This window comes from Lacrimispora sp., assembly GCF_031982545.1.
Taxonomy (GTDB): Bacteria; Bacillota; Clostridia; order Lachnospirales; family Lachnospiraceae; genus Lacrimispora.
This window is the reverse complement of sequence record NZ_DALYXB010000014.1, coordinates 1-57,671: the sequence shown is the minus strand read 5'-3', so window position 1 is coordinate 57,671 and position 57,671 is coordinate 1. Positions and strand designations below refer to the sequence as shown.

The following is a 57,671-nucleotide window of genomic DNA, read 5'->3' as shown; positions in this document are numbered from 1 at the left end:
GAAACAGCGTCTTGCCATTGCTCTGGCAATTATGCATGATCCGGAGCTCCTGATCTTAGACGAACCGGTAAACGGGCTTGACCCCATCGGAATTGCCGAAATGCGTTCTTTTATCCGTGAGCTAAGCAGCATGAAAAAGAAAACAATCCTTATCTCCAGCCATATTTTATCAGAGATATCGTTACTTGCAGATGACATCGGAATTATAGATCATGGTGTTTTGCTGGAACAGGAAAGTCTTGTTAATCTGGAAGAAAAAAACGGAAGGTATCTGCATTTTATCATTTCAGATCCTTCTCAGGCTGCCAGAATTCTGGAAAAAAACTTTAACACAAAAAACTTTACTGTAGAACAAGGTAACAGCCTTCGAATCTATGAGGATCATCTGCCTGCTGCTTTATTAAATCGTACATTTGTAGAAAATGGATTGGAGGTTTCAGAAGCACGCACCTGCGAAGACAGCCTGGAAGACTACTTCAGGAGAATAACGGGAGGTGAAGGAATTGGCTAATTTATTATATGCAGAGTTGTTAAAATTTAAAAGAAAGCGGCTTTTACCATTTGGTATCCTGTCTGCGTTTATATTCCCCATTTTTAACGCAATGCTTTTATCTGATTCAGATTTTGCAGATATCCAATCCGGAGTCAGGGAAGACAATGCATTTTTAATTCTAATGCCTTTACTCATTCTTTTAGCAATTAACTTGTTTTTTACAGAACAGGATAATAATACACTTAAAAATCTGCTTTGTATTCCCGTATCAAAAAAGAAACTGGTAGTTGTAAAGCTTCTGGTATTACTGATATTTTCAATTGCATTTCAAATCACAGGTTTTTTCGTCAGTACCTTATTTGTTGTTTCACAAAACATATCGGTTACCAAACCGCTTTTCCAATTCTGTCTAACTGCATCAACCGGCTTATTAATGTGGTCTGCTTCTCTACCATGCATTGTCCTGGTTGTCTGGTTTAACAAGAATTATATTCTGTCTGTTATTATGGTCTTCTTCTACACTCTGATCAATTACGCCATGCATTTTAGTGACCTGATTATGATGCGTCCGCTTGGATTGAATGCCGGAACGCTAATGCCAGTACCTATTATTTTCCGATGGCTCTATCAGTTCTACACACCAGCCGGAGTGATACAGACCACATTTTATCAACGCCTCAGTAACTACTTTGTTTCTACACCTATATGCTTTTCTGTGGTTCTACTTGAAGCCATGATTTGCATTATTTGTATCACACAAATCTATGACAAAAGAGAATATTAAGAGAGGAGAATTGTAAATGATTAGCATAATAAAAGCGGAATTTATTAAATTAAAACGTTTACATATCTTACTTATTGGTATGATTGGCATGACCTTTCCATCCTTACTTTCTGTAATTACACAGAATGTCACCATTCCAGAAAATCAGATTAGAAATTTTGATTTTACCACCCTTTTCAATCATACTGTATGGAATAGCACTACTATATTTATGCCTGTAATTTTCACCCTCATCGGAGGTTATCTCATTAACCGGGAATACAAAGATGATACATTAAAATATCTTTTTACAATCCCAATCAGCTTTCCCCGGTTGATATATGGAAAGCTGATTGCAATGGGTATAATAAGTATTTTATTAGGCTATTACAGTTATTTTATAACACTAATCGTGGGTTTCGTAACTGGTTTAACAGTACCCGATCTCACCGTCTTATTAAAAAGCTTTGAGCAAATGACTGTCCTCTCTCTCTGTACCTATATTTCAGTTCTTCCCATTATTGTTTTTACCGGTAGAAAACCAGATGCCTTCATGGGTGGGGTTGTTGTATCTTTTCTTTTTGGTTACTTCTCTATGTTTATAAAAAATGCCACACTACGCAGTATATACCCCATATTATCAGGACTCACCATAATTCGATTTGATACAAACCAGTACATGAACACATCTGGATCAGGTAGTTTTGCTATTTCACTTATTACTATGGCCATCTTGCTTCTGTTAACGTATCTGCTTATTATAATGTCTTATTCTGGAAACGCTCACACATGATCCTGCGCACATTTCCGGAATCCTTCTGCAAAAATACGATTTTTATAATCCCCCATACCACTGGTGTCCTCGATGTTATAACTCATGAGGTAGTGGGTTCTTGATGTTCCATAAATGATAAATCCATGCTCCCCATAGAGTTCTGCAAAAGGAGCTGACTGGTAGACCGTTAGTAAAACAGGTTTTTTAGTCCCATCGGACAACTGAGTAATAAAATCAAGAAAATCATCTAATAGTTTCTTTACACGACCGGGCTCAGACAATGTTACAGAGACATCTGTTATCTGGTCCGGCCGTTCCTTATATGTTAAGAACCCTGTGATTATCCCATTTAACCTGACGCTCCAGAAACAGGCATCTTTTCTGGATCTGTGAAACAGGTCTTCAGCAATAATCATTTGTATCTCTTCAACCCATCCACCATAATACCGATCTACAAATGGTTTTAAAAACTCTTTTCTTATTTTAATATACTGTTCCAGGTCCTCTTCGGCAACTGGTTCTATTGTATACCCTTCGCCAATCAGATCTTCAGATAATGTCATGCTTCCTCCTTACCAGCTACGGTCTGGATTCCTTCTATTTCTACCATTATATAGACAGTCCGGGTAATTATTCTTTCTGGGTTTCTTTTTGCATCATCGATATTCAGAACCCTCTTCCACTGCTTTTGCAAACCCAGATCTTATCCTGCACGTAGCGTTTTACCAGTTCTTTCCCCATTTTCCCGTAAATTTTCGGATCTATCACGGAACTGTCTTCATTCAGAATCCGTTTTACCCCATCACTGAACGCAATCCGTAGATCGGTAGCGTAATTTACCTTACAAATGCCTTCCTGAATGCAGCTCCTTACAACCTCATCCTCTACGCCAGACGTTCCATGAAGTACCAGAGGAACAGGTACGCACTTTTTAATTTCTCCCAGCAGATCCAGACGAATGCGGGGTGCCCCCTCATATACTCCATGAGAAGTTCCAATTGCCACTGCCAGAAAATCAATTCCAGTCTTCTCTACAAATTCCGCTGCCTGAGCCGGCGAAGTAAGACCGGGATTCCTGCTGCTCACACCATCCTCTTTACCTCCCACGCACCCCAGCTCCGCCTCAACCGGAATCCGGCAGGGGCGGCATGCCTCTACAACCCGTCTGGTCAGTCCTGTATTCTCCTCCCATGGTAGTTGTGAACCATCTATCATAATAGAGGTATACCCTTCCCGTAGTGCCTGAACTGCCAGTTCAAAGCTGCTGCCATGATCCAGGTGCAGAGCAACCGGGATAGTGGCTCTCTCCGCAACCGCCTTTACATTGGCATAGTAAAGATTGAAACCTGCATATCTGACGGTAGACGGGGTTGTCTGTAAAATGACAGGCGACTGCATCTCCTGGGCAGCCTCTACTACTGCCATGACCATCTCCATATTTTCTACATTAAAAGCTCCGACAGCATAATTTCCTTTCTGTGCATCAAGCAGCATTCCTTTTGAAGTAACTAATGGCATCTTTTTTCTCCTATTCTTCTGTAATCAGCCGTATAATCTGATCCTTCCCCGTACATTCTTTCAGCCTGGACAAAAACTTGGGATCCATAAGCTTTTTCGAAAGAGCAGAAAGAAGCTGTAAATGAACTTTATCTTCATTCTCCCCCACAGCAATCATGAATACTGCATATACCGGTTTCCCATCGGAAGAATCAAATAAAATTCCGTTTTTTGATAATCCAACTGCTACTCTGGGCATTCGAACGGCCCGGGATTTTCCATGGGGAATTGCAATTCCGTTTCCAAATGCTGTAGAAGAAATTTTTTCCCGCTTTATGATCTCTTTTTTAAACGCCTCTGCCTCCTGTAGAACCCCATCTGCATAAAGCATTGCCACCATTTCATCAATGACTTCTTCTTTTCCAGTATTTTCAAGGGAAAGGCAAACGGTTTCTTCTTTTAATAAATCTTCAGGTAAAGCAGTATTCTTTTTCGCAACAGGAGTCACAAAAATATAAAGCACTGCCCCTACAAAAGAACCGAGCAAAATACATAAAACCCATACAACCGGTTTATTCACCAGACCGAGTATCAGAAAGCCTCCATGAGGTGCAGGAACTTCAACCCTCATCAAATAAGTAGTGATTGCGGAAATGGAGGAACTTAACATAAGTATGGGAATGACTTTTAACGGATTTTTCGCTGCAAAAGGAATCGCCCCTTCTGTAATATGAGTAAAACCAAGAACGTAATTAACCAATGCTGCCGTCCGGTCATCCTCCGAAAAACGGTTTCTCTTAATGGTAGCTGCAATAGCCAGAACCAGAGGGGGCGTAATGCATGCGGCGGAAACACCTGCCATAAAATAGTAATTCCCCTGTCCAAGAAGTACGGTACCCGTTACATAAGCAGCTTTATTAACCGGACCTCCCATATCAAATGCACACATACAGCCAATTACAATTCCTAACAGAACCGGACTGGTATTCTGTATCTTTGACAATGCTGCCATCATCCACTGATTAAGAGCCGCACATGGCTGGGCAAACAGCATCATCAGGATTCCCACTCCACCAATTGTAACGATAGGTACAATAAAAATGGACTTTAACCCCTCCAGCTGCCTGGGAAGTCTTCTTAATGAACGGACGACCCCCTGGGAAAGATAACCGGACAAAAAGCCAGCCACAATTCCTCCGAGAAATCCCGCATCAGTACCAGCTGCAATGGCTCCTCCCACCAGACCTGCCAAAAGCCCGGGGCGTCCACCAATGGACTGGGCGATAAACCCGCTGAGGACTGTTACCATCAGCCCCATGGAATAGCCGCCTACCGACTTTATCATGGCAGCTACCGGGTTATACTGATCCGATGCCGGATCAAAGGAATAAATGCCCCACAGAAAAGAAATGGCGATCAGTACACCACCGGCTACCACAAGGGGAAGCATATGAGAAACACCATTCATCAGATGCTTATAAATCTGACGTGCGGCATTCTGGTTCTGACGGGGATTAAGGTTTTGAATGACTGCCCCTCCCCTTACAGGCACTTTCCCAGAGAGACATGCCTGAACCAGTTCCTCTGCCTTGCTGACCCCGTCTCCAACCGACACCTCCAAAACCGGCTTGCCGTTAAAACGATCCAGATCCACACTTTTATCGCTGGCAACAATGATGGCATCTGCTCCTTTGATATCAGCTTCTGTTAAAGCATTCTCAACCCCGATGGCTCCGTTGGTTTCCACTTTGATCTGACACCCCAGTTTTTCTGCTGCCGCTTTTAAAGCCTTTTCTGCCATAAACGTATGGGCAATCCCCGTAGGACAGCCAGTAACTCCAAGTAATTTCATACTCCCTCCACCTTTCTCACTATAATTTCTTTTGCATAGTTCTCAACTTTATCCATTAAACCAAGTCCGCTGCTTTCTGCCACATTGGCACCTACCGCCGCGGAACGCTTTAATGCCCTCTCAATCTCATCTGGCTGTTCCAGCCATATACTTAAAAAACCTGCAAGTGCCGCATCACCGGCACAGGCCGAACTGACCAGTTCTATCTTCTTAGCCCCTGCATGGTATAAGTCACTTCCGTTGTAAAAATACGATCCCCGCTCTCCCAAAGTTAAAAGAATATTCATTGCTCCACCTTCATGGAGGTCCAGAAGCACATCTTTGATATCAGCCTCATCTCTCATTACGATCCCGAAGATGTCCTTAATCTCCTCATCGTTAGGTTTGATAAGATACGGCCTGATCCTCATCAGATTTTTAAGATAAGGAGAACTGATGTCCAAAATAACAGCCGTCTGCTTCTTTCTGCAGATATCCAGGACCTCATCATAAAAGGAATCTGTCAGTCCTTTTGGCAGGCTTCCGCTGACAATTAGCGTATCCATATCCCCAAGAGTTTCTATAAGCATGCACAGCTCTCTCTGCTTCTTTTGAGAAACGTAAGACCCTTCATTGACAAATTTGTATTCCTCGGTTCTGTCATTTAAAAAGATATTAATTCTGGTTGTATCCTCCACCCAGACCGGATATACTTTAATCCCCATCTTCTGTGTCTCCTCAACAATATACCTCCCGGAGAAACCGCCGAAAAAACCAAGAACAGCGGACTGTGTTTCAAACCGGTTCAGACAGTAGCTGACGTTTAACCCCTTGCCGTTGGGAGTATAAACTGCATCAAACGTCCGATTAACCACCTTTCCCATAATTCCATTAGACGAGATATTCATATCAATCGCCGGGTTTGCCGTCAATGTATAGATCACTTTATTCCACCTCTCTTATTATGAAAATCTCTGCTCACCTGTTATTATAGAGAAGATTGCTATGAAAATCTTTTCAGGTTATGAAAAAGGAGTCTTAGACAGACTCCGAAATATAGTCAATGATAATTCTGCAAATCATATAAAGAGCGATTCTTGAAGACACCTCGAATTCCTTAATTGCCTGGTGAGCATGCTTATATCCTACAAGCGCAATGTTGCTGTATGAAATTAACTCGGACTGCGGATTACAGCAGCAGGATATCACACAGTTTCCTTTCTGACTGGCTGTGGCAGCTGCCAGAATCAGTTCCGGTGTCTGGCCGTTTAATGACAGGATAAATAAAATATCTTTCTCTTTCATCTTGGACGCTTTCACTCTCATGATGTTAGGATCATCGGAAAAGAAAACATCATAACCAAGAAGCTGTAACTTTAAGGAAAACTCCTGACCAACATAGGTAGTCAGCCCTCTCGCAAATACAGAAATCTGGTGTGCATCTTTCAGGCATTCAATGACTGCCAGTATATCAGTGAGTGAAATACGCTCATGAACCGCCTGAGCCTCTATCAGTGTTTTATTAAAAAGTTCATTCATGCTCTGAATCTCTTCACTCTTTGCTTTATGCCCGGAGCGGTATCTCAGTTCATTAAAACCATTCAGCCCGCATTTACGAATCGCCCTTGAAACGGTGGATGGTGATGAAAATGTCTCAAATGCAATATCAACAATCGACATTCCGGCAAGTGTTCCTTCATGGCTGTTTATGTAATTTATAATTTCACGTTCTGTCTTTGTTAAATTCCCTATAATATTCGCATCAAGTGGAATAATCATGTTAGACCTCCATCCCCTGTTCCCTTCGTGAAGTCGCACTAATGCAACTCAAAGGGTAAAAAAAATAGTGATAGCCTCCTCTCTGCTCAGAGGTATTATCTTTACAATTTTGTTCATCTCTTCCACAGTAAACGTATCTCCCCTTCGTTTCATCTTCCGGTAAAATGTACATCTGCTCATTCCGATGGCATCAGCGATTGCCTCCTGGGTAATTCCAGACTCAGCCATCTTCCCTTTTAACTTTTGTATATTCAAATAACTCACCCCTCCCCAGTTGCATTTATGCTACTACACAATATTAGCATAGCTCATTGAAAATGAAAAGTCAATATCCAAATCCCTGTTTTGCGTCACTTCCTATTGCAGTTTCTAAACAGCGGAATAAAATTAACATCAAAAGAAACGTTCGGATTGAATCGTTTATCCATCAATCCGAACGTATTCCTGGCAATCAGCTACTTTGTAAAATCTAAAAGTACCTTTAGCATATGCGCACCATTACTGCTGAAGTCTTCAAAGGCCTTTGCCCCTTCCTCATAAGGATATTCATGGGTAATTACCTTATCCAAATCGACTCCGCCATTTTTTACCAGATCTATTAATTCTATAAAATCCTTATTCATAGCATTTCGGCTGCCATAGACATTCAGTTCCTTCTTCTGTATCATAGTAAAATTGAAGTCCAGATTCTTTTTACCAACACCGATAATAACCACTTTTCCTCCAAATGCTGCAGCCTCAATACAATCCTGAAAGGTGGAGGGCTGACCTACCGCCTCAATGCATACATCAAATCCATAAACTGCTTCATTGCCGTTAATTGAAATACTGCCAGTGATTTCTCCAGCCGCCTGAAGAAGCGCATGAGGGCTGTCATTTAAGATGGTTCCCGCAAATTCAAAGTGTTCCATTGCATAATCTAGCTTTTCTTTTGCCACATCTGATATGTAAACCTGGCCTCCCAGAGCCTTTGCCGCAATAGCAGCCAGAACTCCGATGGTACCAGACCCTACCACCAGCACTTTATCTCCCTTTTTAATACCAGCGCGCTGAATCCCATGATAACCGATACAGAAAGGTTCAATGGCTGTCAGCACCCTGGGAGAAAGTCCTTTTCCATCGAAAACTCGTTCCAACGGCATGGTGATGTATTGGCAGAATGCACCATCCGTCTGGCAGCCCATGGTGTGATTATCCATGCAGGCATTGACAAGCCCTTTTTCACAGCTGTAGCAGGCATCACAGTTAAAATAAGGGTTACAGGTTACAATCATTCCCTTTTTCAAACCGTATTCATTGTTTTCATCAATTTCCATAATCTCTGCACTAAATTCATGACCTGGAATTCTGGGATAATCAAAATACGCAAATGTTCCCCGGTAAGAGCCTAAATCACTTCCGCAAATACCTCCGTATAAAATTTTGAGCAATGCCTCTCCCGGCTTTCTTACTGGTTTTTCAACCTCTTTCACTTCCACCTTTCCAGGCTCCACTATATAAATTGCTTTCATTTTGTCACTTCTCCTTATTTTCAGAACCTACCAAAGCATTCCATCCCCATCAAAAGGCAGATCCATTGGCTCAGATTCTATCTCAATGGTTTCCATTCCCTTAATTTCCTCCAAATAATCCTCGGAAAGCATAATATGCTCCAGATGGAGGCTGTTGGGAATTCTGACAACTCTTGGCCGGGTCTTGTCGATTTCGTTGCAGCTTTTAATACAAACCTGAATCGCTTCCTTATCGCTTTCCATTATAATTGGGATCCGGACTCCTCCAAGCACGGTGCAGGTGATAGCATTTGGATACATGGAGGCTAAATCCAGTTTATCAAAAACACGTTTTGTGGTAGCGCTTGAAAATCCTAATCCAATGCCGTTTCCGTGGGTTTCTTTACTTAAATCCAGAACCGCCACCCTTTGGGCAGCTATCCCGCCAGAGGCATAAGGAGAACAAAAGGTTCCGGTTATATTGGGATCCATTCCGTCACCGCTATAGTTTTTTCCTATCTCATCCACAACCAGAACATCACAGGAATCCACCAGAATTCTTGCCATATAGGAGGCGGCTTCTTTTAAAAGAACTGGCTCCATTTCCTCAATCTCATCTGCATTTACCGCTACGATCTTACAGGTCTCATCGTAAGCATTTTCAATGGTCGGAACTGCAAATAAGACAGGAGCATGCCTGATTATAGCCTTTCCAAACAAAGGCACATTTTTTGCCATATGTTTAAACCCTGCTTCATGACAAACTTGCGCTCCATACTGTTTTCCCAATCCAATTGCCATCATTTTCATAATTCCGCTTTCATAGGGACCCCGGAACGCCGTATGAGGTTTGATTCTGCAGCCAAGGACAATGCCATCAGATTCCGCTGCGTATTTATCTATGTAAACATCCGTTCCTTCTTCATTCACTCCGATTTTCTTTACCTCCATAGAAGAAAGAATGGGGCACTGAAGATATTCTTCTGTAATCCCATAGCCCTTAAGAATCTCCCTCTGTCCCGCAGCAGTACTCCCCCCATGGCTTCCCATGGCAGGAACAACAAAGGGCTGGGCACCTTTTGATTTAATAAAATCCGCAATGCACTTTGTCGTTAACGCATTGTTTGCTATCCCCCTGGAACCTGCTGTAATAGCAATTTTCATTCCCGGTTTAATCTGGGAAGAAAACTTTTCTTCTGAAAGCAATTTCTTTATTATGCCAGGAATCTCTTCTGGTTCGATTTTATTACGGGGAAATATCTGACGGACCCGAAACATTCTCGGAACCATTACATCCTTTACCAAGTCAGCCACAAAAGGTCTTTCTCTCATATAAATACGTCCCCCTTTATTCACCTAAATAAGCTTTTTTAACCGCTTCATTCTGAAGCAGATTTACACTGGTGTCGTGAAGAATGATTTCTCCATTCTGCATCACATAACCCCGATCCGCCACATTCAAAGCTATTTTTGAATTCTGCTCCACAAAAAGAACGGAAGTTCCCTGCTTATTAATACGGACAATGGATTCAAAAATTTCTTTTATAATGATAGGTGCCAGTCCCAGTGAAGGCTCATCCAGCAAAATCATTCTGGGATTGCACAGCAGGGCACGGCCGATTGCCAGCATCTGCTGCTCTCCACCGGAGAGAGTGCCAGCAAGCTGGGTTCTTCGTTCATACAATCTTGGGAACAGTTCATATACCTGATCAATATCCCTGTTAATATTCGCCTTATCCTTACGGATATAGGTTCCCATCTGAATATTCTCTGCAACAGTAAGCTTTGAGAATACATGTCTTCCCTCTAAAACCTGCACCAGACCCTGACCTGCAATTAAATGCCCTCTGGTTCTTCCGATGTTCCTGCCGTCAAAAAGGATTTCCCCTTTTACACCAGATGCAGCCGTCAGTCCGGAAACAGTCTGAAGGGTTGTGGTTTTCCCAGCTCCGTTGGCACCTATTATGGTTACAATCTCCCCCTCATCCACATAGAGGTCAATCCCATGCACTACTTTAATATTTCCATAAGAATACTGAAGGTTTTTCAATTCCAATAAATGTTTTCCCATTATTCACCTCCCAGGTAAGCTTCAATCACGGCAGGATTGTTCTGGATTTCCAAGGGAGCGCCTTCTGCAAGCAGCTTACCATAGTTTAATACATACATATAATCAGCAAGCCCCATCATCAGCTTCATATCATGTTCAATGATCAGAATGCTGATTCCTCTTTCCACTATTTTCTTGCACAATACATCAAGCTCATTCTTCTCTGTGGCATTCATTCCTGCAGCCGGCTCATCAAGCAGCAATATCTTAGGATCGCTTGCCAGGGCCCGGCAGATTTCAAGAAGCCTCTGTTTTCCATAAGAAAGGGATCCTGCCGGTTCATCCTTCAATTCCAGAAGCCCTACGAAATCCAGCAATTCCAAAGCCTTTTCATAAGCCTTGTTCTCCTCTTCCCTTTCTTTTTTTGTCTTAAAAAGAGAATCTGTAACGCTGGAATTTAGTCTGGAATGCATTCCTACGATTACATTTTCATATACTTTCATTTTTTTAAACAAATTGATGATCTGATAGGTACGGCTGATTCCCTCTTTATTAATCTGATAAGGACGGTAGCCCTGAATTTCTTTCCCTTCAAATATTATCTTTCCTTCATTTGGAGTATAAACACCGCTGATGCAGTTGAAAAAAGTTGTTTTACCCGCACCGTTTGGACCAATGAGGCCAGTGATTTTCCCATCTCTTACTTCCATGGAAACATCATTATTCGCCACCAGACCGCCAAACCTTAAGGTTACGTTTTTGACCTTCAGCATTTATTTACTCCTTTCTTTTTGAATTTTACTGCAACGTCCTGATATGCCCCATAAAGACCCCCTGGCAGCACAACAATTACAATTAACAGCAAAACACCGTAAATTAACAGCTGATACTTTTCCGTAGCACGGAGCGCCTCATTTAAGATAAGTACCGATACTGCACCGTAAATGGGGCCAAAGCGGGAAGCCGTTCCGCCAAATAAAAGCATGGTAAGAAACATAACAGACTGCTTGTACATAAATGTGTCCGGGCTGATGAACTTCACGCAGTGAGCATACATCCCGCCGGCAAAGGCTGTAAAAAATGCGCTGATGGCAAATGCCAGGATTTTATAATTCCGGACATTGATTCCCATTCCATCCGCTGCATGGGAATTCTCTCTGATTGCTATAAAAGCCCGTCCAACTTTTGATTTTATTAAATTGTTTTTCATGAGCAGAAAAATAAGCACACTGAACAGTCCAAAATAATAAAACTTGCTGTAGGTATTTAGTTTATATCCAAAAATGCTGACTGAATCTGTAAAAAACCCTGTAAAATTGCCCGTAATATCATACGGAGACTGGGCAACCAACTGATACACGATCTCTCCGAAGGCAATTGTTGCCAGGGAAAGGAAATGAAAAACCAGCTTGGAAGCAGGATAAGCAAGACCTGCACCGATAACAGCTGCCAGAAAAGCAGCAATTATCATGGTAAGAATCACCGGAATATGGGTATATTTATGTAGAATCGCAGATCCATAAGCCCCGATTGCAAAAAAGGCTGCATGACCCAGCGATATCTGGCCGCTATAACCAAACACAATATCCAGACCCGACACTGCTATGATGTAAATAAAGATAAAGCTCACAATTGTAAAAGCATATTCAAAATGTATCACATTGAGAAACACAGGCATCAATAAGAGGACCAAAAGAATTATTAAGTCTTTTTTTCTGTTTGATATCGCATTTTTTAATCGTAGATTCATTCCATTCTCCTCCCTAATCCTGAATTGCCCGCTCATTAAAAATACCAGTGGGCTTAATAAATAAAAACGTAATTAACAGGATATAAGCCACCAGGTCTTTATAAGAGGAGGAAATATAAGCGGAAGTAAACGTTTCCACCAATCCAAGAATTGCACCTCCAAGCATGGCACCGTACATATTGCCGTATCCTCCCATTACTGCACTGGCAAAACCTTTTCTGCCAATGGTCGCACCCAGGGTTGTATATACCCCGTAAAGAGGTCCGATCAGCATACCTGCAAGCGCGGCCACTGCTGCCGAAATCCCCCAGGTAAGCCCCGTGGCAAGAGATACATTGATTCCAAGACTTCTGGCAGCCAGCGGGTCCATGGCAGCAGCTCTCATGGAAGTCCCAAACCTGGTATGTTTCATAAAGATATGAAGAGAAACCATACATATCATGGAAACTAAAATGCAGACAAATGCTTCTGTCTGAATGTTTACACCAAGAATTCTAATATTGGTAACATGAAAAATTCTTGGAAAGTTAATGGACTGGGTTCCCCATACCAGCATGGACCCGTTCTGAATGATATAGGAAACCGCAATGGTAGCCAGAACCGTATAGATTGGCAAGGTCCCCTTAGCTACAAGCTTACTGATGATGCCCCTCTCCAAAACCATTCCAAATCCCAGCATAATAATAAAAACAATGATTACTGTAAGAACGAAGGGAATATGTAAAACCCCATAAAAGGTATATCCCAAAAACGCGCCTAATGTAAGAATATCGCCCTGTGTAAAGTTAAGCATTCCTGATGCTTTGTAGATCAGGCTGTAACCCAGGGCGATCAGTCCATAAACGCATCCCAGCACAAGACCCGAAACAAGAATTTGTATTATCATTTCTTACCTCCAAGGAACCCGCCTATATTCCACCTGACCGGATATAGGCGGACCATTCTATATGTTTTATCACTCTGCCAGTTTAGAAATATTCCCTGCCTTAAGCCATTCATTAAAGTCTAAGTATTTTCCATCAATAATAATATAATCGTTGAGAGTGTGAAGCCCTTCCCGGGTTCCGTCAGTGAAATCAAGCATGCCTCCAAGAGATTTAAAATCCTTGATCTTGCTGATTGCATCTTTTATTGCTTCCTTATCATTGCTTCCTGCTATCTTCGAGGCCTCCCAGAATACCATCATCGCATCCCAGCTTCTGTATGCGCAGTCATGGAACGGCATTACACCATATGCTTGAAAGTAAAGCTCTAAAAATTCCTTCATTTCAGGATCTTTCGCTTCTTCAATACTGTTGTATACCACGTATGGATAAGCAAATACCCAGTTGTTGACTGCATCCCCTGCCACATTAATTGTATCAACCGGAATCCCCTCACGGTTAAAGCAGAGTTTATTAAATCCAAGCTGCCGCAGCTGCTTTGCAAAAATTGCCTGAGTCGGACCATTGGTTGAGCAGAATACTGCGTCTGGCTTAGAATTAATCATCTTAGCCACCTGACCGGAAAAATCGGTGTCCCCCTCTGTGTAACTTTCAATGGTAGTAACTTCAATTCCCGCCTTTTTTGCTTCTTCTATAAACGTTTCAGCGCTGGTTTTCGCAGCATCATCCAGACCGCGGAATACCGCCACCTTCTTAACATTTAAACTCAGCATCTTCTCAGTAACATGAGGCATGGAAAGAGCGGTGTTTAATCCTGCACGGAAAACATATTCCCATCCCTGCTGCATCCATGTGGGACTGTTGCCCGTTCCAATCGTAGGAATCTTAGCCTCATTATAGATTCCACCCGCTGCAAGTACGTTGCTGCTTGTTAAGGATCCCAGGATGGCATCCACCTTATCTACCTGGATCATCTTATTGGCAATCTTAACCGCTTCCTCAGGAGAACCCTGATCATCATAATTTACAAGCTTAATCGGTACCCCATTAAAACCGCCCTCCTTATTAATCACCTTAACAGCCAGTTCAGCCGCCATATTGGCAGATTCTCCAACCTGTGCATTGACACCAGTCAAGGGCTGGGGATTTCCTATTACAAAAATCTCTCCAACTTGAGCTGTGCCAGTTGTGCTCTCCGAAACAGCTGCACCTGTCGTGGTTTCTTCCGTCTTCGTACTTGTTTTTCCAGCTCCGCATGCGGTTAAGAACATTGTTAAACTTAAACCGAGTGCAAGAATTTTAGATAACTGCTTTTTCATCTTTACTTCCTCCATTTTTTATTATTATCTTAAAAAGATATCGTGGTTAACTGAAAGCCCCTTCTCCTGACTTTCATAGATTGAGAGATTCTAAATTCCTCTTTTATTCACCTGTTATTTTACTTATATTCAACTAATATATCAGATGAAACATAGCCACATAATATACTAACAAAGACTTATAGTCAAGCTATTTTCTGTATATTTTATATAATTTTTCTTAATTGTATAATATTTGATTGGTATATTTGCATATTTGAAACATTTTTATTTTTCTTTTTTTGTGCTATCTGTTTAGCAATAAAAGCTTTCTCTGGCAGCAAAAAAAGAATGCTGAAAATGTGCTTTTAAGGCATATTCTCAGCATTCAATATTATTTTAACGTATCCTTCTATTTTATAATATTACATGATTGATTTTTTAGGGAAAATCAAATCCATTGCATTATTCCAGGAATTTCTAATATGCATTTTATAATTTTCAAGAACATCTGCATCATTATTACAAAGCATTGAATTCAAAATTTCCAGATGCTCCTCAATGGAAAGTGTATAGTTTAAGTTAACCTTTGCACAATATACCCGGATTCTGTTACTATGATCTGCTACCACATTCAGCAACTCTTTCAAAAAGCTATTTTGAGACTGAGAGATAACCGTATTATGTAAACAATCATCCAAACTGGTGTAATACTTCACATATTCTTCATGATCTTTAAACTCAGGTGGATTCTGAAAGGAATCATACATTTTTTTAAGCCAGTCTTTGCTTAATCTGTTATAACACTCTACCGCTATATACGGCTCATTCAGTAGACGCACCTCATAAATTGCATTGACCAGATTGTAATCGATTTCTCCAACTAAGGTTCCTTTTCGCGGATAGATTTTAACAAAAGAATCTTTTTCCAATCTTTGAATCGCTTCGCGGATGGGAGTCCTGCTCATGCCTAATTCTTTCTGTAACTCCATATCAGAAATATCCTGCAAAGGAAGATATTCGCCCAGTATAATCTTATTTTTTATATATTCATAGGCATTTGAAAATTTGTCTTCTTTTACCGATTTATCCATATCTGCCCCCTTCTGATATGATGTTTCAAGGCAAACAAATTACCTCTTTCACCATGATCCTGAAGCAAACTTCAGAATTTTAGTTTGCCCGTCTCTAGTTTATTTCATTAATTATTGAATTGTCAACACTTATTTCGATAATTATGTAACAATATGATTCAATTTTGACATTAACATGATATATATGAATTATTTAGCGTTAAAAATCCAAATTATTAAAATATCCTGTGCCTGAAATGACAACAATAAAACTGCAGATGCTGTGCCTGACTGTACCAAACACCGCATCTGCAAATTGACCGGGAAATCTATATGATATTATCGCATTTACGCTACTTTGGAAGTAAAAAAATTTTAGCTGCTTCTTCCTTTGTCAAAGATATGAACTTTATCATTCTGTTCATTTCCTGTACAGTGAAAGAATTACCCTCTTTTTTCATCTTACGGTAAAAAGTACATCTGCTGATACCCATAGCGTCTGCAATTGATTCCTGTGTCAATCCAGAATCCGCTATCTTATCCTTTAACATGTATATATTCAAATAATTCACCTCTTTTCCGTTGCATTTGTGCCACTATTATGTCATAAGAATAGCTTATAAAAAATAAAATGTCAACATACAAAGTCAGCTCAAGGGCCATAAGTGTTGCATTTTTGCAACATCAATGGTATGATACTTACTGGAGGTAAGAACATGTCAATCACTGGTCAGAGAATTAAAGAAAGAAGAAAACAATTAGAAATGAGTGCTGATGATGTAGCCGCTGACTTAGGCGTTTCACGGTCTACGATATTCAGATATGAGAACGGACAAATAGAAAAAGTTCCTGCTAATGTTTTAGAAAAGCTGGCGGTCATTCTTAGAACTACCCCTGCTTATTTAATGGGCTGGCAGGATGACTGTTTTGAATACCCAGATTCCGGCGCGGATGCTTCCCCATGGATTCATCGGCCTGCAAGCGGAAGCGAAGATTTCTTCCGTGAAGATGAAGGAAAAGGATATCACACCAATGATAGCTTAGGTGCCATTATTAATAGCGCGGATCCGGATGACAGAGATAAGATTACTGCCATGGCAAAGATCTATCTGACTCTGACTGATTCCGGTAAGAGAAAAGCCAGCGATTATATGGTGGATTTATCCGAACAGCCAAAGTACCGAAAGCTATGACTTAATCCTGCTGTTTCTTAACGATTTTTTACCAATAAAAAATCTTGCTTCTGGCAATAAAATCTTGCTGATTTGTATTTCATTTTATGATAAAATAAAAAGGATTTTTTTATATAAACAATACTATAGAAAAGCAGGAACAGTTGAACTATGGAATCAAAATTAGAAAAAAAGTATGGACTATTTACAGCCATTGCCATGGTTGTAGGCATCGTGATTGGAAGCGGTGTATTTTTTAAAGCCGAAAAGATTCTGACTGCAACAGGAGGAAATTTAAAGCAGGGAATTCTGGCCTGGATCATCGGCGGTATTATTATGATTTCCTGTGCGTACACATTTTCTGTTATGGCTACGAAGTATCAGTACATTAACGGTATTGTGGATTACGCGGAAGCGACCGTAGGAAAAAAATATGCCTATTATGTAGGAAGTTTTATGGCAATTATTTACTACCCTACCATTACTTCAGTCCTTGCATGGGTATCTGCCCGGTATACCTGTGTCATCTTCGGTTTCTCCATTACCGGCGGAGAATGTATGACCATCGCCTGTCTTTATCTGGTTTCCAGCTTTACAATCAACGCATTGTCCCCTGTTTTAGCAGGAAAATTTCAGGTAAGCACGACTGTCATTAAGCTCATCCCTTTATTCCTTATGGCAATTGTGGGTACCTTTACAGGACTCCGCAACGGAATGACTGCTTATAATTTTACCCATACCGTATCTGCCAGCACCTCTGGCGGGCTATTTACAGCTGTTGTTGCAGCCAGCTTCGCCTATGAGGGCTGGATCATTGCAACCTGTATCAATGCAGAACTTAGAAATGCAAAAAGAAATCTGCCTCTTGCCTTAATTTCCGGTACTTTAATCACTATGGCAGCCTATATCCTGTATTACATCGGACTTGCAGGAACCGTTAAAAATGAAATAATTATGGCGGGCGGTGAAGCAGGAGCCAAGCTGGCATTCCAGACTGTTTTCACTTCAATAGGCGGAAATCTGTTATTTGTATTTGTAATTATCTCTTGTCTGGGTACGTTAAACGGGCTGATGCTTGGCTGCACCCGGGGAATTTATTCTCTCGCTGCCAGGGGCTTAGGACCAAAACCAAAGGTTTTCAGTCAGGTAGATTCCATGACCAACATGCCTGTCAATTCAGCTATTTTAGGGTTATTTCTTTGCGGTATCTGGCTGTTTTATTTCTACGGAGCAAATCTGACTGCCAGCTGGTTTGGATTTTTCACTTTTGATTCTTCCGAACTTCCGATTGTAACTGTTTATGCTTTATACGTTCCAATCTTTATTATGTTTATGGTAAAGAGCAAAGGACTTAACTTCTTTAATCGTATCTTAATGCCCTGTTTATCCCTCGCAGGCTGCGTATTTATGATTATTGCCGCATGGTTTGCGCACGGAATGGCTGTCGTTGCTTTTCTTATCGTATTTTTTGTTGTGATGGTGTTTAGTGCTTTGATTTCAAATCGGTCAGAGACAGTGAATCAATAAAAATTCAGGGTTGGTTTCCCATAAGAGGATTCCAGCCCTTTTCTTTTATAGTCCCAGATACCTCTTACTACAGAGCCAGTCATTCTTGACTGGCCTATATATTTGTGATAACATAACAGTTGTTATGCAGACACAAAAAGATTGGAGACAGCAATTATGAAGCAAAATTGGGAGAATCCGTTTTCACAGGAGTCCGATGCCGGAACAACCCGTGAGCGGCTTATAGAGGCTGGTATAGATGAGTTTTATGAAAAAGGTTACAAACAGGCCAGTCTTCGTAGAATTTGTGCTGCCTGCGGCGTTACGACCGGTGCCTTCTATTTTCATTTTTCCGGAAAACAACAGCTGTTTTCTTCCATTGTGGAACCAGTTATAGAACAATGGACCAGTCTTGGAAACGCCCTCTCGAACCGGGAACTCAACGATCAGTCTACCGCCCTGGATAACGACCGGGTTATGATGGATCTTGAACTCAGATACCGAAGAGAGATACTCATACTGCTGGAAAAATCCTCTGGCAGCGGAAAAGAGCATTTTGGGGACAATCTAAAGCAGGAGCTTACAAAGCATTTTATAACTCATTTTACAAAAGCTATTGGTCACGTACCTAATCCAGAATTCATACAGCTTCTGGCAAATATGCGCATCTATGGAAACATTCAGTTATTAAAAGGTAATTATGACAGGTCACAGACATTATTTTTCAATAACATGCTGGCTTGTTATGCAGAAGGCGGGTTTACACATCTAATTCAAAACTGTAAAGAGCAGTTATAGAATCCAGGGCATGGTGCCCTGGATTTTTTATATAACAAAAACAGGCAGCTGTTATGCTGCCCCATTTAAAGGAGGTTTTTTGAATATGAAACAACCAAACTACGGAAACTGGATTTCCAAAACTATGATGCAGTTTCTCTGGACCGCAACCGTCATCTTTCTGGCGCTCAGCCTGCTGTTCACCTATCTGTTTCCGGTGAAATTTCTGGCCGCCACAGCTCTGGTGCTGACCATATTGTCGGCCGTTCTGTCCGTATATCACCAGGTCTGCCGTCATGCGTTCTCCTTCACCGGAAGAGGGGTAATGAGGGGTATTCACAGCGAATTGCTGAATCATCTTATCTGGAACGGAAACGGCACCCTTCTGGATATTGGCTGCGGCTCCGGTGCACTTACCATTCGCTGCGCCAAAGCATTTCCAAAAGCAGAAATAACCGGAATCGACTATTGGGGAGCACAATGGAACTACGCCAGGGAGCAGTGTGAAGAAAACCGGCGGATTGAACAGGTTCAACCCATTACATTCATAAAAGGAGACGCTGCCGCACTTCCGTTTCAGAACGAAAGCTTTGATGCTGTAATCAGTAATTTTGTTTTCCACGAGGTTATGACTCAGCCCGACAAACGTAAGGTTGTCCGGGAAGCTCTCAGGGTGGTGAAAAAAGGCGGAGTTTTCGCCTTTCACGATTTATTCGAGCAAAAGATACTATATGGAGATATGAGAGTATTGGTGGAAGAACTAAAAAAAGAAGGTATTACAGAAATTCATTATATCTCTCATACAGAAAATATGAAATGCATCCCCTTATACGTGAAAGCACCGTGGCTGCTGTCTGGACTCGGAATGCTTTATGGGGTGAAATAAGTTCTTTAAAAGGGAATCCGGCATGATTGACAGCCTCCCTAATGATAGAGTATTATAAATACCAAATACAAAGATCCGGAAAGTACATATAAGGTTTTGAAAAAGGAAGGAGAGTGAATATCATGGCTAAAATCAAGGATTTTACCCTGGAGAATATTAAGGAAATCTGCGAATTCGGCAAAGCAATCTCCTCCCCCGTGCGGCTGGAGATTATTAAGCTATTATATCAGGACAATTATTCCATAAGCCAGATAGCGGAAGCTCTTGAGCTCCCACAGTCCAGCACCGCATTTCATCTAAAGCTTCTCGAGGCTGCAGACCTAATCCGCATGGAGGAGCAGCCAGGGAGCCACGGAACCATGAAAGTCTGCAGCCGGAAACAGGATTATGCCAATCTTTGTTTTCTTCCGAGAAGCAGTCAGATTAACCAGGTAGTCAGCATTGAGATGCCGGTGGGCTCATTTGTAGATTGCAGCATCTTCCCTACCTGCGGTTTATATACACCCAGTGGAGTTGTTGGAATGGAAGACAAGGAGTACAGCTTTTATCTGCCAGAACGGATGGAGGCCGGACTTTTATGGACATCAAAGGGATATGTGCAATATAAGTTTCCAAATCAGCTGCCAGCCGGCAGACTTCCCGTGTGCCTGTCGTTTGCCATGGAGATATGTTCGGAAGCTCCTGGTTATGCCGAAGACTGGAGATCTGACATTACCCTGTGGGTAAACGGCATCGAATGTGCCACCTGGTGCTGTCCGGGAGATTTTGGTTCCAGAAGAGGGAGACTTACACCTCCTCTCTGGCCCAACGGTTCCACACAATATGGCATCTGGATAAAGTGGGAAATCAGGAGAGACGGAACTTATATTAATGGCGAACGGGCTTCAAAAGTAAGACTCAGCGATATTGCAATTCCTGAAAAACCATTTGTCGCAATGACCATAGGAAATAAGAAAAACACCAGGTACGAAGGCGGCTTTAATCTTTTTGGCAAGACCTTTGGCGACTATCCCAGGGATATTTTAATGGAGATAGAATATTAATTATATTTAAAAAACAAGACAACTGTCTGGAAAATAAGTTTGTTTCCGGATGGTTGTTTTTTATTGTCTTACGGCCGGAAAGAGGAAATAAATGATTATAACAGAATTTCTATTTTTTTGAGGAAAATAAAAACGCGTTAAAACACTATTACTGTTGTAAATATAAAATATGTACAAATATATTTATATTTTTCATTTTAATATATTGACTTACACAATAAAAAGGTGTATTGTTGCCTTATTATATCAGTATTGCTGTTATTAAATTAATTTTATTTGAGTGCCAGCGTACTGGTTTATGGTGTAAGCATTCAAACAAAATAAGGAGGTAATTATGAGAAGAAGCAAAAAATGGATGGCTGCCTTAGGTGCAGCGACACTTGTTATGGCAGCTATGTCCGGTTGCACAGGCAGCACAGCAACCCAGACTGCCGGAAGTACTCAGGCAGCAAAAGGTACACAGGAAAGCAAGGAGACTGCGTCTGGGGAAACGTCAGCCGCTGCGGAAGAAACAAAGAATGTCAACGATGATGGAACGGTTAACAATCCGGAAAAAGTTGCAGTGGACGCCAACAAGCTGGTAATGTGGTCCTTATTCAGCGGAGGCGACGGCGGCTTTATGTCAAAGATGATTGAAGATTACAATGGTACCAGTCCTACGAAGCAGGTACAGTCCATCATGTTGGTATGGGCAGACTATTATACCAAGCTTCAGACGGCTGTTGCTGCTGATAAAGGACCTGATATTGGTATATCCCATGCTTCTTCCCTGCCTCAGTTAGTGGAAGATGGTGTCGTACAACCGATTACTCCCTATCTTAAAGAGTTGGGAATTGATTTAAGCCAGCATTATTCCCAGGCTTCTATCGATGCTGTTACGTTTGACGGAGAGGTTTACGCGGTGCCGCTGGATACTCATGCAGAAATTATGTACTTTAATAAGAATATATTAGAACAGGCAGGAGTAGCTTTAAACGGAAGCGGTGGAGTCGATATTAAAAGCGCTGACGAGTTTTATGCCGTCTGCGAGAAAATAAAATCTGTGATTCCAGCAGATGGTTCCGTAATCTCTCTTACCAGCAACGGAGATGACCCTTACCGCTTATGGTGGGCATCCTATTTCCAGATGGGTGGTACTCCTATTGTCAGCGATGACGGCAAAAAGGTGACTCTTGATAAGGAAAAGGCTGTTAAGGCCGCCGAGTTTGTAAAAGGACTTTATGACAAAGGTTATATTAAAGAAGGAATTGATGACCACCAGAAATTCTTCCAGAGCGGCAAAGCAGGAATCTGCATTGGCGGAACCTGGGCTGTTGGAGCTTTTGAACAGACAGATAACTTAAGCTTTATTCCAGTACCATTTCCTAAGCTCTTTGATACAGATAATTGCTGGGCAGATTCCCATACATTCATTCTTCCAACAAAGAAAGCAAGGAATGAGGCGGATAGCAAGGCTGCCGTGGAATTCATGGTATCAGCGTCTATGAAGGGCGGCGTTACCTGGGCTGGCTCCGGCCAGATTCCGGCATGCAAAGAAGTACTTGCAAGCGATGAATATAAGGCTCTTCCATACAGAAGCAGTTACATGTCCGAAGTTGAGAAAGCAGTTCTTCCTGCTAAGGTATCAACTTTTAACGGAATGAAGAAAGGCATGATTGACAGCCTTGATACCATCTGGACCGGAAAAGGTGATGCTAAATCCGGCATTGATGCCCTTAATGATGAGCTTGAATCAAATCTTCCGTAATAACAGGTAAGCAGAGGGGGATTATTTCCCCCTCTGAACAAGGCGGTTTGTATAATTGGGAGGACTTATACCTTGAGCAGAAGCAGAAAAATAAGAGATATGGCGACAGGTCTTGGATTGTGCTTTCCTTTTTTGGCCTTATATACAGTTTTTACTATTTGGCCTGTCATTCAGGGGCTGTATGTAAGTTTACATAAATGGTCCTTAATGGGAAAAGTAAAATTCGTAGGGCTGGATAACTATATTAAGTTTTTATCGGATCAAAAATTTATTGATGCACTGAAACATACGATTATTTTTGTTGCACTTTCCGTTCCATTTCTGGTAATCATGGCTCTGATACTTGCTCTGTTTGCCAATCGGCCGGTAAAGATCAGACGTGGATTAAGGATCGCATTTTATCTTCCAAGTATTATCTCAGTTTCGGTTGCGTCCTTTATTGCCAAATATATGTTTGCGCCCTATATGGGTTTTGTGAACGGTGTTCTTCATTTGACCGGTCTCTTAAAATCAGGGTCGGAAATCCAGTGGCTGATCGATACAAATCATGCGTGGGCGGTAGTCACCATAATGACCGTATGGTGGACGGTCGGTTTTTCCATGCTGTTATATTTATCAGCTTTGCAGGATATCTCTCCTGAAATATACGAAGCTGCACAAATCGACGGAGCTGCAAAATGGCAGCAATTATTTTCCATCGTCCTCCCGCTGCTAAAACCCACCACGTACTTAATCGTGATGCTGCAGATTATTGCAAGCTTTAAAGTATTCGGTCAGATTCAGCTGATCACGGCCGGAGGACCAGCGGGAAGTACAAAACCATTAATCCAGTATATTTATGAAACGGGCTTTACAAAAAATAATATGGGATATGCGGCTGCCATGTCATATGTATTGTTTGCTATTCTGGTGGTGTGTACCCTGATTCAGAAGACAATTCAGAAAAAGGGGGAACAAAAAGATGAAGCGTAAAAAAGCAAAAGCCGGAAGTCTTATTCTGACTGTTTTATCAGCCGGGCTTGCCATCATTTTTCTGGCTCCTGTGATCTGGGCTTTCTTTGTATCCCTGCAATATGAAGGAAAGCAGATTAAAAGCGTAGTCAGCTGGTTTACTCCCCCTTACACCTTTGGGAATTATCTGGATCTGATTATCGGCTCTGATGTTGCCAAATGGCTACTCAATTCCGTGGTGGTTGCAGTTCTTGTTACAGTTTTAACCCTTCTCTTCTCTGCCATGGCTGCCTATGCTCTGTCAAAAATCAAATTTATGGGGAGAAATAAACTGTTCTTTTACTTTTTACTGGGGCTCATGGTACCAGGAGAAGCCACCATCGTACCATTGTTTATTACAGCCAACAATATTCATCTGATTGATACTTATGCAGGTCTGCTTCTGCCATCTGTGGCAGTTTCCATGAATTTGATTATCATGGTTACTTTTTTTAAAGGTATTCCTGATTCCCTGATTGAAGCCGCAAGAATAGACGGCGCAGGGGAGATCACGATATTTGCCAGAATCGTCATGCCGCTGTCAAAGGCAGTCCTTTCAACCATTAGTATCTTTGCATTCATAGGGAGCTGGAATAACTATCTCTGGCCCTTACTCTGTTCTATGGACAGCAGTAAATTTACATTGCCTGTGGGAATCCCCATTTTTGCCGGAACTTACACCGTGGATTATGTGAAACCGATGACGGCCAATATGATCGCATCAATTCCTGCTATTATCATATACCTGATTTTTGAAAAACAGATTGTACAGGGAATTACCATGTCTGGCGTCAAGGGTTGACATAAGTATAAAACAGATAAAGGAGAATTAACTTCATGTTATGCTATCAAAAAGATTATCCAAGACCACAATTTGTCCGAAATGACTGGGCCAGTTTAAACGGAATCTGGAACTTTAGTTTTGACGACGGCAACAAAGGAGAGGCAGAAGGCTGGTATAAGAGTTTTCACAGGGAAAAAGAGATCTATGTACCCTTCACCTATGAGACGAAAAAAAGTAATATTCACAATGAAGAAATTCATCATTATGTGTGGTATGCCCGTACATTTCAAGCTGATAAAGCAAAAACAGCACGCAATAAGCTGATTCTGCATTTTGAGGGAAGTGATTTTCTTACAAAGGTGTGGATTAATGGTCAGCTGGCCGGAATGCACGAAGGCGGATATTCCCGCTTTTCCTATGATATTACAAATCTTATAACCGATGGCGAAAACCTTGTAGTCGTAAAAGCGGAGGATCATCCCGATGCACAGCAGCCAAGAGGAAAACAGCGCTGGATATCCGAGAATTTCGGCTGCTGGTATGTTCAGACAACAGGAATCTGGAAGACCGTATGGATGGAGTATGTACCCAACATCAGCTTGCGCTCAGTGAAAATGACTCCTAATCTGCCGGAAGGCAGGCTGGAACTGGAATATACGGTGGACTGTCCTGAAGCTTTGGACGGAAAAAAGCTGGAAGTGGAGGCATTGGTAAGCTTTGGTGGCAGATTTGTGACAAAAGTTCTGACGGCCATAGCGAAAAATCCCACAAAAATTTCCGTTGATCTGGTGGCTGCAGAGGCAGGCTACCCCTGGGGAATTCGTTCATGGACTCCTGCCGAACCAAATCTTTACGACATCAGCTTTAGTACCCGGTTTCATGGAGAGGTGTGGGATGAAATCGGTTCTTACTTTGGAATGCGTGAGATCCGGATCGAAGGTCCTAACATTCTTCTAAACGGAGCTCCGCTGTATCAAAGGCTGATTCTTGACCAGGGGTATTGGGAAGAATCTCATTTGACTCCGCCAGACGAGGAAGCGTTAATTCAGGATATTGATAAGATTCATGAACTTGGCTATAATGGCTTAAGAAAGCACCAGAAAACAGAGGATGAAAGATTCCTTTACTGGTGTGATGTTAAGGGAATGCTGGTCTGGAGCGAAGCGCCTGCTGCCTATATTTACTCTGACAGATCAGTGGAACTATTTACAAAAGAATGGCTTGATATTGTAAAACAGAATTATAATCACCCTTCCATTATTACCTGGACTCCTATAAACGAATCCTGGGGTGTACCACAGGTTGAGACAAACAGAACACAGCAGCACTTTACAGAAGCTATCTATCACCTGACAAAGAGCATTGACCCACACCGCCCGGTAATCGTAAATGACGGGTGGGAACATACCGTTTCCGATATCCTTACTCTGCATGATTATGAAGAGGCAGGCGAGATTCTCAAAAAGCGATATACGCAGTATAAAGATGAAATTATGACAAAGGAGATCTACCACTCCACTTCCAAATCCGCCCTTGCAAACGGCTTTTCCTACAAAGGTCAGCCAGTGATCATCAGTGAATTTGGAGGCATTGCATTTGACAGTGATAAAGAAGGCTGGGGATACGGAAATAAAGTCAATACAAAAGAAGACTTTTTAAAAAGGTTTGACAGCATTACAACCGCTATAAAAGAAATTCCCTATGTGTGTGGCTACTGCTATACTCAGGTTACAGATGTGCAACAGGAAATCAATGGTCTGATGGATATTTCCAGAAACTATAAAGTGGATCCTGAAGTAATTAAAGAAATCAATGAAAGAAAAGTGGCCTACTGGAGAGACGAACTCCGGTAGGATGGAATTTAATAAAATTTTTAAGGCCTCCTCTCTATATGTTTAAAAAGAGAGGAGGCCTGCTTTTTATAATTGCACAGTTAGAAACCGCATTAACGCCATTCTGTTAATTGCATATTTGCGTCTTAACATGTTGCGTTTTTGCAACATTAATGATATGATACATTCAAAAGGAGGTGTGGTAAGATGTCAATAATTGGTCAAAGAATTAAGCAAAGAAGAAAACAATTAAATATGAGCGCAGATGATGTGGCAAGTCTTTTAGGGATTTCAAGATCTACTGTTTTCAGATATGAAAACGGCCGTATCCGAAAAGTTCCTGCAGACATTCTGGAAAAACTAGCAGAGATCTTAATGACGACTCCGGCATATTTAATAGAAAGTCATGATTATTATATTGATAAGTCAGCTCAGGACATTGACCTTTCAATACGACAGAACAATACCTTTAAGTTTGATGATAACATAATACTGAAGGAAACAGCTTATAACTACCGCACAGACAATCCATATCAATCCGCCGATAAGAATATCCTCTCTGACGACAACATTAAGATAGCCGCCATGACTGAGATTTATTTATCGTTGAATGATGAAGAAAAGAAGAGAGCCTATAATTTTTTTAAAGACATATCAAAACAGTCTAAACTGGAGAAATAAGTTGACCATATGGCTGGTTTTATATTTCTGCACTTAATTATAGTTTCCTGCCTTTTCAATTTACCCAGCCAGTAATTCCAGTTCCTTTACTGATTCCTCTATGGTATCACTGGAAGCCGCCAATTCAAGAATCCTTAAAAGCCTGCTATAACAATGCTCGGGTTTATTTTCAAACCTCTGGATATACCCCTCAATTCTTTTTCGGCTGGGAAAATATGTATGATTCAGTGCATAAAGAGCCTGAAGCAGATGATCCAATGAATTTTCCAAAACCTGATGATAAAAAAGAACCTCTTTTCTCAAAATCGCTCTGCCCAGGTCCTCCTCATTCAGCACGCGTGAGATATGATATTGAAACAGCTTATGAAACAGTTCTGACGGATATTTCTTCACCATTGCTTTTATCTCTGACCAGACAGAATCCTCTTCATATAAGATATGAATGGTCTCCACGCTGGACAATCTTCCCGTAGGATAAAAGCCCCCTGCCATACCAAGATGTTTTCCCTGTAAAGTCTCTTTCAAATACTCCGTCATCTCTTTTACGGTAAAATACATAGGCATAACTTCTATTTCTTCAATTATTAATATATCCCCATACCCCCACATACCGCCATTGCATACATTCATGGTACATTCTGAGTATTCTCCAGCAAAAGAAGCATAGATCCGTTCCCGTTCTTCTTTCTCCGGAATATCCGTACAAAGAACAAACAAATCAATATCACTTTTCCCAGGGACCAATATTGCATTTATGTCGCCAGTCTGTGCGATCCCTTTCACATCTTTACATTTTGATATCTTACACACAAGCCTATCTTTTATCTGCAGAACATTCATATCAAATTCCTCTCCCAGCCGCCTGCTGCCCCACTACCTCTTTAAGTAATCCATTAAAATACTGAATCATTCCATTTACATCGTCCATATCGTAATAATCTTTTAACTTTAACTGTATCGCTCCTGACAAATTGTTCAGGCAATGCCCAATACGATAGAACTCCATCCGATCTGAATCTAAATCTATTTCCAGATTTTCCAGCAGACTGCCAAACCGGATATTTAAAAAGCTTATTTCCTCCTCCAAATCACAATATTTGCCTCCCTCAATGTCAATTAAGTAAGCATTGTCATATTTATCAACCAGAACATGATTTGGTCCCAGCTCACCATGAATAAAGGTATACTCCTGCCTTTTCTCCATAATCTTTGACAGTCTGAGCAATTTATCCCATACTCCCATATACAATTCTTTATTGCTGTCATCTGCTGCCTTTAAATATTCAATATTCTTTTGCGCGGCTTTAAGGGAATATTTTAGAACATCGAATTCTTCCGTTTGCATTCGGTTTAACTGTCCCACAAAGTCACTCTTTATTTTATGCAGGTTTCTAATACTGGTTTCTAAAGAACTTAATGCTCTGGGCAATCGGTCTTCCTGCTGCGCAATAATATTATCCATATCAGTTCCATCTATGTATTCTGCAAAAGCATAATCATAATCCTGTTCTCCTTTACTTCGATCCATAAAGTATAGCTTTGGTGTGAGCACCTTATGTTGTAACATCAAATTATTGTTTAATTCAAACAATAGAGAGCTGCTGGACGAAAAAATATCCTCCTCATTATAAGTAAAATACGATGTGCTTTTATCCCATATGTAGATAACAAAGCATAACCCATTTTCAGTCTCTGCCAGATATGTATGCTTTTGTGCACCTCCCAGAATTCTTGTCATTCGATTCAGAATAAATGAGTCTCCAAAAACAACCTTTGTTTTTAACTTCATGAACTGTTGCACCTTATCTGTATCCATATCGTTTTCCTTTCTCCATATATTCCCTTTTCTGTAACAAACTTATCACTAAAGCTAATAGAATTCAAGCTTTCTTAACGGATCCTTTATTGACATCCCATTTTGTTTTTTGTAAAATACCCCATAGTTCACAGAAATGTGATCCGCTGCTGCATCATGACGATTATTATTTCGGCTATTAAAGCATACTATAATCAGCGCCGTGAGAAAGTAACAAGACTTTTGTTGTGATATTTACTTTGCAGCAAAGGTTTTTTTGATTTGAAAAAAATATATAAAAAGAGGATAACATGGAATTAATATCAAAGAAATCAAGTATTTCTAAATTAACACTTGGAGGAATCATGGTAACATTAGGTGTTGTATATGGAGATATCGGTACATCACCGCTTTACGTAATGAAATCTGTATTATATGGAAACGGGGGGATTCAAACTGTCTCCGAAGATTTTATTCTTGGAACCCTGTCCCTGGTATTTTGGACACTCACCATATTAACAAGCATAAAATACGTATTTATAACACTAAGAGCTGACAATAATGGAGAAGGCGGTATCTTTTCCCTTTTTACACTGGTCAGAAGCCGCTCAAGATGGCTGATTATCCCCGCAATGATCGGAGGTTCCGCGCTGTTAGCAGACGGTATGCTTACTCCGGCAGTAACCGTGACTTCCGCTGTTGAGGGTCTGAAACTGCTTCCAGTCTTTCACGAGCTTTTTGGTGACAATCAGGGAAATATCATTGCCCTGGTTATCTTCATAATCTGTATTCTGTTTTTTATTCAACACATTGGTACAGATTCCATTGGTAAACTGTTCGGCCCTATCATGTTTTTGTGGTTCTGCAGCCTGGCATTTTTTGGTGTGATCAATCTCGCGCAAAATCCTTCTCTGCTGCGTGCATTGTCACCCCATTATGCAATTAATACCCTTTTCAGTCCCGACAATAAACTTGGTTTTTTTATTCTGGGCAGCATATTCTTATGCTCTACTGGTGCGGAAGCACTATACTCTGATCTGGGACATGTAGGCAGAAAGAACATTTACTTTACCTGGCCATTTGTTAAAATATGTTTATTACTCAATTATTTCGGTCAGGGTGCATGGATTTTATCCTCAAAAAGCAATCCGGTATTTGCTCTGACAGAAGACATTAATCCATTTTACCAGATGATTCCCCATGGTATGCTTGTTTACGGCATCTTAATTTCTACCCTTGCTGCCATCATAGCTTCTCAGGCCCTGATATCAGGTTCCTTTACACTTGTATCAGAAGCAATTAAACTGAATCTGTTTCCCAGACTCCATACCATATACCCCTCCCCTTCCAAGGGACAGCTTTATATTCCTGCAATCAACCGGATTTTATGGATTGTCTGTATTGGAATTGTATTCTACTTTCAAAGCTCTGAGAAAATGGAGTCAGCCTATGGTCTTGCAATAACAGTTACCATGCTCATGACAACTGTTCTTCTGTATAACTATATGCTTAAGAAGAAAACACCCATTCTGCTTGCAGACATTATGCTTGTCTTCTTTATGAGTTTTGAAATTTCTTTCTTTATTGCAAATATTGTTAAGTTTTTCCATGGCGGATTTGTAGCCATTATCATTGCCGTATCAATTTTATTTATTATGTATCTCTGGGACAGAGCTCATGTGATCCGGGTGCGCTATGAGGAATTTGTGCCCCTTGATAATTATTTAAAACTACTGACTCAGTTAAGCCGGGATCCAGACGTTCCCAAGTATGCCAGCAATCTTGTGTGCTTAAGCAAATGTCCAAATTCAAAGGAAATTGAACGTAAAATATTATATTTTCTTTTAGACAAACGGCCCAAAAAAGCCGATATTTACTGGTTCGTAGATGTTAACGTAACCGATGAACCCTATCAGGCAGAATATACAGTTGAAAAATTCAATACAAACAACATTATAAAAATTCAGTTAAAACTGGGCTTTCGTATTGATCAGAACCTGAATGTGTTTTTGCGGCAGATATCAACGGAGCTGGTGGAAAACGGGGAAATTGAACCCCAGTCAAACAGCTACTCCATTCTTCCCAACCGAAAGCTGGGAGATTTCAGATTTGTATTTATCCAGGAGATTTTATCTCACGATGCCACGTTATCAGCCTGGGACTCTTTCGTTTTAAACACAAAACTGTTTATACAGAAATTCACAGCTTCCCCCTCAAACTGGTTCGGACTTGACACCAGTGATGTCTATATTGAAAGAGTTCCTATGTTCCTTGGACATTCAAACCGGGTTATCTTAAAAAGAGTAGAGGGAAAAATGATAAAAAATAAAAAGTAAAGGGCTCTTATAAAATAAATCCGCAGGAAATTTCATACACATTCAAAGCATATATTAATACTAGTATGCCTTCATATTGAATATGTTTTTATTGCATAATAAATTATAGAGGGAGTGGCGATAATTGTATGATACAATCAACTGCAGATATAAAAATATAATTTACTCTATGACAAATGCTGCTGACAATAACGAAGTTATAGCCATTAAACTGGATTCTTATCTTAATACCATTCATGTGACGTCTTACCAGACAGGCGGCAAAGGCACCGGAGCCCCAAAAGAAGACCCCCTAAGTTCACAGGGAGCTGTCATACTATCTCCTGATGAACATTTTCTATTCGTAGTAAATGCAGGAAGCAACAGCATCTCCAGCTTCAGGATTACCAGTTCAGGTGCATTGGTTCTGGCAGATGTGAAACCCTCCGGCGGAATCCAGCCAATCAGTCTGGCAGCCCATCACGGTGTTCTTTATGCCGCTAATGCAGGCAATGGAAGCAGCATAGCCTCTAATATCATGGGTTTTCAGGTAGATGCCAACGGCATACTTACTGAAATTGCAGGTTATTCAAAACAATTAAGTTCAACGCAAGCCAAACCTGCATGCATTGTCACTAATTATAGTGGTGAAATTATCGTTGTCACAGAGCTGGATACGAATCTTCTCAGTACATTCATCGTACAGACCGACGGGTCTCTATACGGCCCCATTATCAGCAATTCCAGCGGATCCGGGCCTTTTGGTGCAGTTTTTTTAACCAATGAGATTCTGCTGGTTGCAGAAGCCGGTACAAATGCAATATCCTCTTACAGAGTTAATCTTGATGGAACTCTGTCTGTAATCAGCCCATCGGTTCTAAATTATCAGAAAGCTACTTGTTGGATCTCACTTTCTGAAAACCGAAGATATGCCTATACCTCCAATGCCGGAAGTAACACCATATCCGCGTATGAGGTCGATTGCTTCGGACATATGAGTGTTTCTAATATCAGCTACAGCACAAACAATGGAATGGGTTCGCCAATTGACAGCAGCGTTTGCGCCGATGACCTGTATGTTCTTAACGGAAACGAAGGCTCTATCAGCGTTTTCCATATAGACCAGGGGTGCAGATTAACCAGAACAACAGTATTGGGAGATACCTTTCTGCCAAGTATCGGATCACAAGGTTTAGCCACTTTATGCTTTGCAGATAATTAGATTACAGCTAAAAAGGCGCTGCCTGTCAACTTGACAAAGCAGCGCCATTACATATACTCCCCAGTATTGTAATTACTTTATTTGATTTTTCAGAAAGGATACCTCTTCTTTTGTCAAATCCCTTAAATCTGAGTTTTCCATAGATGTATCACTATTTTCTATCAGCAGTAATTTTGCCTCTTTCGTCATAATCGTATTATGCCAAAGTGTAGGTGGAATCTGATACACTGCATGTGGTCTCATCTCAACAGTTTCCATATTCAGGTCTTTCCCCTCTTCTGCAGCATAGACAAGAGTACAGCTTCCATTCAGTAAAACGAACAGCTCATCTGTGCAATTATGTCTTTCAAGATTTCCGATCTGTTCAATATCATTGGCCGGTTTCCAGTTCTTGATTCCTACTGTCCACTGAGAATTTTCATAAACTCTTTTCAGAGCCTCTCCATCATACTGTATTTCTGATATTTTCATCTGCATTCGTTCCTCATTCCCGATTACTTCATGTATTTTCTATTACTCAAAAGCCTTTGTAAGATCAGAAAAGGTTTTGCAGGCCTCCAGCTTTTCCATCGTCTGCTCATTCCCAAGTTTTCCGGCCAGTTCAGATAACAGCTTTAAATGAACCGTTGCATTTTCATTATCAGACGGTACTGCAAACAGAAATATATAATGAACCGGCTGTTCATCATAAGACTCCCATGTAATCATGTTTTTTGTCTTACCTATTGCGATTCCGACCTTTTCTACGAAATCAGACTTTCCATGAGGAATTGCCACATGATTTCCAATTCCTGTAATCCCTTCGCTTTCTCTTACAAATACGTCCTTTACGAATCCATCAATATCAGTGACATATCCTGCTTTATAAAGCAGACCCGAGAGAAACCGGATAGCCGATTCCTTATCTTCCGCCACCATATCCAAATCAATAACCTCTTTATCTAAAATAGCCTTCACAGCCATATTTTCACTCCTCTACTTAATAAAGTACTGGTATAAATCCAGTCCAGTCTTCACCTGACGTATCTGTTTCATGAATTCATCATTTTCAGTCAGGGAAATGAAATCCTTGTAAAACTGCTGGGTACATGCTTTTTGCAAATCCGTATCCATTTTTAGTGCCAGAAGAAATACCACATCTACCATATCCTCATGCCACCCGATGGGCTTCTCCAAAACTGCTACTACCACTCTGGATTCATTGACTGCCTGGTTATTACCGTGTGGAATTGCCACGCCTCCCCCAACAGCAGTTGTTGTTGCTTTCTCCCTGTCCATTACATTTTTTAAATAATCCTCAGATACATCACCAGACTCCAGCAGCTGGTTCACCATAAGCCGAAGGAGTTCATCTTTATTTTTAACAGCGGGATGAACCAGCATATAACCTGCGCGAAACAGCTGATGGCAGATGCTGGAAGCCCGAAAACGCATATTTCCTTTGCTGTTTCGAATTCGGGTCACCGCTTCTCTGATAGAAAATATGTCCTTATCCGTAGGAGCCTGTCCAATGCTGATCATTCTGTCATGACTGTGTTTTAAATTTATATTTGTAAAAACAACATCATAGCGGTCACACATAAACGGCTTAAAATCATGTTCACTGATTGCTTTTACGAAAATAATCTCAGGAATATTCTTTTTTATCAGATCAATCATTAGCTGGGAAGGCCCCATTCCTGAATTACTGACCAATAGTGCTTTCATGGGTATAGTTTTCCGGACAAGGGCTGACTGGATATACAGTGCAATGTTTGATATTTCATCCTCGGTGATCTGCACCCCGTAATAAGATTCAAAAAGAGAGCTTGTTGACCATGTTGCCAGATACACCTGCTTGTACTCTATTTTTACAAATTTACTGATATTATCGGGATGCTCCTCACCATATTTCATTCTGAAAATAGCAGAACGCATATGCATCAGCAATCCATCATACAGCACCTTATCTTCGGATAAATCATCATTTAAAACACTGGCAATTGTGCTGATCACTTCTCCCACAAACTTCTGCAGCAGCTGATTGAAATAGCTGGGATTTGTGCGCATATTTTCTGTACCGTCATTTCCAATCTTTCTGGCAGACAGCAGCATGGAGGTAAGCAGCAGGGTATCCTCATCCATCCCCTGAATGGAAAACTCTGATTTCACCTTATCATAGATTGATTTTGCAAACAGATATTCTGCAAAATCCCTTAAGCTGTCTTCTGTCTCACTCTCATCTTGTTTTAGAGGATGGGCAGCTCTCTTGATGGACAAACACACCATAATCCAGGCAGTCCGGAATGAATTCTCGGCAAACTGTATTCTCCATGCATTTTCCATATCCACAATAATACTCTTTACCCTTGCATAATTCACCCCTGCTGCATAAGTCTCAAAAAGGGCATCCGTGATTTCCGGCATAATATAAACCATATAATTTACCATGGCCTGCCTGTAGTTTTTTTCATCACCCTGAAGCATGATCCCTTTGCCCCGCACAGTCACAATCTTTATATTATATTTTTGAAACCAGCCTTCCACAGACTTTACAAGAACAGACACCGTAGGCGCACTCATATACAGGCGTTCCGCCAGCTGCCAAAGAGTAACCGGTTTATCCATGGCATACTTTAAAAGCATTCCAATCATCTGATTGTTTCTTGACATATCCTCAGTTATTTCCGTGCTCTCAGAATACCCCATTGCAAGCAGTTCCGTACGCCTTGTCGTATACAGACAAACACCAAGCCCCGGTTTCTTCTCTATATGCCCCAGTTCCTTTTGCTGCAGCCATTCATCCACCTGGTCCACCCTGGTTCTGGCAGTTTTTACCGAAACTCCAAGCAGATCAGCCAGTCTGGATACCGGGATATTTTCATTGTCCAAAAGAGCTTTCAGTATTTTATTTAAGTATGCCTTCTCACCTGCGTTACTCATTTATTCTCCATTTTATTTATTCATTTCCCGTTGCAATGGCATCTAAGAACTTATATCGGTTTGCAGAACCAAGAATTTCCATATAATTCATTACAAATTCCTTTATTCCTTTTTCCGCTTCCATACACATATGCATATAGTCCATATCAGGCTCCCGTTCAAGAGCCGCCATCATTGCCTTTTTGCCTGTGGAAAATGCGTCAGTAGCTACATTTACTTTATTAATTCCGCATTCAATGGCCTTTTTTAAATTTTCTTCTCCAGAACCGGACCCCCCGTGAAGTACCAGCGGTACATTAACGGTTTCCTTTAACAATTTTAACCGGTCAAAGTCCAGCTTTGGAATTTTACCTTTTGGGTAGTCCCCATGGGCAGTCCCCACCGCTACGGCCAGTGCGTCAACACCAGTTCTATTTACAAAATCCAGTGCCTGATGGGGATTCGTATAAAGGTCCAGATTGGTATCGTCAGAATCCACCGCCATGCCAACATGTCCCAATTCTCCCTCTACGGAGCATCCCACTGCATGTGCCATTGCCACCACCACTGCGGTTCTCTCAATATTATCTTCATAAGACAGGGACGAACCATCAAACATGATATTGGTAAATCCCCGGTTGATACAGTCTGCAATAATCTGATAATCCGTCGCATGATCAAGATTTAATGCAATCGGAACCGATACCCTCTCTGCAAGTTCCCTGATCATGGGAAGCATTTCCTCCGCATGTGCATGATTTTTCATCTGTCCGCATCCAAACTGGATAATCATGGGGGAATAGGCCTCCTGGGCTGCTGTAATCGCACCTCTCACCATCTCCATATTGATACTGTTCATGGCCATTACCGCATAATGATGTTTATTGGCATGATCCAGAATTTTTTTCATTGAAGTTAACATAATACTTATTCCTCCATTTTACTTTTACGTCTACTGTACTTCGATATTAAAATCGAAATCTTCATCTTCTTTTATATTCGTATCCTGTTCATTTAAAGGTTTCTTAATAAATGCGTAAATCACACCGGTAAGTACAGAACCTATAATAAGAGCTATAATAAATACAAGAGGATTCTTCATCATGGGAACAACAAAGATTCCGCCTGCTGCTGCAGGGCTTTCACAACCAAATCCTACGGCAATTGCTCCGGCAACTGCGGAACCAATAACGGATGCTGGTATAAAACGCAGAGGGTCTGATGCTGCAAATGGCAAAACACCTTCTGTAATAAAGCATAATCCCATTGGAAATGCCGCTTTTCCAGCTTCCCGCTGGTCTGCACTAAACTTTTTCTTTGCAATGAGCGTAGAGATAAATGCCCCGATTGGCGGTGTCATACCACCAATAATTTTTGCTGCTGCCGGTCCCATAATCTTGTCTGCCAACAATGCATTTGCTGCCATAGAAGCTGTTTTATTCACAGGACCGCCTAAGTCAAATCCCATACAGAATCCAATAACACCACCAATTATGCCCTTCGCTCCACCATTTAATGTGATAATCCACGCCTGGAATTTTGTCATTAGGAACGACATTGGTATTGAGAACACACAAAGGAATATCATACCGCACACCAGAGTTGAAATAAGAGGAATCAGCATTACTGGCATAAGTCCCTGACACCATTTGGGAACTCTCCACTTTTTCATCCAGTTTATAAAGGAACCAATAATGAAGGACATCAGTAATCCGCCCAGAAAGCCCGCCTTAGACTGTGACGAACAATAACCGATAACCAGACCAGGCATAATTCCGGGACGTCCGGAGATTGAATACGCAACGCCCGCTGTCATGACTGCAACAGCAAAATCCATTGCAAATGTACCGATCTTATTTACACCCCACCAGAATCCCAGCCACGTAAACGGATTTAAATTACTAAAAGGGGTTGCCCCGGCCTCTACTGCATTACCAATATCATATCCTCCCAAAGCTTTAGCCAGTGCGCACAGCAAACCGCCTGCAACAACAAATGGTATCATGTAGGATATACCCGTCATAACATGACGCTGAATATTATTCTTTTTACTATTCATTTTTTTACCCTCTCCTTTTGCACTATCTCTCTAATTTTTCGTGTGTTTTCTTTATTACACCTTTCGCAGATTTCATAACAAGGCTGATGGGAATCTCAATCACCGGTTTCCCCTTAAAACGGTCTTTGGTAATTCCAATATCTGCAGCAATGATAACCACATCTGCTTCAGCTATGTCCTCAGGTGTAAGTGCATTCTCAATTCCGATAGATCCCTGGGTTTCTATCTTAATTTCATCCCCCATTTCCCTCGCTGCTCCCTCCAGCTTTTCTTTTGCAATGTAAGTATGAGCAATTCCTGCAATACATGCTGTTATTCCTACTATCTTCACTTTCCTGCCTCCTGTTCTCTCGTTTGTAATGATAATATCATCCTTTATTTAACCGGTGTAAAAGAACTTATGCCCTCAATTGTGGTAACTTTTTAGTAAAGCCTTAACCGGATTAACGCCTGTCATACTTTTTCCCCAATAAAAAAGAACCATCCTTCAGGACGGCCCTTTTATTTACAAACAGGTATTTACTTACTTAAGCACAGAAGCTTCTCCATCAGCGCCACACTACCCACATTGTAGCCGCTGCATGCATAAACTGCATTCAGCCCCGGTTTCGTGACAATTAAAAGTGGAAGCTTTTCAGGGTCTACATACATTTTACGAGCCAATGGCTCTACCCCCTCATCGAAATTAAAGTAACCCACCTTAATTTCGGGAATAGCTTTTAATACCTTTTGTAAGGTTCTATTATTTAATGAAAATTCTCCTTGCAGCAGAAAAATAATCTGGGCATTAAGCGTATTTAAGGAATCCTTTTGCTCCAGCATCTCGTTAAGAACGTGCTCGGTTGGCTCCTGCCCCTCAGATAAGACAGCCAGTATATTGGCCTTTTCCGCCATAAGTTCCGATGCAAAAACCGTATGATCGCCCACATGATCTTTCATGTTCACTTCAAAATCATTTATCACATAGTCAACCAGCATGTCCTCCATGCTTCCAGTCCTAAAGTGCATGGTGACCGCCTTACCTTCATTGGTTTTTAACTCAAATAGATATTCACTGGCATTTTGGTTTCCACTTGGGAGGCGGACGGAAGTAATAAGGCGGTATTCTCCAGGTGCTAAATCCAAGCTCAAAAAGCCTTCATTAAACTTTAACCCAGTATAATCCAAAGTTACAAACTGCCCCTCTTTTTTCATACCAATGGTCCAGGTCTGATAATAAACCGGCACAATGTCGGTATCTGCGTGTAATAGCAGTTTTCCCTTTTCTCCAGCCAGGTGTTTTGTTCCCTCTTCCGCTCCAGTCACAGATACAAAACCATCATTTTCATATATCTCCGCTTCCAGATTCACAGGGTTCACCCTGGCCGGAATTCCGAAACTACGGCAGATAGCAACAAATAATATTTTCTGACTGAGTGGATTGCCCTGTAAAAGCTTCAGGCTTCCAATGGGTGTTGAAAAAATTGTCTTGTAATCAAGCTTAGGTTCAAAACCTATGTTGTTCTTTATGTATTTCCAAATATCCCATGGGTTCCTCCGAAAATCTTCTTTCTCTTTTTCTCCGAAGAATTCATTGATAAACCCACGGTAATCCGTCATCTCTTCCAGCAATATTCTGGGACAGAGTATATACTTCCCATAAACCTCCAGTTTATCGCTTTCTTCCCAGGTCTTCCGGTACGGAGCCGCTCCCTTTAAATGACTTTCCAGGATGTCTGCGCTTGCATCCTTATAGTCCTTTACTGTCAGACTCTCCAGCATAATTTCCCGATCCGGGTTATTATCCCCATTCATAAACCTGTATATTTCATCAAAATTACCAGCCGATAACCGTAAAATATTATTCTTCTCCGGACTAGCAGAGACCTCTTCTCTGAAGTACTCTGCAATCCGATTTTCCCTCATCTGGTTTGCTTTGCTAATCCTGTCTCTGTTCTTTACTTTCTGCTCCTTTGTGAGTTGAAAGGCGTGCATCGGATAGTCCTTTGGAGCTCTGACATCCGTATCGACCCAAACGTCCCTCGAGGATTCCCCCTTTTCATCTCTCAGACACAGCACTGCATGATCTTCATCTTCTGGTGAAATCCATGCCTCACAGCTTAGTTTCCCTTTCCCTGCACGTACATGTATATCGCCCAGACCAATGGTAATCGTCACCTTACCCTGACTGTCCGTATATAAAGAAGCCACGCTGCAATATTCCGCCATATTAAGTATTTCTATAGAAACCAAAGCGTTTCCTACCGGATTACTCTCTTTATCAACCACCTGTATTTCATAAAGCCGGGTCCGGGCATAAGTGGCAGTTTCATTATAATAAACCAGTAAATCCTCCTGCCCAAGACACTCCGTCACCGTTTCACCTGAATAATCAGAAAAGGTTCTGGTATGCACCAGTAATGCCCTGGAAGAAGCATTGGTAAACCATCCCTTATTCAACACTTCCTCCGGCTCACAGGCGCCCAGAAAATGCCATTTTCCGTCCACGTATACTTCAACCCACGCATGATTGTCATCACAATGAGCCCATCTGGGTGTATATACCTGTCTTGCCGGTATGCCCACACTTCGGAAAGCCGTAACTGCAAAAGTGGATTCTTCTCCGCATCTGCCCTTTCCTGATTTATACACGGTTATAGGAGAGATCGTCCTGTTATCGGAGGACTCATAGGTTCCGTTTTCCGCACACCAGTAATTGATTTCCAGCACTGCATCTCTTACAGAAAGTCCTCTGACCCGGTCCATTAACTTATCATAAAAAAACTGACGGCAGTCTTCAATGTTTTCCGTATTGACCCTATAATATAATATATGATGTAAAAAGATATCTTCCGGAATCTCCCGGCACCATTCCATATGCTCATAAACCATAAGAGAATGCCTTACAAATCCCAGGAATACGTTAAAATCATATTCTCCGGCATCCCTTAGGGGCATGGTACCGTACAAAAATTTCATGAGCACCTGTTCTTCAAAACTACAGCCTTCCATGGCTTTCTCAACTTCCTCTTTTAAATCTTTTAAATAGGGAAGCCTGAGTTCATATTTTTCCTGGGCATACCTCTGCAAATGTTCTGTAAACATTACAAATTTTCCTCCGCGTAATCATCTCATTGTATTCTTCCATAAAGCCTTCATCAAACGATTAAAGGATAGTGACCCCGGCTGAATAAAGCCTTTTGCACGTAGCTTCATCTGGACTCGAATCAGTAATAATCCCATCGATGTCATCAAAATGGGCAAATTTATAGGAATCATTAAAATAAAATTTATCCTTTTCCATTACCAGATACTTATGCCTGCTGCTGGCAATGGCAGCTCTCTTTGTCAGCCCATCCTCTACCCCCAGAGTAGTAATGGAATTATCCGTAAGATCCAGTCCACAGGTTCCGATAAATGCCCGGTCGAAACTGTACTGTTTAATGATTTCAATGGCCGCCGCCCCCATAAAACCATTTACCGTGTGGTACATAATCCCTCCGGTTCCGATGGCAACGATACTTGGATTCACTGCCAGTGTCTGCATTATGTCAATCATATTTGTCACTACAGTTACCCGCTTATGAGATTTGGCAAGCAGATCCGCAACCATAATATTAGTCGTGGAAATATCCAGAAAAATGGTTTCATTCCCGCTTATGAGATCGAACGCTTTTTGGGCAATTAACATCTTTTTCTCAATATTGGTATCTCTTCGGTCAATTACATCCCGTTTCAATGGATAATCCTGGGATAACAAAGCTCCCCCGTAGGTTCTTTTCAGCTTTCCGGCATTTTCCAGGCTCTTTAAATCCTTTCTAATGCAATCCTCGGTCACCTGAAAAAGGGCACTTAAATCCTTTACCTTCACCATGCCTTCTGTCTGAAGAATCTGTAATATCCTGTCTAAACGTTCTTCCGTAAACATGCTTTTTCCTCCATTAATTTTTTTGCCCGGCGTATCTCTTCCTCCCTCGTGCGGAAGATATCGTATTCACCGATTCCCGGAATTCCCATGCTTACGTTCTCTTTCCGGTAAATCATCCCGCTGTCCACGATCTCCTTGCCTGACATATGAAAAATCCTGGCGCCTATCTCATCCATCAGACAGACCATTGTACTCACATTCACCCCGCTGCCAGCCATAATATCAATTTTGCCTGCTGCCTTACGGATCAGTTCCCCCAAAAGCTTTCTCCCCTCAAAGCAGGTATTCTGCTGCCCCGAGGTCAGAATGGTATCTGCTCCCGCCTCTATGGCTTCCTCAAGGCTTTTATAAGGGTCCCGGCACACATCGAAAGCACGGTGAAGAGTCAAACTTCCTTTCCCCACCTTTTCTTTCAGTACCTTCAACCGTTCCACATCAAGATTTCCATCTGGTTTTAAAAAGCCTGCCACGATACCATCTGCACCAAGCTCCCGAAACATCTGGGCATCCTCAGCAATCATCTGGAACTCATAATCTGTATACAAAAAGTCGCCATACCGGGGCCTTACCAGTACATTTATGGGAATATCACAGGCTTTGCGTATTTGCTTAAACTGGCTTACTCCAGGAGTAGTTCCTCCAATCACCAGATTCGCACAGAGCTCCAGCCTTTGGGCTCCTCCCCGTACTGCCGCTATTGCAGACTCCACAGAATCCACACAGACCTCCAAGATATAGTCTTTCATCATTTTCTCCTAACAATCTATTTTTCATTGCCATCCTGTTATTTCGCTTTATGGCATGCTGCAAAATGTCCCGGTCTCACTTCTTTCATCTCCGGTGCATTTTTACTGCAGAGTTCTTCCGCATAAGGGCATCGTCCGGCAAAGAGACACCCCTGTGTCAAACGGATGGGATCAGGAAGACTTCCTTCCAGCATGATCCGGTTCCGGTTCTTCTCCACATCCGGGTCAGGGATTGGAATTGCAGAAAGCAATGCCTGTGTATAAGGATGCACCGGATCATCAAACAAAGTCTCACTGTCCGCCAGTTCCACCATACTTCCCAGATACATAACGCCAATCCGGTCACTGATGTGTTTCACCATGGAAAGATCGTGGGCAATAAAGAGGTATGTAAGATTTCTCTTCTTTTGGAGCTCTTTCAGCAGATTAATTACCTGAGCCTGAATGGAAACATCAAGAGCGGATATGGGTTCATCACAGATTATAAACTCCGGATCAACAGCCAAGGCCCTGGCGATCCCCACTCTCTGCCGCTGTCCGCCAGAAAATTCATGAGGGAAACGGTTTGCATGCTCCTCAGAAAGCCCTACTGTTTCTAAAAGCTCAATCACCTTCTTTTTTCGTTCCTGTCCCTTAAAAATTCCGTGAGCGTCCATTCCCTCAGCAATAATATCCATTACCTTCATACGTGGATTTAAGGAAGCATAAGGATCCTGAAAAATCATCTGCATTTTCCTTGTAAATCTATGACGATCCGCCTGTGACAGGCTGTTATTAATTATCTGCCCATCATAAACAACCGTTCCTTCCGTGGGCTCATACAGCTGGATCACCGTCCGTCCAAAAGTAGACTTTCCGCATCCGCTCTCACCCACCAGCCCCAGCGTCTCTCCTTTATAAATATCCAGGCTGATATCTCTCACCGCTTTTAAGATCTGGTTTTTTCCCACATGAAAATACTTTTTCAAATGTTTTACTTCTAATAAAGGTTTCTTATCCGCCGACATTCTGATTTCCTCCTATTCCCTGAGAGCCTTGGCCCGCTCATCAAGCAGCCAGCAGCTCACATGATGGTTTTCGCCACAACGCATATCCTCAGGAGGATACTGCCTGCAGACCTCCATGGTCTTGGTACATCTGGCCGCAAATGGACAGCCTTTTGGCGGTTCCATCAAATCCGGAGGTGTTCCCGGAATTGCCGTCAGCTCACTGCCCTTTTCTGAAGCCTTTGGTATAGAGGCCAGAAGCCCTTTCGTGTACGGGTGAGCGGTTTTATAAAATAAATCTCTCACATCACCAGTTTCCACCAGCTGTCCTCCATACATAACAGCCACACGGTCTGCAATATTAGCCACAACACCTAAATTGTGAGTAATAATAATAATGGAAGTCTTAATTTTCTTCTGCAAATCCCTCATCAGGTCCAGAATCTGAGCCTGAATCGTCACATCCAGGGCTGTAGTAGGTTCATCGGCAATCAAAATCCTGGGATCACAAGCCAAAGCCACTGCAATCACAACCCTTTGTCTCATTCCTCCGGAAAGCTGATGAGGATACTGATCAAACCTGGCTTCCGGATTCGAAATACCAACCAGAGAGATGAGTTCAAGAGCACGGTCTTTCATCTGTGCCTTTGACATATCCTTCCTGTGTTCTTTTAAAACCTCCACGATCTGCTTACCAATGGTCATAGTCGGATTTAAAGAGGTCATAGGATCCTGAAATATCATGGAAATATCCGATCCTCTAACTGACTGCATCTGCCGTTCACTGTATTTTGCAAGATCCTTTCCTTCCAGGAGAATACTTCCTTCAACGATTTTTCCATTTTTAGGAAGCAGTCCCATAATACTTTTTACAGAAATAGATTTACCAGAACCAGATTCCCCTACGATGGCAAGAGTCTCCTGTTCATCCAGATGAAAGCTGACTCCCCGGACTGCTAAAACCGTACCGTGCTGTGTCTCTATCTGTACCCGTAACTGATTCACTTCTAATAATCTGCTCACTGACGATTCACCTACTTTCTCATTCTGGGGTCCAGTGCATCACGCAGACCATCACCAAGAATACTGAAACATACCATAATAAGCACAATCACGATGGCAGGGAAAATCAGTACATGGGGAAAATTACGAAGCACCTGGTATCCGTTATTGATCAAAACTCCCAGAGAAGCCTTTGGCTCCTGCATACCAATACCAATAAAGCTTAAAAACGCCTCTGTAAATATGGCAGAAGGAATCGTGAACATGGCATTAATAACAATCACCCCAACCGTATTGGGTATGAGATGTTTCCATATAATCCTGGAAGTACTTGTCCCCAAAACACGGGCAGCCAGCACAAACTCCTGGTTTTTCAGCTTCAAAATCTCCGCCCGGACCAGACGTGCCATGTTCACCCATCCGGTAATAGAAAGAGCCACCACAATGGTCCAAATGCCGGCCGGCATAATCATCATCAAAAGAATCACAATAATCAGATGGGGAATTCCCACCAGTATTTCAATGAACCTCTGCATAACTGCATCCACTTTTCCACCGATAAGAGCAGAAACCGCCCCATAAACCACTCCAACCGTCAGATCCAAAAAGGCCGCCACAAATGCAATCAGCAGGGATATACGGGTTCCCATCCAGGTTCTGACCCATAAATCCCGTCCGAACTGATCTGTTCCAAACAGATGTGCAGCCGAAGGAATCTGGTAAATAATATCATAATTCGTTTCTTTATAAGAATAAGCGGAAAACACCGGCGCCAGTAATGCCAAAAGCCCTATCGCTATTAAAGTAAACAAACTGGCAACCGCCGCTTTATTTTTTTTCAAGCGAAGCCACCCTTCCTGAAATGCGGTCAGATTGGGGTGGGCGATATGTTCCTTTTCGGATTCATCCACATGAACCCTTACAAATAACTCATCCATACTCACGCCTCCTTTCCTGCTGCCAGGCGTATTCTTGGATCAATCAGAGAATACGCGATGTCAACGATCAGTACCACAAAAATGTAGAAAGCGCTGTAAAAAATAGTGATTCCCATAATGGTTGAATAATCATTGGCCTTAATGCTGTCCACAAATAAGCTGCCGATACCCGGAATGGTATAGATATTTTCCACTGCCAGAGATCCAGTCAGAAGATTAACGACAATCGGTCCAAGAATCGTTACCACAGGAATAATGGAGTTTCTCACAGCATGCCGCATCAGTACTTTCATAGGGCTCAGACCCTTAGCCTTTGCAGTAACAATATAATCCTGTTCCAATACTTCCAACATTTCAGTCCTGATAAACCGCGCGACCATAGCCGTGGCAGAAAAGGACAGGGCAACAGAAGGGAGAACGGAGCACCTCCAGTCCGTCCAGAAGCCAACCGGAAGAATCCCCCATTTTAAAGCCACATAATACTGAAGCAAAGCCGCTGCGACAAAATTGGGAACAGAAACTCCCAGCACAGCCACAATCATGGTAAAGTAGTCAATTCCGCTGTTGTGTTTCCACGCAGCAATAATTCCCAGGACAAGCCCCAGTGCCAAACCGATCAATACCGCCTGAATTCCGATCAATGCCGACGGACCAATTCTTCCTCCTATTACAGTGGATACCTTCTGTCCCGTATAGGTAAAAGAAGTTCCGAAATCTCCATGAAGAATATTTCCCATATACTTTATATACTGTTTTGGCAGAGACTCGTTTAATCCATACTGTTCTAAAATAACATGCTGCTGCTGTGCAGACATCATATTAAAACGTTCCGCATCAAAAGGAGAGCCGGGCAGTTTTTTCATCAGAAAAAATGTCGCCGTTACAATGACCCATAATGTCAGCACCAGATAAATCAGACGCTTGCAGATATATTTTATCATGCCGTATCCTCCTTTGCATTCCTATTTTCATAAGATTCCAAAAAGAGCCGTCCTCCTCCAATATTGAAAAAGAAGGGGCGGCTCTTCTCATTTCCCGCATTCTAGCTGCCAGGGCAAACCTCTGCCCGCCGCGGATTATTCAAAGTAAGCGTACTTAAATTCTACATCTGGTCCGAACGGATGGTTAACCAGTCCTTTTACATTTGATTTAGTGAGTGTAGCAGATCCTCTGTGATACAAAGGAGCAACAATCACATCTTCATCAACCAGAAGTTTCTCCGCCTGCAGCAACATGTTCAGACGCTTCGCATCATCAGTCTCAACTCTTGCATCGTTGATCAGCTTATTGTAATTCTCATTCTGATAGGAACCGCGGTAAGGTGTACCATTGGTCCATAAATCAAGATAAGTCATGGCATCATCATAATCAGCGCCCCATGCAGTGGAAGCAAACATATAATTATCGTTATCCATTAATTCATTTCTGGCCTGAACCGTCTTCGTATCGATTGTAATATCAATACCTAAATTCTTATTTAACTCACTCTGTATGTAAGTAGCAACAGCTTTTGTCACAGAATCATCACGTACCAGAAGTGTGAGCTTGGGAGTCTCACCTAACTCCTTACATCCCTCTTCCCAATACTTTTTCGCTTCTTCTGCATTAAACGGGCATAAATTTCCGTTAAGCTCACGGAAGGTCTTACTTCCGTCACCATACATACCTTCTGCTACAAGACCGTTGCTGGAGGAAGAACCATCTGCCAGGATCACCTTAGCCAGAGTATCACGGTCAATCGCTGCGGAAACAGCCTTACGAATGTTTTTGTTTTTCATAACCGGATTGCTTAAAGAAAACTGAAGATATTCCGTTCTGAATTCGCTTTCCGACTTGAATTCCGGGTTATTCTGGTAAGCCGCCACATTGGAAGAATCCAGTGCAACCTGGCTCAGCTCATTTGCCAGATAAGCATTTAAAGCTGCCGAAGCATCTTTCATAACTCTTACCTGTGCATTTTCAATCTTAACGTTTGCAGCATCCCAGTACTTGTCATTCTTTTTAAGGGTAGCACCAACTGCCGGATCGTAACTGGTAATTGTATAAGGTCCGCAGTAAATCATGTTATCCGCACTTAAACCATACTGATCACCCTTTGAGGTAACATATGCCTCATTTAAAGGAAAGAACTGGCAGAGAACGGTTAAACGCGCAAAATAAGGAGTGGGCGCTTTAATGGTCACCTGGAATGTCTTATCGTCAACAGCTTTTACACCGACTTCCTCCGCACTAACTTTCCCCTCATTGTATTCAGTACCATTTACAATGTAATCTGTCATAATAAAGCTGTAGCCGTTAGTCGCATCTGCGCTCATCTGCTTTAACCAGGAGAACACGAAATCACTGGCTGTTAAAGGAGTTCCGTCGCTCCACTGCAAACCATCTCTTAAATGAAACGTGTATGTAAGTTTATCATCTGAAACATCATAACTTTTTGCAAGTGCAGGCTGGGCCTCATTTTTCTCATCAAGGCGAAGCAGACCCTCAAATGCGTTGTTATTTACCATGGAGGACTGGCTGTCAGAAGCTGCCCACTGAACCAGCGTCTTGATTTCTGCATTTGCATAAACGCTAAGTACCTGATTACCTGCTGCCGGAGCCGTGGTTTTGTCAGAAACAGATTCACTTGCACCTGCACTCTGGGAAGACTCACCAGCAGTTGTTCCACCGGTGCTTCCGGTAAATGCACAACCAGAAAGAGCTCCAATTACCAGACACGCAGCAGTACCCAATGCTAATACTCTTTTTTTCATATTTCCTCTCCTTTTGTATTGCTTTTATTGTTTCGTCTTAATTTATAGCAATTTGCCTATAAAATTATTTAAATTATACAGATCCTTAGTGGTTGTGTCAATACATTTTTTATTATTTTATCTTGTTTTAAATTGTTTCAATTCTTAACTAAAATACTTGTTTTTCAAAGTCTGAGCAATAAAAAAAGAGTTTCTGCTTTGCTTTCGCGGTGGAGAAACCCTTATATGAATTTAAGTTTAATCAAGCTATCATCCCACATGCTCTTTTTACATAGACTAACTATTTTTTGATATCGCATCCGTAATCAATTCTTTTGAAATATACATTGCCTTCAAACGATTTCTAAGAAGTGTGTGATGAGAGTTTCCTTCCGGGAATTTCTCCTGTGCCTTTTCGCATTTGCTTATTATGGAATTTATAGCACGAAGAGCTTCTGTCAGTTCTTCATTTGAGTATTTATTCATTATTTTTACTCCATTCTATTTTTATTTTATACAGTCCCATGTACAGTATTCCATTTTAACCAGACATCTACGCATATCATTATTTTATATTATAGCCAATCTTACGTCAGTTTACCAAACAGCTGGTTTCCCCCCATTTTATGTAAGAAATAATTGCTAACTTAATAAACCAATGCTATGATTACTACACCGGAACACAGAAAATATTATTAAGCAATAACTTGCAGAGTAATTTTAGTTTTTATAATTGCATAATTAAAGGAGAACATATGGGTTCAGATTTTGTTTTAAGCGGATCTATCAGCAAAGAAATCCTTAAGAGTATGAAAAAGTACTTATATCCACCTTCATTTATACGCTTTATTAATATTACAATAATTATATCTGGATTATTGTCTTTCCTCTTTCTTCTACTTAGGATTCAGCCTTTAACAATTCTATTTTTGATAGGGGCATTATTTATATATATCGAAAAGATACTCTGTAGAAAAGTATTTATTAAGAAATTTCTCAGAAGTATTAGCCCTGAACAAACCAGTTTTAATTATAAATTGCATTTTCGTAATGATTGTTTGACTATATCGCAAGAAAACGAAGAAAATGGCTTTGATATTAATTATTCAAATATCAGTCGGATAGCCGAGACGAAAAAATATATTGCATTATTTACTCATGAAAGTATGTGTCTTCCTATATATAAAACTTCATTTAATAGTGAAGAAAAATACGAGTGGTTGGTCTATATCATGGCAAAAAGCAATAAAATTCGATTGTATAATATACAATGAGGAGATCTTAAATGAATGATACGATTGAAGCAGTAGGTGTCTTTAATAAAGATGCTCTAAAAGAAGCAAGCAAGTATCTTATCCCACCTCTTGTTCGCCCTTTCATTACAATCGCAATTATTGTTTTTTATGCCAGTCGATCTATGAAACTATTCACAATTCTCCAATCATGTCATTCTTTTTTCTTTTTTTAGTTATTATTTTATATATGATATATCTCCATAGCCTTTCTACTATTGTTAATCAATATATGGGAATGATGAAACAATATATGCATATGGAAAATATAAATTATAAGATAAAATTTTTGGAAGATCACTTTTATTTAACCTTTACTCATGCAGAAAAGTGTATTACCATTCCTTATTCCGATATTGTTGAGGTTATTGAAACTAAAAATATATATCTTGTGAAGATAAAAACATATATCCCTGTTATTGTTACAAAAGACTCACTAAAATATCTTCCAGATAATGATTGGAAGAATTTTATAATAAATAAATGTATAACTGCCAGGAAAATAAAATTCAAAAAACAAGGAAAGAAAGGCTGCCTCAGATAAGGTAATACCTTTCTTTCTTCATTTTAGCAAGAGCGACAAATTATGAAAGCCAGCATAATCACACGCATATTGGGAGCCAGAATAAAATTATTTTTTTCCATAGGAGATATGCAACCCATAAAACTGAGTAAAAGTCAGCGATTCTCGATTTTGACATATAAACTCTGTAATATTATTTTGCTTTCTACAATAGTACTCTGCATCCTTTCTATCCATCCCATGATTCATAAACCGTTCAACCACAAGAGCTTGCTGTTCACTTGTCTTATACTCACAGAACTCATGGGCTTCAATAAATGCTGCTACCTCTTCAGCATAATCAGCATGTTCCGGTGAAATGAAGTTAACCTTATCACTCATTCTAATATCTATATCCCTTAGTCCAAGATCCCTCATCATCTTAGGAATTTTCAGAGCAACAGAATAATCTCTCCCCTGGCGTTTTAACTCTGTACTCCACATTTCTCTAAACCCCGGGTATTGGCACAAAAAATCATAATCCATGCCATGAATATCGAGACCCACATTTTCCAATTCTCTGTTAACCTCTGCACATACGACGAGACCTCCATCTTTTGTGAATGAAATCATCTTACTAAGAAATAAATGTGAATTATCAATGTGTCTTAATACTGCCTGTGAAATGACAAAATCATATTTTATTCCAGATTCATAGGTTAACACATTATCACATACAAACTGAACCTCAAACCCGTTAGTATGAAAGATGCCTCTCCCTTCATTAATAAGGTTCTCACTGTAATCAATACCTGTGTAAGTACTTCCTTTCGGCATAAGCGGCAGAAGCATAGTGCCTAAAAAACCATAACCACACCCACAATCCAAAATATGAATCGGGTCATTAATTTTCCATACCTTTTCGATTAAAAATTGCAAATAGTCTTTATTCCACAGAAATTTCCGTGTGCACCTCAAATATTTCAGACGCTTACTCCAGTAATCCTTAGTCCCAGCTTCACAAGGAATATAAGTCCGTGACGGTAACGGTTTTAATCCCAACAATTCATCAACTGAAACATCAAAGTATTGAGATAGTTGTGGTAAAAGCGTAATATCAGGGAAAGTGACGTTGGTTTCCCATTTGCTCACAGTCTGGTGTGCCACCCCCATAACAGTTGCCAATTCTTGTTGACTTATTCCTTTATTCTTTCTAAGTTCTGCAATCATAAGCTTCATACCTTACCCCCTGGACTTATTATCTTCATATTAACACGGAAATCTAATATTTAGAATAACGCATTATAAGAGTCTATTCACTTATGGAGTGAGAAAAATGTTTTAATCTCTTTGCATGAAATTACCATATCCGAAAATGAGGTGGGATTCTAAAATTATATCATTCTTACACCTCGTCCCAACCATTGACAAATTGCAGAAATAGCATAAAGTTTTCTACTTTGCTACCGCGGAGTAAAAAACCTTATGCTATTATATTACCGCTCAACTACAGAAGCTTTTTTAAGTGCTCATCCAGTTTAAAATTGCTTAATAATCATTTTTACCGCATTTTTTCTTCAAAGTACTCCTATAAAAAATCCGATTCAAATAATACAGAAATATCACTAATTAGCTCTATTAAGCTCTTCCTGAGATTTATGCATAATAACCGCCACATGTTCACTGACATAACATAAAAGTTCTTTACCATCTATCTGAACCGGGAATACGATATTGCTACTTTCATCCGTATAAAACTCAGAAAAATCACGACTGATAAAACTCATATTAATCGTCTCATTCGGATTAATGGTCCTCTCAACATAAAAGCTATACGTATCCGAATTATAGAGAGATAACGTAGTGGTTTTCTCATTGGTTTTTATATTGCAATTATTTTTAACTGTAACCGGTTTATTACTTATATTCTTTATACCTACAGAGACAACTTTACTATTTCCAACCTTCATTTCAGGAAGCCACGCTGCCAGAAACGTCACTCCGTCGTTGACATCATTGATGATTTCTCCGTTACGATCTGCCATACGTCCATCTGGTATTAATCCATTTACCAAAAGTACTCCTGAATCATTAAAATAGCGATCCTTTCCTTCTACGTTAACAATCCCAGTCTGCATATACCCATTTGAATCAAAGTGATAATTTTCGCCCGTCTCAGGGTCAGTAAACCAGTTATCTCTTAATACCGTACCATCATTGTACACATATTGCCATCCGGTGGAATCCTGCTTCCATTCATCAGCATAGCTCACAATGGAACCCAATACTGAAAATACCAAAGACACCATAACTATAAACTTTTTCATACATTTTCCTCCATTTATATTAATTAGATTTATTATATAATATAAATTAATAAGTTACAATTATTACCAAGTAAAAAACCTCTATATCCAGTAAGTAATAACCTTCGGAATAAACATAGTAGAAAAAAAGGTAAATAAGTACTTGACAAAACGCTTATTTGTAACTAAAATAGTTACAGAAGGAGGTGCTTATGTATTCAACTAAATTATCAGTAAGCATTCATATAATGAGTGTGATTGTACTGATGGAGGGACAGCCTGTCACATCTGAGTACATCGCTTCCAGCATTAACACCAACCCCGCCCTTGTCAGACGTTTAATGAGTCGTTTAAAGAAGGCAAAGCTAATTAAAACGAGCACGAAACTTGGTGTAACAGGTCTTGCCAGAGAGGCAAAAGATATTTCACTTCTGGATATCTTTTTTGCAACAGAAGACCATCAGGATTTGTTTAGCATTCATAGCAACACCAATCCAGACTGTCCTGTGGGGGCAAAGATAGAAGTCACATTGAAACATTTATACGACAACATACAAACAGCAACAGAAGAAAAATTGTCTGACTTCAGCCTGGCTGACATTATAAAAGAATTTATATAAATCAACTATGACTCATTTCATTAAAATCTGAGCCTGTAAGAAAAAGAAAGGATGTGTGTAACGATGAAAATTGCAATAATTGGTGCAACCGGTATGGCCGGCACTGCACTCTACAAAGAAAGTGTTTTACGCGGACACGAAGTAACTGCAATTGTCCGGCATAAGGATAAGGCAGTATCTTCGTTCGGGAACGGAGTAAACGTAATTGATAAAGATGTATTTGATTTAACAAAATCAGATCTGGAGGGCTTCGATGTCATTATAAATGCCTTTGCAACAGCTCCCGCTAAAGCTTATTTACATCTGGATCTGGCTGCAAAGCTTATTAACTTTTTCCGTGAAACCGAAAAGCCCAGACTGTTTTTTATTCTCGGTGCAGCCAGCCTGTTGGATGAAAACGACAACCTGTTTCTAGACACTTTGAAGACCTTACCTGACGTTGCCTCTTGGATTTCCATTCCAGTAGAGGCATATAAAACCCTTAATTTTTTAAGAAGCATTGAAAATGTGAACTGGGTAGGTGTATCCCCATCGGCTGAATTTATTGCAGGAGAAGCCACGGTACCCGTTTTAGGAAAGGATCATTTGCTAACCTCCTCCAAAGGCGAGTCAGTCGTAACAAGCGGAACCATGGCTGTTGCCATTCTGAATGAAGTAGAAGATCCACATTTTATTCGTACCAGATTTACTGTATGTAATCAATAAATAGAAATCAAATTTGAAATGGAGGTATATTTTATGAGTAAGACAATTGGAATTATTAATGGTAGTTTAAGAAAGAATTCATTTTCCGGAAGCATTGCAGACTATGTGAAAGATCACGGACCGGAAGGTTATGTGTTCAAAATTATCGATATCGGAAAACTTCCGCTTTATAATCAGGATTATGATAGTGATGATCTGAATGAATACACTGTATTTCGAAATGAAGTAAAGAATTTAGACGCCGTACTGTTCATTACACCAGAGCATAACCGCTCTATTCCCGCAGCTCTGAAAAACGCACTTGACATCGGTTCCAGACCTTATGGCGAAAATGTCTGGAGCGGCAAGCCAGGTGCTGTAATCAGCCAGTCACCAGGTGGCATAGGCGGTTTTGGTGCAAATCATCATTTACGACAGGTACTGGCTTTTCTAAATGTTTTAACCCTTGCTCAACCTGAAGCGTATATTGGCTCTTTCCATACACTGATTGATGAAAATGGGGAGATAAATAACGAAGGTACCAAAGAGTTTTTGAACGGTTTTTTAGCTGCTTTCGCTGCTTGGATTGAAAAACTAGCTTAAATTATACAGGAGGGAAACAGCTATGGCTGTTTCCCTCTGTTGCTGTTTAATTGTAGGCGTGCTTACGATATTTTTGTACAAAAAGTAGGTAGTCTCATTATACAATCCAACAAAAAGCATTGATTTTTAAATTGCCGCAATAGGCGTGTACTGCAACATATACTGCCTACTGCATCAGTCCGATCACATAGCTTATTAACCATAACAATATTAGTATGGATAGGCTAAGTTACATTGCAGCTGATATAAATTTAATCATAAATAGCCGATTGCTTATTTTTTAATTCAATGCTATGATAATTAAACCAGAACACATGATCACTGTAAATATTTGCGCAAAAACTAATAATCATGACTTTCTTTTATAAAGCACAATCTTGTCTAATATATGCTCAAAATAAAAATCCGATACTATAACAGTTGCTTTTAATATTATCAATTTCATATAATTAATAGGAAAGGAGATAAATGGAACCTGCTTTTGTTGTAAGAGTATCAATAAATAAAAAAATACTAAAAAGTTTTGAGAAATATCTATTGAGACCATCATTTAATCTATTTATCAATATTGTCGTATTAATATGTGTATCACTGGCAATTTGCCTTTTTTTGCTTAGGTTCAATTCTCTTGCTAATATTTTATTGATAGGCGCTTTGTTCATATATATTGAAAAGATACTTGGAAGAAAAATAATTATAAAAAAACTGGTTATTGCAATAAACTTTGAACAAAAATACATATTAAAATTTTATGATGATTATATGACTATTTCCAAAGAATTAGAAGAATCCGGTTTTAACATAGATTACTCAAATATAAGTCGTATTACTGAGACAAAGAAATATGTAGTGCTATTCACTGGTGAAAACATGTGTTTTCCCGTTCATAAAACGTTTTATAATGATAATGAAAAATATGAATGGTTGGATTATATAGTAGATAAAAACAAGAAAATCAAGTTATACAATATACAGTGAGGAGTATTCTCATATGGAGTATTCGTTTGAAGCGATAGGCGTATCAAATAAGGAAACGATAATGGAAATTAAAAAATATTTGCTTCCAGGATTTATTCACTCCATGACGATAATGATAATTAGTATTTTTTTATTTATATCTGTATATGAGATGCTTCATACGTCAACATTTATGTCGATCTTTTTTATTCTCTTAGCTTTATTGTTGTATTCATTATATCGCTACTTCCTAATTTCGCTTGTTAATCACTATATGCAAAGTATGAAAGGGTATATGCATACAGACAACTTAGTTTATCATCTTAGTTTTGATGACGAGTACCTTAGTGTATCAATTTATGAAGCAGACATCTATACTCGAATTCCATATTCTAATTTTATCAAAATAATTGAAACAAAAAATCTTTACCTTATGAAAACTAATGCTGGAAATACTATAATAATAACAAAACAATCATTATCTAATGTATCAAAAGAAGACTGGAAAATTTTTTTAAGAAAGAAATGCACTAATGTCAAAAAAATTAAGCTAATGCGCTAAAAGTAAAGAAAGGCCGTTTTCACTGAAGTGTGAAAACAACCTTACTTTTTTATCTATTTAAAAGTAACTTAAGCTAGTTTACTTAATACTTTTTCAATAAAAATACCAATTTCTACGGCTCCTGTAGCGCCTGCAGCGGCTGCACCTAGCTCCCACGCAATAACAGCAGCAATAACTACCAATAATGCGACTTCAACTATTTCTATTTCTGCCCTGTGTTCTTCAACAAATGCAAAGACAGGTTCAAATATAGTAGGATCTCCTCCATTGAAAATCTTCACACAATATGTAAATTTGAAAACAAATTCCACTGGTGGAAAACCATCTTTTACCCTAACTTCTTTTTTAATTGAATATGTTACATATACCCAGTTTCCCGTCTCGTCACTTCTTAATGCCGATTCAAGTACAGAAGAACCTATTTCTACAGATGAATTTATATCAAATACGATATCAAGAATGCTTTGAGCCTCTTCAAAACCCTCTAAGGTAACTGAAATCATATCACCAATATCTATTTGACCTGATAATGCCCGCCCGTTGGTAATATCACACATTACAGAACCTGGATTATTAGCACTATTATCAAAAATTGTTGTCTCTGAGCTTGCTTCAACAATAATCTTACCATCCGGCAAAACAGGAATTTCAACAGCTTGATTCAATTTGATTTTATCAGACGGAAGTACAACATAACACACATCTAAAAACTCCCTATAATAATCCAAAAGTACGTTTTCTATTTCCTTAGCTGTGGGTGGTGTAAGGACCTCTATTGGCTCTCCGCCTTTACTGCCATATCCATCTATAGTTGAATGATTACGGCTATACGTACATTGCTGCACACGGTCTAAGCTAGTATTACCTTTGATTGTTGTAATATACTTTTCGTCACCGTCAATTACAATGCCTGTATGGGCCACCCTTCCAAGTTCATTATTATAGAAGAAAATAATATCTCCACGTTTTGGAATATATCCACTATTACGCTTATAATATTTGTTTCTTTCTTTATACCATGTCATTCCTGATGGACACCATGCATACTGCGGAACCAACTCATCTATGACACCAGCCTGAAAGGCGCAATAGGAAACGAACATTGCACACCAAGAACTGCCATTCATACCATACCACTGGCCATAAAATCTATCATGAAAATTAGAACAAATCCAATATAGAATTAGAGCCCTTACACCACCTAATAGGTGGCGTAAATGAAAAGTAAATCTAAAAACGAGTTGATTTATCCCCCTGCCCATGACACATTATCGCTAGATGGAATTGCAGAATTATATAAATCAATGCAAAAAGAAATAGAATTAAAAGAGGTCTGTAACTTAGAATTAATTAAAATACGTCCTAATTATGGCAGAAATTATATTTACATCAACAGGAAACAATTTATTGGAAGTGACCGGACAGACCTGATAAACAAACTATATGATTACTTTTCTACGGAACATCTCTAGAGGGGCTATACCCGAACTGGCTTAGATGGAGGAGGGATTGTACTCACGTAAGTAATAAGACCATTAAAGAAAATATTTTTTTATGGAATGCTTATTTTAAAGACAAGTCCATTGTTAAAATACCTATTAAGGATCTGAACGCTACGGAGTTTATAAAATTCTTTCGTGCTATGTTGAAAGCAGAGTCTATGACCAGAAAGCGTTTTAACGACGCAAAAAGTGTTATAAATGGATTATTTTACTACGCTATTGAAATCGGAAGAGTGAATCATAACCCCATCAAAGAAATAAACTTTCGTCAATTCCAATTTAAACATGTTAATGGAAAAAAAAAGATTTTTACCTTAGCTGAAAGACAACTGCTATTGGATTATCTGGAACCTATAAACGATATATTTAGTCTTGCTGTTTAACTGTATTTTTACCTTATATGCCGTAGTGCTGAACTTCGTGCTTTACGTTGGACAGATATAGAGGACAATATCATTAAAATCCAAACGCAACTTTTAGATGACCAAACCATGAATGATGATCTTTCCTTTAACCCCCGTACATACGAAAATGTCACTCATATAAAAGGAAATACTGACTATGGTTATCGTTATATGCCATTGACAGATGGGGCAAAACAAGTGCTGAAACGTATTAAGGATGTCAACCCAAACGGTGAATTTATCTTAATGAGAGATAGTGAACAGCTAACCACTATTACATTTAACAGGCATTTAAAGGCTTATTGTGAAGCAGTTGGTATTGAACCTAGAACCAGTCATAAAATTCGCTTTACGGTAGCTTCATTACTTTATAAGAATGGAGTTCCAACAACTACCCTACAACGCTTGTTAGGACATTCCACCTTGGCTATGACACTTCACTATCTTAGAGATATCACACCAGAAGAAGAAGATACTTTCGTAAGCGCTTAATAAAACAGTGCCTTATATAATGATTAAGATCCATGTCATAATT

60 protein-coding genes (1 of these 60 running past the window's edge) are annotated in these 57,671 nt (G+C 40.4%); 25 read left to right on the top strand and 35 right to left on the bottom strand.

Annotation, left to right across the window (positions count from 1 at the left end; translation table 11 throughout):
• The 3 genes in view from ABS301_RS20890 to ABS301_RS20880 are tightly spaced (at most 16 nt apart) and all read left to right on the top strand, a layout consistent with a single transcriptional unit that may run on beyond the window.
• A protein-coding gene (locus ABS301_RS20890) for an ABC transporter ATP-binding protein (protein ID WP_502877992.1) crosses the window boundary here: on the top strand, window positions 1-511 show its 3' portion. 404 nt of this gene lie to the left of the window's left edge; only the last 511 of its 915 coding nucleotides appear in the window; the start codon falls outside the window, past its left edge; it ends in the stop codon at window positions 509-511.
• Window positions 504-1,277, top strand: coding sequence for an ABC transporter permease (locus ABS301_RS20885; protein ID WP_349674043.1), 774 nt, complete (start codon window positions 504-506; stop codon window positions 1,275-1,277). The genes ABS301_RS20890 and ABS301_RS20885 overlap by 8 nt, the downstream gene beginning before the upstream one ends.
• Window positions 1,278-1,293: 16 nt before the next feature.
• A complete protein-coding gene (locus tag ABS301_RS20880) occupies window positions 1,294-2,049 on the top strand; it encodes an ABC transporter permease (RefSeq protein WP_349674042.1) in 756 nt (251 codons plus the stop codon).
• On the opposite strand, the gene ABS301_RS20875 is transcribed toward ABS301_RS20880, so the two are convergent.
• The 15 genes from ABS301_RS20875 to ABS301_RS20805 form a co-directional block, all read right to left on the bottom strand.
• A complete protein-coding gene (locus ABS301_RS20875) occupies window positions 2,040-2,594 on the bottom strand; it encodes a hypothetical protein (protein ID WP_349674041.1) in 555 nt (184 codons plus the stop codon). The two genes, ABS301_RS20880 and ABS301_RS20875, sit on opposite strands and share 10 nt — an antisense overlap.
• 103 nt (window positions 2,595-2,697) lie before the next feature.
• On the bottom strand, window positions 2,698-3,549 hold the full coding sequence (locus tag ABS301_RS20870) for a class II fructose-bisphosphate aldolase (protein ID WP_349674040.1): 852 nt from the start codon (window positions 3,547-3,549) through the stop codon (window positions 2,698-2,700).
• Between the two features lie 10 nt (window positions 3,550-3,559).
• Entirely contained in the window at window positions 3,560-5,380 is a 1,821-nt protein-coding gene (locus ABS301_RS20865; RefSeq protein WP_349674039.1) for a fructose-specific PTS transporter subunit EIIC, read from the bottom strand.
• Window positions 5,377-6,303: a 1-phosphofructokinase family hexose kinase gene (locus ABS301_RS20860; protein WP_349674038.1), complete on the bottom strand. Its 927-nt coding sequence runs from the start codon at window positions 6,301-6,303 to the stop codon at window positions 5,377-5,379. The genes ABS301_RS20865 and ABS301_RS20860 overlap by 4 nt, the downstream gene beginning before the upstream one ends.
• 94 nt (window positions 6,304-6,397) lie before the next feature.
• Window positions 6,398-7,138 (bottom strand): MurR/RpiR family transcriptional regulator, encoded by a 741-nt coding sequence (locus ABS301_RS20855; RefSeq protein ID WP_349674037.1) that lies wholly within the window; start codon window positions 7,136-7,138, stop codon window positions 6,398-6,400.
• A 48-nt stretch (window positions 7,139-7,186) separates the two neighbouring features.
• Complete coding sequence (locus ABS301_RS20850; RefSeq protein WP_341457851.1) at window positions 7,187-7,393, bottom strand: helix-turn-helix domain-containing protein; 207 nt, start codon at window positions 7,391-7,393, stop codon at window positions 7,187-7,189.
• A gap of 200 nt (window positions 7,394-7,593) precedes the next feature.
• On the bottom strand, window positions 7,594-8,649 hold the full coding sequence (locus ABS301_RS20845) for a zinc-binding alcohol dehydrogenase family protein (RefSeq protein ID WP_349674036.1): 1,056 nt from the start codon (window positions 8,647-8,649) through the stop codon (window positions 7,594-7,596).
• 27 nt (window positions 8,650-8,676) lie between these two features.
• A complete protein-coding gene (locus tag ABS301_RS20840) occupies window positions 8,677-9,960 on the bottom strand; it encodes a nickel pincer cofactor-dependent isomerase, group 22 (RefSeq protein WP_349674035.1) in 1,284 nt (427 codons plus the stop codon).
• Between the two features lie 16 nt (window positions 9,961-9,976).
• The gene (locus tag ABS301_RS20835; RefSeq protein WP_349674034.1) at window positions 9,977-10,699 is read right to left on the bottom strand and encodes an ABC transporter ATP-binding protein; all 723 of its coding nucleotides are present in this window, start codon (window positions 10,697-10,699) and stop codon (window positions 9,977-9,979) included.
• Complete coding sequence (locus ABS301_RS20830; protein WP_349674033.1) at window positions 10,699-11,451, bottom strand: ABC transporter ATP-binding protein; 753 nt, start codon at window positions 11,449-11,451, stop codon at window positions 10,699-10,701. Before ABS301_RS20830 ends, ABS301_RS20835 begins: the two co-directional genes overlap by 1 nt.
• On the bottom strand, window positions 11,445-12,428 hold the full coding sequence (locus tag ABS301_RS20825; protein ID WP_349674032.1) for a branched-chain amino acid ABC transporter permease: 984 nt from the start codon (window positions 12,426-12,428) through the stop codon (window positions 11,445-11,447). Before ABS301_RS20825 ends, ABS301_RS20830 begins: the two co-directional genes overlap by 7 nt.
• Before the next feature lie 13 nt (window positions 12,429-12,441).
• Window positions 12,442-13,314, bottom strand: coding sequence for a branched-chain amino acid ABC transporter permease (locus ABS301_RS20820; protein ID WP_349674031.1), 873 nt, complete (start codon window positions 13,312-13,314; stop codon window positions 12,442-12,444).
• A 69-nt stretch (window positions 13,315-13,383) separates the two neighbouring features.
• Entirely contained in the window at window positions 13,384-14,631 is a 1,248-nt protein-coding gene (locus ABS301_RS20815) for an ABC transporter substrate-binding protein (protein ID WP_349674030.1), read from the bottom strand.
• 404 nt (window positions 14,632-15,035) lie between these two features.
• Window positions 15,036-15,704 carry a GntR family transcriptional regulator gene (locus tag ABS301_RS20810; protein ID WP_349674029.1) on the bottom strand — a complete coding sequence of 223 codons (669 nt, stop codon included), beginning with the start codon at window positions 15,702-15,704 and terminating at the stop codon, window positions 15,036-15,038.
• 332 nt (window positions 15,705-16,036) lie between these two features.
• Window positions 16,037-16,246, bottom strand: a complete 210-nt coding sequence (locus ABS301_RS20805; protein WP_349674028.1) for a helix-turn-helix domain-containing protein — start codon at window positions 16,244-16,246, stop codon at window positions 16,037-16,039.
• 153 nt (window positions 16,247-16,399) lie between these two features.
• On the opposite strand from ABS301_RS20805, the gene ABS301_RS20800 reads away from it, so the two are divergent.
• From ABS301_RS20800 to ABS301_RS20755, 10 genes are all read left to right on the top strand, one after another.
• On the top strand, window positions 16,400-16,876 hold the full coding sequence (locus tag ABS301_RS20800; RefSeq protein ID WP_349674027.1) for a helix-turn-helix domain-containing protein: 477 nt from the start codon (window positions 16,400-16,402) through the stop codon (window positions 16,874-16,876).
• 150 nt (window positions 16,877-17,026) lie between these two features.
• Window positions 17,027-18,382 (top strand): APC family permease, encoded by a 1,356-nt coding sequence (locus ABS301_RS20795; protein ID WP_349674026.1) that lies wholly within the window; start codon window positions 17,027-17,029, stop codon window positions 18,380-18,382.
• A gap of 156 nt (window positions 18,383-18,538) precedes the next feature.
• On the top strand, window positions 18,539-19,159 hold the full coding sequence (locus ABS301_RS20790; protein WP_349674025.1) for a TetR/AcrR family transcriptional regulator: 621 nt from the start codon (window positions 18,539-18,541) through the stop codon (window positions 19,157-19,159).
• A gap of 85 nt (window positions 19,160-19,244) precedes the next feature.
• Window positions 19,245-20,024 (top strand): class I SAM-dependent methyltransferase, encoded by a 780-nt coding sequence (locus tag ABS301_RS20785; RefSeq protein WP_349674024.1) that lies wholly within the window; start codon window positions 19,245-19,247, stop codon window positions 20,022-20,024.
• Between the two features lie 122 nt (window positions 20,025-20,146).
• Window positions 20,147-21,067 (top strand): ArsR/SmtB family transcription factor, encoded by a 921-nt coding sequence (locus ABS301_RS20780; RefSeq protein ID WP_349674023.1) that lies wholly within the window; start codon window positions 20,147-20,149, stop codon window positions 21,065-21,067.
• A 334-nt stretch (window positions 21,068-21,401) separates the two neighbouring features.
• Complete coding sequence (locus ABS301_RS20775; RefSeq protein ID WP_349674022.1) at window positions 21,402-22,814, top strand: extracellular solute-binding protein; 1,413 nt, start codon at window positions 21,402-21,404, stop codon at window positions 22,812-22,814.
• A gap of 72 nt (window positions 22,815-22,886) precedes the next feature.
• A complete protein-coding gene (locus ABS301_RS20770; RefSeq protein WP_349674021.1) occupies window positions 22,887-23,786 on the top strand; it encodes a carbohydrate ABC transporter permease in 900 nt (299 codons plus the stop codon).
• Window positions 23,776-24,606: a carbohydrate ABC transporter permease gene (locus ABS301_RS20765; protein ID WP_349674020.1), complete on the top strand. Its 831-nt coding sequence runs from the start codon at window positions 23,776-23,778 to the stop codon at window positions 24,604-24,606. Before ABS301_RS20770 ends, ABS301_RS20765 begins: the two co-directional genes overlap by 11 nt.
• Before the next feature lie 35 nt (window positions 24,607-24,641).
• Entirely contained in the window at window positions 24,642-26,441 is a 1,800-nt protein-coding gene (locus ABS301_RS20760) for a glycoside hydrolase family 2 protein (RefSeq protein WP_349674019.1), read from the top strand.
• Between the two features lie 186 nt (window positions 26,442-26,627).
• A complete protein-coding gene (locus tag ABS301_RS20755) occupies window positions 26,628-27,101 on the top strand; it encodes a helix-turn-helix domain-containing protein (protein WP_349674018.1) in 474 nt (157 codons plus the stop codon).
• A 60-nt stretch (window positions 27,102-27,161) separates the two neighbouring features.
• On the opposite strand, the gene ABS301_RS20750 is transcribed toward ABS301_RS20755, so the two are convergent.
• Together ABS301_RS20750 and ABS301_RS20745 are read right to left on the bottom strand one after the other, a co-directional pair.
• Window positions 27,162-27,941, bottom strand: a complete 780-nt coding sequence (locus ABS301_RS20750) for a DUF4037 domain-containing protein (protein WP_349674017.1) — start codon at window positions 27,939-27,941, stop codon at window positions 27,162-27,164.
• Window position 27,942: 1 nt separating this feature from the next.
• Window positions 27,943-28,917, bottom strand: coding sequence for a phosphotransferase (locus tag ABS301_RS20745; RefSeq protein ID WP_349674016.1), 975 nt, complete (start codon window positions 28,915-28,917; stop codon window positions 27,943-27,945).
• A 290-nt stretch (window positions 28,918-29,207) separates the two neighbouring features.
• Here ABS301_RS20745 and ABS301_RS20740 point away from each other — a divergent pair, with 290 nt between their 5' ends.
• Window positions 29,208-31,232: a KUP/HAK/KT family potassium transporter gene (locus tag ABS301_RS20740; RefSeq protein ID WP_349674015.1), complete on the top strand. Its 2,025-nt coding sequence runs from the start codon at window positions 29,208-29,210 to the stop codon at window positions 31,230-31,232.
• A gap of 124 nt (window positions 31,233-31,356) precedes the next feature.
• A complete protein-coding gene (locus tag ABS301_RS20735; RefSeq protein ID WP_349674014.1) occupies window positions 31,357-32,433 on the top strand; it encodes a lactonase family protein in 1,077 nt (358 codons plus the stop codon).
• A 72-nt stretch (window positions 32,434-32,505) separates the two neighbouring features.
• Here ABS301_RS20735 and ABS301_RS20730 read toward each other — a convergent pair whose 3' ends face one another.
• The 15 genes from ABS301_RS20730 to ABS301_RS20660 all read right to left on the bottom strand — a co-directional run bounded on the left by ABS301_RS20730 (window position 32,506) and on the right by ABS301_RS20660 (window position 48,190).
• The gene (locus ABS301_RS20730) at window positions 32,506-32,910 is read right to left on the bottom strand and encodes a cupin domain-containing protein (protein WP_349674013.1); all 405 of its coding nucleotides are present in this window, start codon (window positions 32,908-32,910) and stop codon (window positions 32,506-32,508) included.
• Between the two features lie 36 nt (window positions 32,911-32,946).
• Window positions 32,947-33,396 carry a PTS sugar transporter subunit IIA gene (locus ABS301_RS20725; RefSeq protein ID WP_349674012.1) on the bottom strand — a complete coding sequence of 150 codons (450 nt, stop codon included), beginning with the start codon at window positions 33,394-33,396 and terminating at the stop codon, window positions 32,947-32,949.
• A gap of 12 nt (window positions 33,397-33,408) precedes the next feature.
• The gene (locus tag ABS301_RS20720; RefSeq protein WP_349674011.1) at window positions 33,409-35,355 is read right to left on the bottom strand and encodes a BglG family transcription antiterminator; all 1,947 of its coding nucleotides are present in this window, start codon (window positions 35,353-35,355) and stop codon (window positions 33,409-33,411) included.
• A 16-nt stretch (window positions 35,356-35,371) separates the two neighbouring features.
• Window positions 35,372-36,256 (bottom strand): class II fructose-bisphosphate aldolase, encoded by an 885-nt coding sequence (locus tag ABS301_RS20715; protein WP_349674010.1) that lies wholly within the window; start codon window positions 36,254-36,256, stop codon window positions 35,372-35,374.
• A gap of 30 nt (window positions 36,257-36,286) precedes the next feature.
• Window positions 36,287-37,393 (bottom strand): PTS fructose transporter subunit IIC, encoded by a 1,107-nt coding sequence (locus tag ABS301_RS20710; protein WP_349674009.1) that lies wholly within the window; start codon window positions 37,391-37,393, stop codon window positions 36,287-36,289.
• Window positions 37,394-37,415: 22 nt separating this feature from the next.
• On the bottom strand, window positions 37,416-37,724 hold the full coding sequence (locus tag ABS301_RS20705; RefSeq protein ID WP_314462961.1) for a PTS fructose transporter subunit IIB: 309 nt from the start codon (window positions 37,722-37,724) through the stop codon (window positions 37,416-37,418).
• A 188-nt stretch (window positions 37,725-37,912) separates the two neighbouring features.
• Complete coding sequence (locus ABS301_RS20700; RefSeq protein WP_349674008.1) at window positions 37,913-40,477, bottom strand: transglutaminase domain-containing protein; 2,565 nt, start codon at window positions 40,475-40,477, stop codon at window positions 37,913-37,915.
• 61 nt (window positions 40,478-40,538) lie between these two features.
• Window positions 40,539-41,300: a DeoR/GlpR family DNA-binding transcription regulator gene (locus ABS301_RS20695; RefSeq protein ID WP_349674007.1), complete on the bottom strand. Its 762-nt coding sequence runs from the start codon at window positions 41,298-41,300 to the stop codon at window positions 40,539-40,541.
• Window positions 41,279-42,046, bottom strand: coding sequence for a copper homeostasis protein CutC (locus ABS301_RS20690; RefSeq protein ID WP_349674122.1), 768 nt, complete (start codon window positions 42,044-42,046; stop codon window positions 41,279-41,281). The genes ABS301_RS20695 and ABS301_RS20690 overlap by 22 nt, the downstream gene beginning before the upstream one ends.
• Before the next feature lie 38 nt (window positions 42,047-42,084).
• The gene (locus tag ABS301_RS20685; RefSeq protein WP_349674006.1) at window positions 42,085-43,053 is read right to left on the bottom strand and encodes an ABC transporter ATP-binding protein; all 969 of its coding nucleotides are present in this window, start codon (window positions 43,051-43,053) and stop codon (window positions 42,085-42,087) included.
• Window positions 43,054-43,065: 12 nt separating this feature from the next.
• Entirely contained in the window at window positions 43,066-44,055 is a 990-nt protein-coding gene (locus ABS301_RS20680) for an ABC transporter ATP-binding protein (protein ID WP_349674005.1), read from the bottom strand.
• An 11-nt stretch (window positions 44,056-44,066) separates the two neighbouring features.
• Entirely contained in the window at window positions 44,067-44,972 is a 906-nt protein-coding gene (locus ABS301_RS20675) for an ABC transporter permease (protein WP_104437921.1), read from the bottom strand.
• 2 nt (window positions 44,973-44,974) lie between these two features.
• Window positions 44,975-45,913, bottom strand: coding sequence for an ABC transporter permease (locus ABS301_RS20670; protein ID WP_349674004.1), 939 nt, complete (start codon window positions 45,911-45,913; stop codon window positions 44,975-44,977).
• Between the two features lie 135 nt (window positions 45,914-46,048).
• On the bottom strand, window positions 46,049-47,725 hold the full coding sequence (locus ABS301_RS20665; RefSeq protein WP_349674003.1) for a peptide ABC transporter substrate-binding protein: 1,677 nt from the start codon (window positions 47,723-47,725) through the stop codon (window positions 46,049-46,051).
• Between the two features lie 276 nt (window positions 47,726-48,001).
• Window positions 48,002-48,190, bottom strand: a complete 189-nt coding sequence (locus ABS301_RS20660; protein ID WP_349674002.1) for a hypothetical protein — start codon at window positions 48,188-48,190, stop codon at window positions 48,002-48,004.
• A gap of 269 nt (window positions 48,191-48,459) precedes the next feature.
• Here ABS301_RS20660 and ABS301_RS20655 point away from each other — a divergent pair, with 269 nt between their 5' ends.
• The 3 genes from ABS301_RS20655 to ABS301_RS20645 all read left to right on the top strand — a co-directional run bounded on the left by ABS301_RS20655 (window position 48,460) and on the right by ABS301_RS20645 (window position 49,540).
• Window positions 48,460-48,978 (top strand): YcxB family protein, encoded by a 519-nt coding sequence (locus ABS301_RS20655; RefSeq protein ID WP_349674001.1) that lies wholly within the window; start codon window positions 48,460-48,462, stop codon window positions 48,976-48,978.
• Window positions 48,979-48,989: 11 nt separating this feature from the next.
• Window positions 48,990-49,172 (top strand): hypothetical protein, encoded by a 183-nt coding sequence (locus ABS301_RS20650; protein ID WP_349674000.1) that lies wholly within the window; start codon window positions 48,990-48,992, stop codon window positions 49,170-49,172.
• 83 nt (window positions 49,173-49,255) lie between these two features.
• Complete coding sequence (locus ABS301_RS20645) at window positions 49,256-49,540, top strand: YcxB family protein (RefSeq protein ID WP_349673999.1); 285 nt, start codon at window positions 49,256-49,258, stop codon at window positions 49,538-49,540.
• A gap of 87 nt (window positions 49,541-49,627) precedes the next feature.
• Here the strand turns inward: ABS301_RS20645 and ABS301_RS20640 are convergent, their stop codons facing one another.
• Window positions 49,628-50,737, bottom strand: a complete 1,110-nt coding sequence (locus ABS301_RS20640; protein ID WP_349673998.1) for a methyltransferase domain-containing protein — start codon at window positions 50,735-50,737, stop codon at window positions 49,628-49,630.
• 386 nt (window positions 50,738-51,123) lie between these two features.
• Entirely contained in the window at window positions 51,124-51,825 is a 702-nt protein-coding gene (locus tag ABS301_RS20635; RefSeq protein WP_349673997.1) for a hypothetical protein, read from the bottom strand.
• Window positions 51,826-52,016: 191 nt separating this feature from the next.
• Between ABS301_RS20635 and ABS301_RS20630 the strand changes: the two genes are divergently transcribed.
• From ABS301_RS20630 to ABS301_RS25820, 5 genes are all read left to right on the top strand, one after another.
• Window positions 52,017-52,424 (top strand): Rrf2 family transcriptional regulator, encoded by a 408-nt coding sequence (locus ABS301_RS20630; RefSeq protein WP_349673996.1) that lies wholly within the window; start codon window positions 52,017-52,019, stop codon window positions 52,422-52,424.
• A gap of 63 nt (window positions 52,425-52,487) precedes the next feature.
• Window positions 52,488-53,129 (top strand): NAD(P)-dependent oxidoreductase, encoded by a 642-nt coding sequence (locus ABS301_RS20625; RefSeq protein ID WP_349673995.1) that lies wholly within the window; start codon window positions 52,488-52,490, stop codon window positions 53,127-53,129.
• A gap of 33 nt (window positions 53,130-53,162) precedes the next feature.
• A complete protein-coding gene (locus ABS301_RS20620) occupies window positions 53,163-53,711 on the top strand; it encodes an NADPH-dependent FMN reductase (protein ID WP_349673994.1) in 549 nt (182 codons plus the stop codon).
• A 468-nt stretch (window positions 53,712-54,179) separates the two neighbouring features.
• Window positions 54,180-54,689: a YcxB family protein gene (locus tag ABS301_RS20615; protein ID WP_349673993.1), complete on the top strand. Its 510-nt coding sequence runs from the start codon at window positions 54,180-54,182 to the stop codon at window positions 54,687-54,689.
• A gap of 13 nt (window positions 54,690-54,702) precedes the next feature.
• Complete coding sequence (locus ABS301_RS25820) at window positions 54,703-55,230, top strand: YcxB family protein (protein WP_502877989.1); 528 nt, start codon at window positions 54,703-54,705, stop codon at window positions 55,228-55,230.
• Between the two features lie 68 nt (window positions 55,231-55,298).
• Here the strand turns inward: ABS301_RS25820 and ABS301_RS20610 are convergent, their stop codons facing one another.
• Window positions 55,299-56,357, bottom strand: a complete 1,059-nt coding sequence (locus ABS301_RS20610; RefSeq protein ID WP_349673992.1) for a CHAP domain-containing protein — start codon at window positions 56,355-56,357, stop codon at window positions 55,299-55,301.
• Between the two features lie 90 nt (window positions 56,358-56,447).
• On the opposite strand from ABS301_RS20610, the gene ABS301_RS20605 reads away from it, so the two are divergent.
• Together ABS301_RS20605 and ABS301_RS20600 are read left to right on the top strand one after the other, a co-directional pair.
• Window positions 56,448-56,702 (top strand): hypothetical protein, encoded by a 255-nt coding sequence (locus tag ABS301_RS20605; RefSeq protein ID WP_349673991.1) that lies wholly within the window; start codon window positions 56,448-56,450, stop codon window positions 56,700-56,702.
• 413 nt (window positions 56,703-57,115) lie between these two features.
• The gene (locus ABS301_RS20600) at window positions 57,116-57,628 is read left to right on the top strand and encodes a tyrosine-type recombinase/integrase (protein ID WP_349674121.1); all 513 of its coding nucleotides are present in this window, start codon (window positions 57,116-57,118) and stop codon (window positions 57,626-57,628) included.
• Window positions 57,629-57,671 lie beyond the last annotated feature (43 nt).

Bases quoted from the DNA above. Each gene is read 5' to 3' on its own strand.
- ABS301_RS20880 (WP_349674042.1), top strand. From the start codon at position 1,294: ATGATTAGCATAATAAAAGCGGAATTTATTAAATTAAAACGTTTACAT.
- ABS301_RS20875 (WP_349674041.1), bottom strand. From the start codon at position 2,594: ATGACATTATCTGAAGATCTGATTGGCGAAGGGTATACAATAGAACCA.
- ABS301_RS20870 (WP_349674040.1), bottom strand. From the start codon at position 3,549: ATGCCATTAGTTACTTCAAAAGGAATGCTGCTTGATGCACAGAAAGGA.
- ABS301_RS20865 (WP_349674039.1), bottom strand. From the start codon at position 5,380: ATGAAATTACTTGGAGTTACTGGCTGTCCTACGGGGATTGCCCATACG.
- ABS301_RS20855 (WP_349674037.1), bottom strand. From the start codon at position 7,138: ATGATTATTCCACTTGATGCGAATATTATAGGGAATTTAACAAAGACA.
- ABS301_RS20845 (WP_349674036.1), bottom strand. From the start codon at position 8,649: ATGAAAGCAATTTATATAGTGGAGCCTGGAAAGGTGGAAGTGAAAGAG.
- ABS301_RS20840 (WP_349674035.1), bottom strand. From the start codon at position 9,960: ATGAGAGAAAGACCTTTTGTGGCTGACTTGGTAAAGGATGTAATGGTT.
- ABS301_RS20835 (WP_349674034.1), bottom strand. From the start codon at position 10,699: ATGGGAAAACATTTATTGGAATTGAAAAACCTTCAGTATTCTTATGGA.
- ABS301_RS20830 (WP_349674033.1), bottom strand. From the start codon at position 11,451: ATGCTGAAGGTCAAAAACGTAACCTTAAGGTTTGGCGGTCTGGTGGCG.
- ABS301_RS20825 (WP_349674032.1), bottom strand. From the start codon at position 12,428: ATGAATCTACGATTAAAAAATGCGATATCAAACAGAAAAAAAGACTTA.
- ABS301_RS20820 (WP_349674031.1), bottom strand. From the start codon at position 13,314: ATGATAATACAAATTCTTGTTTCGGGTCTTGTGCTGGGATGCGTTTAT.
- ABS301_RS20815 (WP_349674030.1), bottom strand. From the start codon at position 14,631: ATGAAAAAGCAGTTATCTAAAATTCTTGCACTCGGTTTAAGTTTAACA.
- ABS301_RS20810 (WP_349674029.1), bottom strand. From the start codon at position 15,704: ATGGATAAATCGGTAAAAGAAGACAAATTTTCAAATGCCTATGAATAT.
- ABS301_RS20800 (WP_349674027.1), top strand. From the start codon at position 16,400: ATGTCAATCACTGGTCAGAGAATTAAAGAAAGAAGAAAACAATTAGAA.
- ABS301_RS20795 (WP_349674026.1), top strand. From the start codon at position 17,027: ATGGAATCAAAATTAGAAAAAAAGTATGGACTATTTACAGCCATTGCC.
- ABS301_RS20790 (WP_349674025.1), top strand. From the start codon at position 18,539: ATGAAGCAAAATTGGGAGAATCCGTTTTCACAGGAGTCCGATGCCGGA.
- ABS301_RS20785 (WP_349674024.1), top strand. From the start codon at position 19,245: ATGAAACAACCAAACTACGGAAACTGGATTTCCAAAACTATGATGCAG.
- ABS301_RS20780 (WP_349674023.1), top strand. From the start codon at position 20,147: ATGGCTAAAATCAAGGATTTTACCCTGGAGAATATTAAGGAAATCTGC.
- ABS301_RS20775 (WP_349674022.1), top strand. From the start codon at position 21,402: ATGAGAAGAAGCAAAAAATGGATGGCTGCCTTAGGTGCAGCGACACTT.
- ABS301_RS20765 (WP_349674020.1), top strand. From the start codon at position 23,776: ATGAAGCGTAAAAAAGCAAAAGCCGGAAGTCTTATTCTGACTGTTTTA.
- ABS301_RS20760 (WP_349674019.1), top strand. From the start codon at position 24,642: ATGTTATGCTATCAAAAAGATTATCCAAGACCACAATTTGTCCGAAAT.
- ABS301_RS20755 (WP_349674018.1), top strand. From the start codon at position 26,628: ATGTCAATAATTGGTCAAAGAATTAAGCAAAGAAGAAAACAATTAAAT.
- ABS301_RS20750 (WP_349674017.1), bottom strand. From the start codon at position 27,941: ATGAATGTTCTGCAGATAAAAGATAGGCTTGTGTGTAAGATATCAAAA.
- ABS301_RS20745 (WP_349674016.1), bottom strand. From the start codon at position 28,917: ATGGATACAGATAAGGTGCAACAGTTCATGAAGTTAAAAACAAAGGTT.
- ABS301_RS20740 (WP_349674015.1), top strand. From the start codon at position 29,208: ATGGAATTAATATCAAAGAAATCAAGTATTTCTAAATTAACACTTGGA.
- ABS301_RS20730 (WP_349674013.1), bottom strand. From the start codon at position 32,910: ATGCAGATGAAAATATCAGAAATACAGTATGATGGAGAGGCTCTGAAA.
- ABS301_RS20725 (WP_349674012.1), bottom strand. From the start codon at position 33,396: ATGGCTGTGAAGGCTATTTTAGATAAAGAGGTTATTGATTTGGATATG.
- ABS301_RS20720 (WP_349674011.1), bottom strand. From the start codon at position 35,355: ATGAGTAACGCAGGTGAGAAGGCATACTTAAATAAAATACTGAAAGCT.
- ABS301_RS20715 (WP_349674010.1), bottom strand. From the start codon at position 36,256: ATGTTAACTTCAATGAAAAAAATTCTGGATCATGCCAATAAACATCAT.
- ABS301_RS20710 (WP_349674009.1), bottom strand. From the start codon at position 37,393: ATGAATAGTAAAAAGAATAATATTCAGCGTCATGTTATGACGGGTATA.
- ABS301_RS20700 (WP_349674008.1), bottom strand. From the start codon at position 40,477: ATGTTTACAGAACATTTGCAGAGGTATGCCCAGGAAAAATATGAACTC.
- ABS301_RS20695 (WP_349674007.1), bottom strand. From the start codon at position 41,300: ATGTTTACGGAAGAACGTTTAGACAGGATATTACAGATTCTTCAGACA.
- ABS301_RS20690 (WP_349674122.1), bottom strand. From the start codon at position 42,046: ATGAAAGACTATATCTTGGAGGTCTGTGTGGATTCTGTGGAGTCTGCA.
- ABS301_RS20685 (WP_349674006.1), bottom strand. From the start codon at position 43,053: ATGTCGGCGGATAAGAAACCTTTATTAGAAGTAAAACATTTGAAAAAG.
- ABS301_RS20675 (WP_104437921.1), bottom strand. From the start codon at position 44,972: ATGGATGAGTTATTTGTAAGGGTTCATGTGGATGAATCCGAAAAGGAA.
- ABS301_RS20670 (WP_349674004.1), bottom strand. From the start codon at position 45,913: ATGATAAAATATATCTGCAAGCGTCTGATTTATCTGGTGCTGACATTA.
- ABS301_RS20665 (WP_349674003.1), bottom strand. From the start codon at position 47,725: ATGAAAAAAAGAGTATTAGCATTGGGTACTGCTGCGTGTCTGGTAATT.
- ABS301_RS20660 (WP_349674002.1), bottom strand. From the start codon at position 48,190: ATGAATAAATACTCAAATGAAGAACTGACAGAAGCTCTTCGTGCTATA.
- ABS301_RS20655 (WP_349674001.1), top strand. From the start codon at position 48,460: ATGGGTTCAGATTTTGTTTTAAGCGGATCTATCAGCAAAGAAATCCTT.
- ABS301_RS20650 (WP_349674000.1), top strand. From the start codon at position 48,990: ATGAATGATACGATTGAAGCAGTAGGTGTCTTTAATAAAGATGCTCTA.
- ABS301_RS20645 (WP_349673999.1), top strand. From the start codon at position 49,256: ATGGAAAATATAAATTATAAGATAAAATTTTTGGAAGATCACTTTTAT.
- ABS301_RS20640 (WP_349673998.1), bottom strand. From the start codon at position 50,737: ATGAAGCTTATGATTGCAGAACTTAGAAAGAATAAAGGAATAAGTCAA.
- ABS301_RS20635 (WP_349673997.1), bottom strand. From the start codon at position 51,825: ATGAAAAAGTTTATAGTTATGGTGTCTTTGGTATTTTCAGTATTGGGT.
- ABS301_RS20630 (WP_349673996.1), top strand. From the start codon at position 52,017: ATGTATTCAACTAAATTATCAGTAAGCATTCATATAATGAGTGTGATT.
- ABS301_RS20625 (WP_349673995.1), top strand. From the start codon at position 52,488: ATGAAAATTGCAATAATTGGTGCAACCGGTATGGCCGGCACTGCACTC.
- ABS301_RS20620 (WP_349673994.1), top strand. From the start codon at position 53,163: ATGAGTAAGACAATTGGAATTATTAATGGTAGTTTAAGAAAGAATTCA.
- ABS301_RS20615 (WP_349673993.1), top strand. From the start codon at position 54,180: ATGGAACCTGCTTTTGTTGTAAGAGTATCAATAAATAAAAAAATACTA.
- ABS301_RS25820 (WP_502877989.1), top strand. From the start codon at position 54,703: ATGGAGTATTCGTTTGAAGCGATAGGCGTATCAAATAAGGAAACGATA.
- ABS301_RS20610 (WP_349673992.1), bottom strand. From the start codon at position 56,357: ATGAATGGCAGTTCTTGGTGTGCAATGTTCGTTTCCTATTGCGCCTTT.
- ABS301_RS20605 (WP_349673991.1), top strand. From the start codon at position 56,448: ATGAAAAGTAAATCTAAAAACGAGTTGATTTATCCCCCTGCCCATGAC.